Source organism: Flavobacterium psychraerolatum (assembly GCF_025960985.1).
GTDB lineage: Bacteria > Bacteroidota > Bacteroidia > Flavobacteriales > Flavobacteriaceae > Flavobacterium.
On the sequence record NZ_JAOQMX010000003.1, the window covers coordinates 1 to 57,671 of the forward strand.

Consider the following 57,671-nt stretch of genomic DNA (forward strand, 5'->3'; position numbering starts at 1 on the left):
GGAGATTTAACTCCTAACAAAATTCCTAATCCATCTAATTCCATCCCCCAAAATTACATGGTTTTTTTAATTTCCACTAATTTAGGCGAAGAACCTCTTTTTTTCTAGTGCAAATTTTAGAAATGAATATTCATTTTTATTATTAACTACTCTTCATTGCACAACCATTTCCAAAAGCAATTTCTTAAAACTGCTTTAAGCCAATCCCAAACTAAACCTTAGCAAGTAAGATTTGCTCTTTCCAATTATCGTTTTTAGTATATTTGAATACTAAATTAAAATCTATGGAAAACAAAACAAGATGCAATTGGTGTTTATCTACTGACTTATACAAAGAATACCACGATCAAGAATGGGGAACTCCCGTTTACGATGATACAACATTATTTGAATTTCTCCTACTCGAAACTTTTCAAGCTGGATTGAGCTGGATAACCATTCTCAACAAAAGAGAAAACTTCCGCAAAGCCTTTGATAATTTCGATTATAAAAAAATTGCTTTATACAAGGACGAAAAGATCTTAGCTTTACTACAAGATGTTGGTATCATTCGTAATAAACTAAAAGTAAATTCAGCAGTTTCCAATGCACAAGCTTTTATTAAAATTCAAGAAGAATTTGGCTCTTTTTCTAATTACATCTGGAATTTTGTAGACGGAGAACCTATTGACAACATGCCAAAAACTTTAAAAGAAGTACCCGCTACAACACCTCTATCCGATGCGATAAGTAAGGACTTAAAAAAAAGAGGCTTTAAATTCGTAGGTTCTACTGTAATCTATGCGCAGATGCAAGCTACAGGAATGGTCAATGATCACGTGGCTGATTGCTGGACTAGAAATTAGTATTCAGTGCTCAATAAAAAGCTACAGTGGTAAATAAATCATAATTCATGATTTATAACTCATAATTTTTAATACATTTGTCATTCACTTTAGGGGTGTCTACAACATTGTAGGCTGAGAATTACCCTCTGAACCTGATCTAGTTCATACTAGCGTAGGGAAAAGTACGATGACTTCTGTGGTCCCAATTTTGGGTACCTTGTAGCCATTCCTAAAGTATAACTTATACTAAATTCAAGAGGAATGGAACTAAAAATCAACAATCAAATTAAGCAATTTACTGCAGATGCATTGAGCATTCAAGCGCTAATCGACCTTGAAATTCCACAAAAACAAAACGGCATTGCTGTAGCTATAAACAGCAACGTCATCCCTAGATCACTGTGGGACCAACATACCCTATCCGAAACTGACGAAATTCTAATTATCTCTGCTACTCAAGGCGGATAATTAGACTACATACGAGCAATTCGTTACTAGTCCGCAGTTATAAACTAAAAAACACAGTCATAACAATAGCTTCCTTCGGTTGCTTTACTGCTTCTTATTTTTTTACAACTTATACCTTTACGGTTTTTTATTCCTATTCCTAGAAGAAAATTAACAACAATATGTATCACAATAATGATGTATTTCTGTACATCTCAACCAATCAATAGTACAAAATGACAAACGAACAAGAAATCTCCAGACAGCCTTTCCCGAATTCGACCAAAGTATATATCGATGGCGAAATCCACCCAATCAAAGTAGCGATGCGTGAAATCCATTTATCGGACACGAAACTTTCAAAAGGAGGTGTAGAAAAAAATCCTCCCATAACAGTTTACGATACTTCTGGCCCTTATACTGATCCAAATATCGAAATTGACATTCGTAAGGGACTCCCAAGACTACGCGAGCAATGGATCAAAGACCGAAATGATGTTGAAGAATTAACGGAGATCACATCAAACTATGGTAAAGAACGCCTAGAAGATGAAAAATTAAATCATCTTCGATTCGAATACCTTCACAAACCTATGCGTGCCAAAAAAGGAACAAACGTTTCACAATTACACTATGCCAAAAAAGGAATAATTACTCCCGAAATGGAATACATTGCCATTCGTGAAAACCAACGAATCGAATTAATTGAACAACAAACCAAAGCAATGCAGTGCCAACACGCCGGACATAGTTTTGGCGCCAACACTCCTAAAACCAAAATAACCCCCGAGTTTGTACGTAGCGAGATTGCCCGCGGTAGAGCTATTATTCCCAACAACATCAACCACCCTGAAAGTGAACCGATGATAGTAGGACGTAACTTCTTGGTAAAAATTAATGCCAACATTGGAAATAGTGCTGTAACTTCCACCATTGAGGAAGAAGTAGAAAAAGCAGTTTGGGCTTGTCGTTGGGGAGCAGACACCATTATGGATTTATCAACGGGGAAAAATATTCATGAAACTAGAGAATGGATTATTCGTAACTCGCCTGTACCGATTGGAACAGTACCAATTTACCAAGCCTTGGAAAAAGTAAACGGTGTTGCCGAAGATCTAACCTGGGAAGTTTTTAGAGACACATTAATAGAACAAGCAGAACAAGGAGTTTCTTATTTTACTATACATGCTGGAGTGCTACTTCGTTATATTCACTTAACGGCCAATCGTGTAACTGGAATTGTATCACGTGGTGGTTCCATCATGGCAAAATGGTGTTTATTTCACCACAAAGAAAATTTTTTGTTTACGCACTTTGAAGAAATTTGCGAGATCATGAAGCAGTACGATGTCGCTTTCTCACTTGGAGATGGATTGCGTCCAGGATCTATTGCAGATGCCAATGATGCTGCACAATTTGCAGAATTAGAAACGTTGGGACAATTGACAAAAATTGCATGGAAACATGATGTACAAGTTTTCATTGAAGGACCTGGTCACGTACCCATGCACATGATCAAAGAAAATATGGACAAACAATTGGAACATTGTGATGAAGCGCCATTTTACACTCTTGGACCATTAACTACTGATATTGCTCCGGGTTATGACCATATCACCTCAGCTATTGGAGCAGCGATGATTGGTTGGTACGGTTGTGCAATGTTATGTTATGTTACCCCAAAAGAACACCTAGGCTTACCCAACAAAAAGGATGTAAAAGACGGAGTCATCACCTATAAAATTTCAGCACATGCAGCCGATTTAGCCAAAGGACATCCAGGCGCACAATACCGAGACAATGCTTTAAGTAAAGCCCGATTTGAATTCCGTTGGGAAGACCAATTCAACTTATCACTAGATCCAGATACTGCCAGAGAGTTTCACGATGAAACTTTACCCGCTGAAGGCGCCAAAGTAGCGCATTTTTGTTCGATGTGCGGACCAAAATTTTGCTCTATGAAAATCTCACAAGAAATTCGTGACGTTGCCGAAGCCGAAAAAGGGATGTTAGAGAAATCCGAAGAATTTATTGAACAAGGAAAAGAGATTTACAGTTAATCTGACTTAGAAATAAAAACCCAAAATGATTATAATTTCCAATCCAACAGTGGTACCAAATGAAATCACTACCATCCATGCCCTTTTTGAGGCAGGAATGGAGCTGTTTCATGTTCGAAAACCTTGCTTTTCTGAAGAGGAAATGAAAATTTTCATTACTGCAATTGGATTGGAATATTATTCTAAATTGGTTTTGCACAGTCATCATCACTTGGCGAATACCTACCCAATCAAAAGAATACATTTTACAGAACGACAACGTAATTCAACTACAGTACAACAAATTAAAAGGTATAGAGAGGAAGGGTTTTTCCTGTCTACTTCAACACATTGTATTGAAGATTTTAATGCACTGGATTCCAATTTCATCTATGCTTTTTTAAGTCCAGTTTATTCTTCCATTTCGAAAGAAAACTATTTCTCAAAAATAAATTTAATTGAAGCTATAAAAAAAAGAAACCAATTCGAAACCAAAATCATTGCACTAGGAGGAATTGAAGCCTCTAATGTTCAAAAAACATTGCAATATGGTTTTAATAACGTAGCCCTTTTGGGAGCTATTTGGATGAGCGACCAACCTATAAAAAAATTTAAACTATGCCAACAAGCCGTCCTTTCGTATTAAGCATAGCAGGTTTTGATCCATCAGCTGGTGCAGGAGTTTTGGCAGACATTAAAACTTTTGAACAACATCGAGTGTATGGATTTGCTATTACTACAGCCAATACTATCCAAACCGAAAATGAATTCATTTCCATTCAATGGACTCCCATCGAATTGGTACTTCAATCCATACAAACTTTATTTTCGAACTATGAAATCAAAGCCGTAAAAATAGGTATCGTACCTTCTGTAGGATATTTAAAAAAAATTATTCTATTACTTAAACAGCTTTCTCCTTCCATTATAATTGTTTGGGATACCATCTTGAAGTCATCAACAGAGTTTGGTTTTTTGGACATCGAAAATCAAAATGAATTATTATCTGTGTTAAGTAAAATAGATCTAATCACACCCAATTATACTGAAGTAGCCCAACTAGGAATCAAAGAAAATACTATTTCGAAAACAATAGACAATCTGAACAAGTATTGTTCTGTTTTACTAAAAGGTGGGCATAACCTAGACGAAATTGGCACTGATTATTTATATACCAAAGACCTGTTTTTCAGGATCATACCCATTAATGCAGAGGTGTATGCCAAACATGGTTCTGGTTGTGTTTTATCAGCAGCCATAACGGCCAATTTAGCCACCGAAAATAATTTATTAGTTGCCTGTAAAAAAGGTAAAAAATATATTGAAAGTTTTTTATTGTCTAACACTACTCAACTCGGATATCATTATGTTTAATCGTTTACAATACATCTCTCAGGGAAGTACAATCGAAGAACAATTGTACAACATTCATCAAGCATTGGACCATGGTTGTGATTGGATTCAGATGCGGTTCAAAATTCCAGAAAAACAAAATGATCGTTTAAAATTGGCGGAAGCTGTAAAAATCTTATGCGACGAATATTTGGCTACTTTCATCATCAACGACGATGTTAATCTTGCCCATGAAATTAATGCCGACGGAGTACATCTAGGATTAACAGACAGCAGCATTGTGGAAGCACGAACTATTTTGGGAGCTCTTAAAATCATTGGTGGAACTGCAAATACATTCGAAGATATTTCCTCACACGTATCCAACGGTTGTGATTACATAGGCTTGGGACCTTTCCGATACACCAAAACAAAAGAGAAACTAAGTCCGATTTTGGGACTAGAAGGATACCAAATCATTCAAAATAAATTACAAAAAGAGGGAATAAAAATACCCGTTTATGCAATTGGCGGAATCAAATTGGATGATGTAGAGGGGATTATAGGAATAGGAATTCATGGTATTGCAGTTTCTGGATTGATTACAGAAAGTGAATCGAAAACAAAATTAATCACACAACTAAACGAAAAATTATATGGACACATCCTTATTTAAGATTGGAGATAAAGAATTGCTATCACGCTTGTTTCTCGGCACTGGAAAATTTGGTTCGAACAGTCAGATGGAAGAGGCGATCTTGGCCTCTGGCTCCGAATTGGTGACTGTGGCCTTAAAACGGATAGATTTAGAAACCGATACTGATGCAATATTATCGCATTTAAAACATCCTAGAATCAATTTATTACCCAACACCTCAGGCGCTCGAACTGCCAAAGAAGCGATTTTTGCTGCACAACTAGCCAGAGAAGCACTAGAAACAAATTGGTTGAAACTTGAAATTCATCCCGATCCAAAATATTTGATGCCTGATGCTATTGAAACTTTACGTGCAACGGAAGAATTGGCAAAACTGGGTTTTATTGTGCTCCCGTATATACACGCAGATCCAGTCTTGTGTAAGCGCTTGGAAGATGCAGGAACGGCAGCAGTAATGCCCTTGGGCTCCCCGATTGGAACCAATAAAGGATTAAAAACAATTGATTTTCTCGAAATCATTATCGAACAATCAAAGGTTCCTGTCATTATTGATGCTGGAATTGGAGCACCATCTGATGCTGCAAAAGCAATGGAATTGGGTGCCGATGCCGTCTTGGTCAACACAGCCATTGCAGTAGCCGGAAATCCAAAATTAATGGCTGAAGCTTTTAAAGAAGCGGTTATTGCAGGTAGAAAAGCTTTTGAAGCCAAGCTAGGACAGCAATATAAACATGCGGTGGCGTCTAGCCCGTTGACGGCATTTTTATATGAATGATTTTGACGCTCTTTACCTTTTTAACCCTATCAGGGTTTAAAACCCTGATAGGGTTAAAATAAAATAAAAATTAAAATGACAACATTTAAATCTGTTTTTGAACAATACAGTTGGGACGATATCCAATCCAAGATATATGCTAGTACTTCCAAGCAAGTCGAGCAAGCTCTTTCTAAAACAAAACGCAACTTGGATGATTTTCTGGCGTTGATTTCGCCAGCAGCTCAGCCCTATTTGGAGCAAATGGCACAAGAGTGTCATGAGTTGACCAAAAAACGCTTTGGAAAAACGATCCAAATGTATGCTCCTTTATACCTTAGTAACGAGTGCCAAAACATTTGTACCTATTGCGGTTTTAGTTTGGACAATAAAATCAAGCGCAAGACTTTGATGGATTCGGAAATAAAACAAGAGGTTGAAGCTTTGAAAAATATGGGATTTGATCACGTTTTATTGGTTGCGGGAGAAGCCAATTACACCGTGAACATCAATTATTTCGTGAATGCAATTGACGTTATAAAAAATGATTTTTCAACTATTTCGGTAGAAGTCCAACCGCTCTCACAAGACGAATACGAGCGCTTGCATGAGGCGGGTGTATATTCTGTTTTGGTGTATCAAGAGACTTATCATCAAGAAGTATATAAAAAATACCATACGAAGGGAAAAAAATCCAATTTTGATTTCCGTTTAGACACTCCTGATCGAATAGGAAAAGCAGGCATCCACAAAATAGGATTGGGGGTTTTATTGGGATTGGAAGACTGGCGTACCGATAGTTTTTTTAATGCGCTGCATTTGGACTATTTACAAAAAACGTATTGGAGGACAAAATATTCCGTTTCGTTTCCACGATTGCGACCTGCAGAAGGAACTGTTCCACCTAACTTTATTATGGATGATAAGGATTTGACGCAATTAATTTGCGCCTACCGATTATGGAATGAAGATCTAGAAATCTCGATTTCGACACGTGAGAATGAGAAATTTCGAAACAACATCATTCCGATCGGAACTACGAGCATGAGCGCTGGCTCGAAAACCAATCCAGGCGGTTATGTGGTAGATCCACAATCTTTGGAACAATTTGAAATTAGCGACGAACGCTCTGTAGCCGAAATTGCTTCAATGATTACAGAACGAGGCTATGAACCGGTTTGGAAGGATTGGGACAGGAGCTACATTTAATTTTTGATTGTAGATTTTCTAACCGTTTACTCATCGACATTATATAGAAAATAACTTCGACAAACTCAGTATGACAGAAATCACAATTAAAAACAGTTAATTACCAATTTACACGAACTATTCAAAATGAGCATAATACAAGATTTTTTACGATACAACCGACAGGTTATTTTACCTGAAATTGGCGACGAAGGACAAGAAAAACTAAAAAAAGCCAAAGTACTTGTGATTGGTGCTGGTGGTTTGGGCTGTCCTATTTTGCAATATATAGCTACAGCTGGAGTTGGAACGATTGGGATCGTAGATTTTGATACGATCGAAATTCATAATCTGCACCGTCAAATTCTTTATACCGAAGAACAATTGGGTTTACCTAAAGCCACTACCGCAAAGGCTAGCGTTGAAAAACTAAATCCATTGATTGCTGTTCTGGCTTTTGAGGAAAAACTAACTTTCGAAAATGCTTCACATATCATTAGCCAATTTGATTTTGTGGTTGATGGTTCTGATAATTTCACTACCCGTTACTTGGTAAACGATACTTGTGTCGCATTAGGAAAAACGTTAGTCTATGGAAGTATCCTTGGTTTCGAAGGGCAAATTGCAGTTTTCAACTATCAAGGGAGTAAAAATTTACGTGATCTATTTCCAGAACCACCGAATCCAAAGGATATTCCTAATTGTAGTGTTAATGGTGTACTGGGCACTTTACCAGGAATGATTGGCACCATGATGGCGCACGAAACCTTAAAATTGATTATTGGATTGCCAACATTGAGAAATGAACTGATTTTGTATAAAACGTTGGAATGGGGTTTTGTGAAACTGAATTTTTAATTTTTGTTATAAAGTAGCAACACAATTTGGCTAATTTACAATTCCAGTAGCCACAATGCTTTGTCTCGCTGAAAGCATCTCAAAAAAGGTGCTCGTCTATCGTGAGATGTTTTCAGCGAGACCAACTAGATGATTTTGGCATTAATAATCAGCGTACTATTTACTATTGTTACAATTCTACTATTATTATCATTACTCTTGTGCGAGGTTCTAGCTCATGCTCACAATCTAATTTACTATAACTACAACGTTTTGTATTGCTACACGCGTCTCAGCAATGGTGCTCGTCTATCGTGAGCCGCTTTCAGCGTGACAAACTAGGTGGTTATGGTATGGTTAATTATAATTTATTTGCTGTTTGCAATATCAAAATCTACTCGTCCTCACAACCTACATTACTGTAACCTCAACGTTTTGTCTCGCTGAAAGCGTCTCAACAAAGGTGCTCCACTTACGTGAGACGTTTTCAACGTGACAAACTAGGTGGTTATGGTCGAGAAGTTCACATTAGCGTTTATGAGTAATTAAGTTCCTCCAACTGAGGAATAACTTTTAAAAATTACATTTAGAATTTTTATGTTTCCATATTATTGTTCTGTTCGTTAAGTCATCCTCTAAGTCATTTGTATAACCTAAATTTTCACCGTTACAGTCGCGTACATCTGATGCATAATTAATAGCTGGATTACAATTACCATAGTAAAACACTGATTTTCCTTTATGAATAGCCATAATATGAATATTCATCTTCTTTAACGTCATTGATTGCTTCCCTCAGCCAAGTTAATTCTTCAGCAGGATTTGATACATTACATTCCTTAGATATTTCTTCGCTATCGTCCTTCTCACAGGATATAATAGCAATAGGTAAGATAATTGCCAGCAAACGTAAATAATATTGAATTTTTCTCATTTTATTTATTTTATGTAGATTAACAACTATTAGATGGTAAAAGATTATTTTGGTTGCGTGCTGCTAGCTCATATATTAGACAAATCTTCACATGGCCTCCCAATAACTGTCGTTAATTAAAAGATTTTCTTTGCTTTTATTTCTTTTCCAAATATATTAAAATATTCCTACAAATAAAAAATGAATTCAGGATTTGCTGCCCCAGATGGTAGTGGAAAGCCCGGACTGAGAAAACCTATTTTTTCTTGGCATAAAAGAGCGACCGGCAGGAAGCTCCTTTTATGACTATAGAAAAAAAGGTTTTTGAAGGAGGACTTGCAACGAACAGCTGGATTGGGCTCTAAAAAAGATATTAATTAGCACAAATTAATCTCTTAAAAGCACTTTCATGAATTTGAATTTTAAAACTTAAGATGATTAAAACCTAAACTTCTTTTTTTATGATTTTCATGAATTCATTTCGTTCTATTTCGCGGCAGCCTAAACTTTCGAGGTGTGGGTTGTAAACTTGGCAATCTAGTAGTTGGTATTTGCTGCTTTTTAGGTGATTGACTAAACTAATAAAAGCGACTTTGGATGCATTGGACACTTTGGAAAACATACTTTCGCCACAAAAAACGTGTCCCATGTCTACGCCATACAAACCGCCTACTAACTGATCGTTTTGCCAAACTTCAATAGATTGTGCAGTTCCAAGTACATGAAGGTCACAGTATGCCTCTATCATGTCGTTGGTGATCCAGGTTCCGTTTTGGCCGTCGCGTTTTATTTTTTGACAATTGGAGATAACACTTCTAAAATCCTGATTGAAGGTTACTTTGAATTCTTGACGGTTTAGAATGTTCCGCATACTTTTGGTTATTCGTAGTTCGTCAAGAAACAAAACCATACGTGGATTGGGCGACCACCAAATGATGGGATCACCTTGCTCGAACCACGGAAATATGCCGCTTTGATAAGCCAATTGTAAGCGCTCGGTAGACAAATCGCCACCGATAGCTACAATTCCGTCTCGATTTGCAGTATTTACATTTGGAAATTTTAAAGCTTGTGTTAAGTGAACCATGAAGGAAAGAAAATAATATTTTTTAAAAAACTGAATCGCTCAACTCCGTTGTCAAACATTCTAAAAAAGCCATCCCTCGATAGGAATTTCCTTTTTCGTTTAATTTGGGACTAAAGACAACGACTGCATATTTATTGGGTAGTATGGCCAAAATCCCTCCACCAACACCACTTTTACCTGGCAATCCTACTCGATAGGCAAACTCACCTGCTTCGTCATAAAAACCACAAAGTAACATAATCGCATTTATTCTTCGGTTACGGCTGGGAGTCAAAACAACTTCGTTGGTAAAAGGATCTACTCCATCATTAGCAAAGAATAAAAATGTTTTTGATAATTGTGCGCAACTCATGCTTAGGGAACAAATTTTGAAATAAAAATCCATTACCTCATCTATAAGATTGGTGATATTACCAAAGGACTTCATCATGTTGATGAGTGCATAATTGCGATAGCCCACACTTTTTTCTGATGCATATACTTTGAGATCAAAATCAATAGAGGTATCGTTGGTAAGTCGCCTGACGAAAGAAATAAATTCGTTTTCAGGGTTTTTATAATGAGACAGCAAAATATCAGCAATCACAATGGCTCCTGCATTTATAAACGGATTTCTAGGGATCCCTTTTTCTAATTCTAACAAAATCATGGAGTTAAAAGCAGCACCCGATGGTTCAACATCTACTCGCTTCCAAATTTTTTCGCCTTCGATATTGTACGCCATAATGAGCAATAAAACTTTGGAAATACTTTGGACAGAAAATTTTTGTTGGGCATCGCCTAGATTGACTTGTTCTTGATTGAGAGTTGTTAAACTTATCCCGAATAAATTTTCGTTTACATTTGCTAGTTCTGGAATATAAGTGGCTTGTTGTCCTTTGTCTTCAAAATGCGTAAATTTGTTATAAATATTTTCTAGAACACTATGTATATTTTCCATGAATTATTATTATTTTTCTGCCTCTAGCTCATCCTAAAAATAAGCATTACTTTTATAACTGCAAGTTTAAGAAGAAAAACACAAACAGTTAACCTAAATTTACTTTTTTGAACCACATAGTCAACCCCTATTTTATGAAAAAGCTTCCTATTGTACTTTTTCTTTGTTTGCTTATCACTCAAATGAATGGGCAAATAATGGATTCTGTATCCAAGTCTAAAAAACTATCCTATAAAACCTTTATTCTACCTGCTGCTTTGGTAGCTACAGGAACGGTATTGCTAAACAGCCAGTTGAATAGCGACATACAAAATAATGCAAATCGTTTTTTTGGATCAAAGTTTCATACGCAGCTGGATAATCTTACTGTTTTTATGCCATTGGGTCAAATATATGCGGGTAGGTTGTTTGGCTTTGAGTCAAAAAACACAGTCAAACACCAAACGATTTCAATTGTTACAGCCAATGCACTAAGCTATGGTTTGGTAACGATTCTAAAAAATGCAGTAAAATCACACCGACCTGATGCCTCTGATCAATTGAGTTTTCCTTCGGGACATAGTGCGATTGCATTTACCAATGCTGCGTTATTGTTTCAAGAGTATAAAGATGATAATCTGTGGTATGCCAGTAGTGGTTTTCTATTTGCGACGGCTACAGGAGTTTTGCGAATTGCCAATAATAAGCATTTTGCCTCAGATGTTCTAGTGGGTGCGGGAATTGGATTGGCTTCGGGATTTTTGGTTACCTATTGGAATCCCCTACAAAATTTGCACTTGGGAAGAAAGAAAAAAGGAACTGCTTTGGTCTATCCACAATTTGGAAATCAAATTGGTATTGGTGCTGTCATCCTACCTAATTTTTAGACCAAAAAAAAGCCCTACAGAAACTGTAGGGCTTAGAAATCAAACAAAAATAATTATGGTAACAACACTTTATCTATAATGTGAACAATACCATTGCTACATTGTATGTCTGGAATAACCATGTTGGCTGGAGTTGTTATTCCATTACTTTTTACAGTAAAAATACCGTTTGTAAAAGCACTATATGTTAACATTCCACCACCTGCAGTTGCTGCAGTTGTTCCTGAATGCTCAGAGGTAAATTTGCCACCTACAATAGCGTGATTTAACAACACTTTTTGTAAAACGGTTGGAGAAGTATTGGCTACATCTTGTACTGTTGCAAAACCTGCTGCCTTAAAAGCGGCATCTGTTGGTGCATAAATTGTGAAATTAGCACTAGGATTTGACAAAGTACCTGCCAAACCAGAAGTAATTACCGCTTGCACTAAGAAAGTTAATTCTGGCGCTTTAAAAACTTTTGCATCTTTTAATAAAATTGCTGAGTCTACGATGTTTACACCTGTAGCAATCATTACTTTATCTATTCCGTGAATAGTACCGTTGCTTGCGCTTACGTCTGTAAGAATAATTTTTGATCCGTTGATGTACAAATCTGCTCCTCTACTGATGAAACGTCTGTTAACACCTAATAATGATGGAGCTGTACCACCCGCTTTAATTGCGCTTCCCATTAAATCTCCATTTGAAACATGGTATAATAATGTGTTTGTCAAGAAACTATTTTGTAATCCACCTAGTGAACCAGAATCTACCAAACCTAATCTTGCAAAAGCATCGTTTGTTGGAGCAAAAACGGTATAATGTCCTGATGGGTCATTTGGGTTACTATTACTCAATACACCTACTAAACCACCTTGTACAGCAGCACCTTCAAGTGTACTAAAGTTTGGGTTGGCTACTGCAATACCTGCAATACTTGGTGTTTCGTCTTTATAATCTGTATCACAAGAAACCAAAGTTCCCATTAATGTTAATGCTAGAATTGCACTTTTTATATTGATATTTTTCATTTTGTCTGTTGTTTTTGTAATTAAAATTTATAAACTAATCCACCGTAGAAACCTGTCGCCTGACCAATATTTCTTCCTGCTACCACAGTACTTGCTCCTGCAGAAACTCCCCAATCTTTGTAAACTGGTGCGTATAAATCAACTCCAATTTTTGTGTAATTTACCTTTGTAGTTGGAAAAATTCCTTTGAAACCTTGACCAAAGATATCTACACCACCTGTTGATTTTTGGTTAGCAACGAATACATCACCATAGAATGATTTTGCTGCATACCCTACTTTAAGTTCTGTAGTTACAGAGTTTGGTACATTGTTTGAAGCGTAATTCCCTGCTACTTGTCCAGAGGCAAAAATACCAGAATTCATTTTGAACATAGCCATACCTGTAGTACTTACCGTTGTGCTTCTGTTTCCAATTGCAATAATAGATTGAAAACCTTCTTCAACTTTGTAATTACTAAGTGGTGTTTTTACTCCAACTGCTCCAATAAGGCGCAATGAAGAAGAACCAAAATCAAAATTAAATGGATTGTATTTTACAAATACTGACACATCTTGAAAACCTTGTCGTTTGTTTTCTAAACCTAAGTTTGTTAAAACGGCATCTGTAGCATGACCTTTTGCTGTTACATAAGGCAAAACCATCACTACATCTACTTGGTCACTAATACCATAAGTAGCATAAATCGAAGTACTAGAAATAGTCGTTTTATTGAAGACAGGAACGCCTTCTACTTTTTCTGGAATGAAATAAACATCATCGTACTTTTCTGAGCTGAAAGAAACGGAAACATTTCCTTTTCCTTTACCTTGCATAAATCCACTGATTGGACTTTGAGAATGAGCTGTGTTAACATATCCGAATGTTGTTACAGCCAAAATTAGGAGTAAGTGTTTTTTAATCATAATATCAATTATTTATTGTTTGTTTCTATCATTTACGAGAGAAGAACAGATATGGTTTTAAAAAACTAAAAAAAACTAAAAAAAAAATTAAAATTAAACCCAAAAAAAAATACAAACACCTAAAAAACAATAGGTTATAATGTTTTTAAAAAAATTTAAAAATTTAAAGTAAAGACTGCATTACATCCATAATAGCTATAAAACCCTAATCTGGAGTTTACATTTCACAAAAACGCATAAAAAAACCGATAAAAATTAATTTATCGGTTTCAAATAGATTTTTTGTTTTGTATTAAAACGGTAAATCGTCTGCTTCTTCTTCATTAAGATTTGTTGCTGGAGCAAAAACTGGAGCCGCTGGTGCTGCTGGAGCATTTGGAGCTTCTGCACCTGCTTTTTCAATTCTCCATCCTTGGATACTATTGAAGTATCTAGTTTCACCTTGTGGGTTAACCCATTCTCTACCTCTTAAGTTGATAGAAACTTTAACCGATTCACCAACTCCGTAATTGTTTAACAAATCACATTTATCTTGAGTAAACTCAACTAAAATATGTTGTGGATATTGTTCTTCAGTAGTAACAACTAATTCTCTTTTTTTGAATGCCGCACTTACTTGTTGCTCTGGATTAATCACTTTAACTCTACCTATAACTTCCATCTCTTTGTATATTTAATTCTTGTTTATATTCGTTTTTTCGCTAGATAATTTTGCTTTAGACAAAAAAATCCCTAAACGGGAAAATTCTAGTGTACAAATATACTAAGTTCTTTGGACGCATACAAAAATAGCCTTGATGGAAATTAAAAAAATTATCAACAATTGAAAACTAATTCATAATCAACAGATTAAACAAGTCTTTATAACCACAGAATAACAAATTAAAAATAGAATATTCAAATCACAAAAGGCACATATAACAATCCTTTTTATATTTATAGCCCTAATGAATCAGTAGCTGAGGAAATTTCGATCTAAAAAAAGCGCATTTGAAAAAGTATTTCAAATGCGCGTTAGGAATATTTTGATTTTGAATTACAGCCTTATATTAACCTCATTATAAAACGATGCTACTTATATAGTTATAAAACAAAAACATTATTTGCTTTTGTAACTGACTAGAATTCCTTTTTACCAAATTCACTTTCAATAAACTTAGCACTATTCTTGGTTTTATTAAAGTTGTAGGACAAATTAAGAAGAACCATATCAACCTCATATACATAATTGGTTGTTGTATAATACTGACCTGGACTCTGAGTAGAAATTCGCTGCTCATTGGTCTTTAACATTCCCATATCGATATTTTGCCATTGCAAGGTAGCAATCAATTGGTTGTCTAAAAAAGATTTTCTTAAAGATAGATTCGGCGAATAAAAACGAGAATCCTCACCTTGAGCCGTTATTCTATTCGATAAATAATTCAAAGTAAACTGCATCGAAGTTGTACTTGAAAAATTATAAGTACTATTGGCATTTATAGAATACTGAATAGCATTTGAATTGATGGCTTTACCATTATAGCTTCCATCAATATTGAAGTTATAAATATTTGCTCCAATAAAATTAGTCCATTTTGTAGACGGTTTGAACTGTGATCCAATTTCTAACCCAAGCGTTTTACCTCTACCAACGTTGGTATAAATTCTATCCAAAATAGTATCATTTAATACACCCGCAGTAGTATAGGACAAAGTATTTACACGGTTGATCAAATTGTGAACATCTCTGTAATATGCGGTTGCAAAAAGTGTATTTCCGCCTTTGAAGTTTTTACTGATACCCAATTCTATTAAATCTGTAAACTCTGGACGAAGATTTTTATCCCCTTGTTCAAAAGTCTCCGAGTGCTCTCTCTCTTTGAACGGATTCATTTGGTAACTTGGTGCACGATCGACTCTTTTACTATATCCTGCTTTCAACTTCACATTATTATCCATTGTATATTGAGCTGAAGCTGATGGAAACAACTTAACATAATCGTACGATAAATTTTCTGCTGGTGAATTAAACCCTTTTAGATAAAAATCACGATTCATAGATTCCAAACGCAAACCTGCGGCATACTCCCATTTTGTTTTACTCCCGTTTAATTGCAAGTACCCTGAATGAATCAAACGATCTAGGTTAACTTGACTAGTAAACTCAGGAACTATTTCATAAATTCCAGAGGAAAGATTACGTCTTTCGTAAATAAAATCTCCGTTGTTTTTTAGTTTTCTAAATTGGTACCCTGCTTCTAATTTACCAAAAGAAAAAGGTTTAAATTCATAATCCAACTGGGCTCTCGTACCATACAATGGGTTATCATTGCTATTGTATTCGTCTTGATACACGATTGAAGGATCGGTATATCCTAAATTCAAGTTGGTTGTGGGACCTCCTAACAAGGTATATTCGTATAAAAATGAAGCGGTCAATTTTGATTTATCTACAAATTTATGTGAATAATCAAAGCTTCCCAATGCGAAATCACCATCACGAACTCTTAAATTCGAATTGTAATAATTGAAAGTTTTAAGTACTGACCCATCAGTAAGAGAGGATCTCGTGTTGTTGTAATAAATATCTGCTTGTCTATCTACTTTACGCTTACCGCCATAGAAACCTACCGAGAAATTATCAGTTGTACTTGGTGTATAATCTACTGTAAAGCGTCCGCTATAGTTTAACTCATTGGTACTACGTTCTCCATCTGAAGGAAATTGTGTTTTGTAATTCTGAGCTATATTATTGGTCCATACGTTACCTTCTCTACGTCCTTGTATATCATTGCGTCCGTAACTACCTCCAAGTGAGATATCCCATTTATCTTTCTTGATTGTATAAGTACCGTCAATACCATAACGTTGAGCAGGTTCTTTATTACCATAATTTTGAATCGAAGGAAAACCTCCTTTAACATTCAACTGTGCATATTGCCCATTTGTAGCACCTTTTTTAGTGATTATATTCAAAAGTCCTGCTTTTCCATCCGGATCATATTTTGCAGATGGTGCCGTAACAACTTCTACTCTATCAATTGCATTGGCTGGCAATTGCCCTAATATGGTCGAAATATTTCCTTGTGTAGGTTTCCCATTCAATAAAACTCTAAACCCTGTTGCTCCTCTTACACTCACGTCTCCTTGAGCATCAACCGAAATAGATGGCAAGTTTTTCAAAACATCAATCGCTGATCCACCTCGGGTATTTTGAAAAGATTTTACATCATAAACTTGTCGGTCAATCTTGTTTACAACCGTATTCCTTTCTGTTTTAATCATTACATTGTTCAGTTGGTTTTCACCAGACACCAAACGAATTATTCCTGCGTCAAAGGTTTTATTTTTACCATTAATAATGATGTCTTCGAATATCTTTTTTTCAAAACCAATAAAAGAAACTTCCAGATAGTAAATTCCATTTTTCAAGTTACCGATACTAAAGGTTCCGTCATTATTTGTCACAACACCTGCCTCAACTGTTTTATTTTGGGTTGAAAAAAGTGTGGCTGTAGCATACTCCAATGGATAGTCTCCATCCACGACCTTACCCTTAACTTGGGCAAATGTAGCAGTAGTGACTAAAAATGTGATGAATGCAAAAAATTGGTTTAGTTTCATTATTTTTTTGATTTTTGATTATAAGGCCAAAATTACTATTATCAAATGATTAATTTTGGTACATATGATATAATTAAGGTATATAAATGTATTTTAATTAAATACTAGTAGATTGTTTAAAAACGAGCGGTGTAATCTCTGTATGTCTTTTAAAATACTTGACAAAATGAGAGACATCTTTAAAATCCAAACTATATGCAATTTCAGATATGGTACGGTCTGTATAAACTAACTGTCGTTTGGCCTCTTGAATAATAAAAGTGATAATAACTTGCGACGCCGTTTTGGAAAAACTCTTTTTACAAATAACATTTAATTGTTGTGTAGTAACATTCAACAAATCGGCATAAAAAGAAACGTCATTTCGTAATTCCTGTTTCAATAATTCTTCAAAATAAATTGATTTATCTGAATTCTCAAACCTTTCAGTACGGTTGGAGTACCCAATAATCTTCGCGAATAAGGCTTTCAAACCACCTTCTATAACTTCTTTCTGGATTGAAGGCTGCTTCATTTCAAAACACAACACCTCAAACAACTTGTCAATCGATTCGTCAGTCTGAAGTGTAATCATTTGTTGTTTCTTTAACCTATATAATTGTTGATTGATGTGTTTATCAATTATTTTCTCCAAAAAACCCTCTTTTATAATTATAACAAAACCCTCTGGAATAGTATCAATCTCCCAATGGTGCACTTCATTATTATTGATCACAAATACCAATGGAGGTTTGATTTCATAGGCAGTCGAATCCATGTAATGAAAACCAGAACCAGCTCTAAAATAAACTAATTCTATATATTTATTATGTCGATGAGGCTTTGTATATCTTTTATTTACATCAAAAGGTTCAATTTTGATATCGGTTACATTAGGTATTTTTGTATAAACGGCTATAGACTTCTTCATTAATGGTAAAAAAAAACGGTGAAATTTGAAATAAAAACAAGTATTAAGAGTTTCTATTACTACTATATAATAAAAAACAATAGTACAAGTGTAGCTATGACCCACGATATCCAAAAAGGTTTAAAGCAAAATACACAAAGTAATGTTCCAACGTATATTTTACTATATTTATACCTTTAAATTTCAAGTATGCAGTTTTCTGACAAAAGAAACACAACTCGCTGGGTTATTATTTTTATCTCTTTTTTGATTGTGTCCTTAATTCTCTGGAACACTTATACATTTTTTCAAACCTTCAAAAATGAGGAGCGCATAAAAATGAATCTTTGGGCCAGTGCTCAAAAAACACTTATTAATGCGGACGAAGATACGGATGTAAACTTACCTCTCGAAATCCTGAGCAACAATTCCTCAATTCCTATTATCCTTACCGAAAATGATACTGTTATTAATACCGTCAATATTGACGAAAGCCTGGGATTGAACAGCAAAGCGACATACCGTATTTTGACCCGATTAAAAACAGAAAACGAACCTATTGTAATTGAATATGTACCAGGGAAATTTCAAAAGTTATATTATGGTAATTCGGCATTACTAAACAACCTTAAATATTACCCTATTGCGCTCCTGTTGATTATCTTTTTGTTTGGGCTACTCGTTTATAATTTTTACAAAAGTACCAAATCGGCCACACAAAACAAATTGTGGGCAGGAATGGCAAAGGAAACGGCACACCAAATAGGGACACCGCTATCATCCTTAATCGGTTGGGTTGAAATACTGAAAGCAGATGATGTTGATGAAAGTATTACAACGGAAATCGAAAAAGATATTCAACGCCTACAAACCATCACCGAACGGTTCTCTAAAGTAGGGTCAGTGCCAACCTTAGAAAACAAAAACATCATCGAAGAAACGCATCAAGCTTATACCTATTTGCAATCTCGTTTTTCAAAACAAATTGAATTTACTTTTGAAGCTCCCAAAAAAGCAATTTTTCTCGACATTAACCCAACATTACACAGTTGGACGGTAGAAAACTTGGTCAAAAATGCGATTGACGCCATGAAAGGACGTGGGAAATTGACTCTACAAATGATCGAAGAGAAAGGAGTTCTGCAAATCAACATATCCGACTCTGGAAGCGGAATACAAAAAAATCAATTCAAAACTATATTCGAACCAGGTTTTACTACCAAAAAAAGAGGTTGGGGACTAGGATTATCACTTACAAAAAGGATTGTAGAAGAATACCATAAAGGAAAAATAAAAGTTTTAAAGTCCGAAATTGGAATGGGAACCACAATACAAATCACTTTCAAAACTACTATTTAATGTGCTCCAACACCAAACAAAGACAATTTACCAAACATCATTTTTCTCCCTATTTTTGAATGTTTTAAATAATCTTGCACAAATTGATATTGTTCTTCACTGTTGTGCAAAGCATCATTAATTTGTCTTTTTAAGGTCGATAAAGCTACTTTGTTTTCAGCTCCAACATCACCTATAGCATACACATCCTCTTGACATTTGGTCAATTTTTCTTTGGATTCTCGTGCTTTTAGTACCAAGTCTTCATCTGAGATAATAGGATTAAATTTTTTATTTCGATAGACAACCAAATCATTCAAATAGACAATGGCTTGATTGTAATTTGTTACAAGGCGATTCATTTTATCAACTCCTGAATTCAATCGGGCAGCAGATGCATTCTTCTTTATCACTGTTAAATAAGCAGTAACCACGGGAAGTTTATACCCATTGTTTTCGATTCGTTGCACGACTTCGAAAAAACGATCCATCTCTGATAAAGTTTGGTATCGAATAATTTCTTGTTCAAAATCAAACTTTACTTTTGCAGCAGTTTTTGTTATTTTATTCGAAATAAAAGTATCAAAAGTAATCGGACTAGCTGAAAATTGCCATAAATAGTCAAAAGGAAGATGAGATTCCACCATCAAACTTGGCGCTACCTTATAATAACTATTATTTAGTTTTTTGACAAAAATACCATTTTGTATACCACCAGCACCCCAAGTAGGATCTGCCAGAAACCATTTACCATCCATCTCGACTGCACACCATGCATGTGCAAGAGTATTCACTTTATCTCCTTGTTTTACCATCCCATCAATAATGAAATTTTTTATTTTTAAATCGGTAGTGATGGCATGAAAAACCTCTGCATAATGAATACATACACCTTGGTGTGATTTCAAAGTATTGTTAATTTTTTCTTGACTCGTTTCGAGGCTATTATCGACCAACATATTTTTCACATCATAGCTGATGTTGGTTGCCGTCCAATAAAAAACGGCTCGAAGTTTATCTTCGTCCGTTTTAAAATTGGCATTGATATAAGTGGCTATTTTTGCAGTAGTAGTTATAAAATCGGCTGGAATAACAGCCATTTTCTTATCTACACTATCATATTTTGGATTAATTTGACAAAAAACACCAAAAGAAACAAGAAAACAGAGTACCATTAATTGAAGCTTCATTTTTTACCTCTTATAAATTTGACCGAATGGCTGCTGCCAAACTTTCAAACTCTTCTTTAGTCATTTTCACTTTCGATATAAAACGCATATCCTCCATATTACTTATAGGCACAAGATGTACGTGGGCATGTGGGACCTCTAGTCCAATCACAGACAACCCTATCCTATTACACGGAATCGTTTTCTCTATAGCCAAAGCTACTTTTCGAGAAAAATGCATTAAACCCATATAATGCTCTTCGTCTAAGTCGAATAGTTTATCTACTTCAACCTTAGGTATACAAAGTGTATGTCCTTTGGTATTTGGATTTACATCCAAAAAAGCAAAATAATCATCGTTTTCTGCAATTTTATAACATGGAATTTCGCCCTTTATAATTTTAGTAAAAATAGAACTCATCTTTTTTTATTTTTAATTTGCACCATCCAATATTCCAATTGATTTCACCAATTGAGGTTGATTATTGTCTTTTGAACTTAGTCTCTAGAAATCTCTACAATTTCAAATTTTATAGTACCGTTAGGCACAGTAATTTCTGCTACATCACCTACTGATTTCCCTAGTAATCCTTTTCCAATTGGAGAAGTTACAGAGATTTTTCCTGTTTTCAAATCGGCTTCACTTTCAGCTACAAGAGTGTAGTTCATTTCCATTCCGTTTGCTTGGTTTTTAATTTTTACTTTCGACAAAACCAATACCTTAGATAAGTCAAGATTTGTTTCATCAATCAAACGCGCATTCGAATGTACTTCTTCCAATTTTGAAATACGCATTTCTAACATTCCCTGTGCTTCTTTGGCAGCATCATATTCTGCGTTTTCAGACAAATCACCTTTATCTCTTGCTTCAGCAATATCAGCAGATGCTTTTGGACGCATGACCGACTTCAAGTAATCTAACTCTTCTCTTAATTTTTTTAATCCTTCAGCTGTATAATAAGATATTGCGCTCATAGTTGTATGGTTTATATAAATAGAAAAAATCCCATCAGGACGGGATTTCTTTTTACAAAGATAGTATTATTTTTCTTAGTCAAAAATTATACCGATTCAATATTTAATATCATCGGATTGGTTGGTATTTTTTTAATATTCTTTTGGTCTCTTAGCTAAATAATCTCTGTTGATTTATAAATTAATTTGATAAAAAATAGCTTTACGACTAGAATCAAAGTTAAATAAATTAAATTTGTTTGACTAATGGTTTCGTCATATTTAAACAACAAGATAATCATTGTCTATGTTTTTTATTTGTAATACTACCAAATTATTAAAATAAAATATAATAACTCTACAATGAATGATCAAATTTGGAGTTAATACCATAACCAAGTTCAAAACAAACAGATGAAAAAAATACTTATTGCACTACTCTTTTTAGGATTTATTTCGAGCTGTTCCACCAATGGAATTAGCAATAACAATCCCTATATCCCCAGCTATTCAATCAACTTAAGCATCAACACAGATTTACCTGCTTACACCAAGTTAACATTCGCAAGTAATGCCATATATTATGCTGGTGTTGGCGCCAAAGGCATCTACATATTCAATACAGGAAGTGGCTACAATGCTTTTGATGCTGCTTGTCCTAATCAATCTTTAAGCGCTTGCTCCACCATGACTCTCAAAGGAATTAACCTCGTTTGTCCTTGCGATAACGAAGAATACAGCTTATTCTCTGGACTTAGCACATTAAAATACCCTCTAAAACAATATCGAGTTGAAATAAATGGAGCTATTATAAGAGTTACCAATTAAAACTAAAAAAGCCTGAAAATAATATTTTCGGGCTTTTTTAGTTTTATTCGTAGTTAATCTAGAATTTTAATGTCATTCCAACTAAGACATTTATACCTGCTTGAGGGTAATAGTAAACATAACCACCTCCATAATCGGCTCCATTTGAAACATACGAACGGTTTAAGAAATTATTAAGCAAACCATTGATTGTAATTGATTTGAAAACTGATTTTGGAAAAATAGTATAACTCACATTAAAATCATTAACAAAGTAATTCGCTAACTCTCCTTGATGATCTTCAATGTTATTCAAAAATTGACTTCCAACAAATTTAGAAAGCAAATTCAATTGTAAATTGGCTATTGGAGTATATGAAATACTATTTCCAGCAATTAATTTGGGAGAAAATGCAATATCTGTATTCCCTAAATTGGTCACTGTACCATCATCATTGTCCAAATTAAAGTTTACATTTTTATTATCACTTAAAGTAATATTCGGTCGAATACTCCATTTTTTATTCAATAGAAAATTAGCATCTATCTCTAACCCTAATCTATAGCTTTTCCCTACATTTTTACGAATAGGGTTTCCTACATTATCCAATTTACCCGTTAATACAAGTTGATCTTTATAACCCATATAATACCCATTCACGTTCAAACTAGATTTGGATGTTCCAAATCTCCATCCTAGTTCAAAGTCATTTAATTTCTCAGGTTTTACACTCCCCCCTTTATAGTCAGAGCGATTAGGCTCACGATTCGCACGTGCATAGGAGAAATAAAATTTATTATACTTATTTAAATCGTAATTTAATCCTGCTTTTGGGTTAAAAAAGTTAAAACTATCATTTACAAGTCCCGTATCTACACTATTGGCTTTATAATGCACATTACGCAATTGAAGATCTCCATAAAAACTAATTTTATCCGTGATTTGATAATTTGCTTTAGCAAAAAAATTAGCATCGTTTTTAGTAGATTTATTGACATCTCTTAAATCTCCATATTGACTATTTGATGGGTATTGAAGCCATAAAAGCTCTGTATAATGCATTCCTTCATAACGATTCACTCCACCTCCAAGAATTACATCCAAGTTCTCTTCTTTGTAATTAGCAGAAAAAGTAGTTCCGTAGAAATCATTATTTAACCATTTTCTTCTAGTGTAATCAGTCGAATTGATAACCTTACCATTTACTGTTATTGGATCTAACCCTAAAAAGGAATATTGAGCATCATCTTCATAATAAATAGAAGTATATTTATAATCGTCAACAAACTCTTCATAATACCCTTTCCCTTTGGTATAATGAAAAGCTAAATTGGTATTCCAATGTTTAGACACTTTTTCATTCCAATGTAATTGTGCATGATCTTGTTGATAGTTATCTACTTGATTATTATAAAAACCTTGCAAATTACCCTTATCATCAAACTTTTCTCCAGAAGAGTTATAAGTTCTATCAGTTGCTAACGTAGCAGCATCTACCCCATTCCAAGATTGATATGTTCTTTCGGTACCTCCAAAAACTAAGGCCTTTATTAAAGTTGTATTCCCTATATAAGTACCTTGTAAAAAATAAGATTTTAAATCAGAACTTGCTCTATCAACGTAACCATCCGATTTTAAAGTTGACAAACGTCCTGCTAGTTCGAAGTGATCATTCATTAATCCAGTACTAAATTTAACAGTATGTTTTTGAGTATTGAAACTTCCGTAAGAATTGGAAACCTCACCATTGCTTGCTTTTGCATAATTATCGGTCAACATATTTAAACTAGCACCAAAAGCTCCGGCACCATTAGTCGATGTCCCTACACCACGTTGCAATTGCAAACTTTGAACTGATGAAGCAAAATCCGGCATATTTACCCAAAAAGTACCATGACTTTCTGAATCATTATACGGAATTCCGTTGATTGTTACATTCACACGAGTCGCATCACTACCACGCACTCGGATTCCTGTATACCCCACACCAGTACCAGCATCACTAGTCGTTACCACAGAAGGCATATAATTCATCAAAATTGGAATATCCTGTCCTAGATTTCGAGGTGCAATATCTTTCTTGTCTAAATTACTAAAACTCATGGGTGTTTTATCATTGACACGAATAGCCGAAATCAACACCTCATCTAGTTTATTCAGATTGGTAGAATCTTTTACTTGAGCGAAAGAAAAAAAAGAGAACAGATAACAGATAACAGATAATACTAAAGGCTTACTTTGTGCCCTTGTGCCTTTGAGGCAAGAAGAAATAAACTTTGTAATCATTCGTAAAAATATTACGAATAAAAGGGGCAATTATTCAATTATTAATTGCTTTTTCACACTTATTCATCAACTACATTAGTATTTGACAAAACTTTTTCCCTTGACAACATTACTCGTCCAGGTTCGTTGGGTATAATCTCAGCCTAACCTTCTGGATTGTTTTCAGAATTAAAGCACCCCTTTGAGACGGCGCAAAGGTAAAAAAGAAACCGTTCAAAAAAACTTTTTTCTTAATTTTTTCTTAATTAAAAAATAAAGAAAACTAAAAACCAGAGCATCAATGCTCTGGCGTCTTTCTAGTTTTCTTTATTTCTGATGTGTTTTTCTTATCTTTAATCCGCTTCCTAATAGCAGATTTGGGTATTCTGGTCACTTTTCTAATCTTAGGTATAATTAGCCCTTGTTCAATAATTTTCAAAAAACGTTTGATAACGATGCTTTTATTTTTTAGTTGCGAACGGTCTTCATCACATTGCAACATCAATATATTCTCAGCCGTCAGTCTAGATTGCAACTTCGATTCCAATAGCGTTTTTTCTCTTTCTGTAAGTGCTTGTGACTGATTTAAATCAAAAGTCAAAATAACTTTTGAAGAGACTTTGTTTACATTTTGCCCCCCTGCCCCACTACTTCGTACTGCTTTGAACTGCAGCTCTGCTATTATTTTTTGAACATCCATTATTTAAGGTCTTTGATGCGCTTCTTTCAACAAATCGTTGACTGTTTTTACCGGATTAAATGTAACCAAAGGTACTTGAACAAAAATAGTCAACCATTCTGCCATAGCACCATTCCATAAACCTGGAAGTTCGTAGGCTTTGATTGGTTTACCTCCAATATTTTTCTCTACAATAAATCCACTATTATGATCCACAAACTTATTCAAGTCAAATTTCTCTCCTTTGAAGTTTTTGATTACACAAACCAAATCTACAGGATTAAAATGTGTCGCCTCTTGAAGAATATTCGATTGCTTTCGGCTCCCAAGATCCACTTGTGTAGACTCCACAATTTGCAATGAGATTTCGTTTTTTTCATTTCGAACCCAAAAAGGGCCTCCACCCGGCTCTCCTTCGTTCTTCACCATTCCGCATACACGCATTGGTCTGTCCAAGGCTTTTTTGATTGATTTCAATTGACTTTTAAAAGTGAAATCGTAAAAATTAATTCCCATATCGCGGTTTAGCTTCTCCTTGAAAAATGCAACAACTTCTGGAATCTGATCTTCCGTCAGTTCTCCATTTTCAATTTGTTTTAGATAACCAAAAACGCCTTGTTGCACATCCAGTAAAATCCCGGCAAGTGCTTTTTTATACAAGGCGACATTTTCATTATTATGAAGAATGACATTGTCAATGTTTTTAATAAAAACTATATCTGCATCAAATTGATTTAAATTATCAATCAAAGCTCCATGTCCACCTGGTCTAAACACCAACTGACCTACATTATCTCTAAAAGGCTCATCGTTCATATCGACAGCAATAGTGTCTGTGCTTTTATTTTGAAAAGAATACGATACATCTACAGATGTCTGTGTTTCTCTCTCAACCAAATGTTTAATGGTATTAATAATGCCTTCAAATGACGACTTATGATCTTCGGAAACTGTAAAATGCAGGTTCGAAATTCCATTTACGCTTGAATAATAACCACATTCGTATAAATGTTCTTCAATTGGAGTTGCAATATTGTTTAAATAAACATGAAAAGGTAAAATTCCTTTTGGCTTATTTGAATAATCAAAATAGTCTGGAGACATTAACATTTTGATAAAAGAGTAATTTTTTTTATCTCTCGTAAATGATCTAAAATCAGGATAAACTTCTTTCAACTTAGCATACACCTCATCATAAAACGGAAACTTATCCATACCTACAATAAAAATAGCAATATCGTAAGCCATGTAACGATTGACATAAGCATTGATGGAATCTTTTTCGACATCAAACTTATTCAAAAATGTATTCAAGAATTTAAACATTCTAGTAGCAGCACCAGATGCTGGAACAAATTTTAGAAGTTTAAGATTAGTTTTATTCGCATCAAAAAATAATGCCCGATTTTCAAAATCAGCATCTGATAAATCAATGATACCGTTACCTAATCTAGCAGGTTCTACAAGATTCGTTTTAGCAATACCATTTTTAAAAAAATCTAGTTGTTTTTCAACGTTTTCTAACGAAATTCCGTGTGCCTCAAGTTGTTTACCATCTGCTTCCGAAAAACCTAACTCAGCCAAATCTATCTTACTATCTTCCATCTTAATTTTATCTTTATAATTTTATTTACGAAATACCTTTCTTAAATAATAATTCAAATTTAACATTTTATTGTATTGTATTCAAAATACGCTACTCACTTTTTATTATTTTTTTCCACTCAAGATAAGCAACTACCGCCAATCCTGTAAAAATCAAATATTGTAATGACAACATTCCTAAGCCTCTATATCCATATAAAGGAGCTGCAATTGCATCTCCAACAATCCACAATGTCCAATTTTCAATTTTTTTATTGGCCATGAACCACATTCCCGTAAAAAATAATCCAGATGTAAAGATGTCGATATAATTGTCCCAATGAATTTTGTAATCAAAAACCGCGTAAACTGCGTACACTACAGCAATTGTTAAGCCAAAAAGCAAGAAACCAACTATTTTTTCTTTTCTATTAGTCCTCGAAATTGGCAAAACGGCTCCAGCTCTACCTTTTGCAGACCATTTATACCAACCATAAATGCTCATCACACTAAAATAAGCATTAATTAACATGTCTCCCAAATAACCAGCGACAAATAGCAAAAACATGGTAATCACTGTTGCTATTAATCCAATGGGATAGACTAATATATTTTCTTTTCTGGCCAATAGTACGCTCCAAATACCACAAACGAATGCTATAAATTCTAATATTATTTGATACTGTGGTGTATCTTGATATGCATCTAAAAAAAAGTCTAACATTATATAATTTTATAATTATCAAATTGAGGGGGATATTCAAAAAAACAACTATCCTTTTCAAAGGCTGTCCCAATAACAACCACATCTGCACCTACTTCATACATGATCTTTATTTCGTCCATAGACGTGATTCCACCTCCTACGATTAAAGGAATTTCAATATTATCTGCCACCAACCGAACCATTTCAAGAGGAACAGACTGCTCTGCTCCACTTCCTGCTTCTAAATAAATCAATTTATTTCCTAACATTTCGCCAGCCAATGCTGTCGCTAGAACAATATCATAATCACTACGATTCAAAGGCTTGGTTTTACTTACTTTTTCGACTGCTGTTTTTGTACCACTTTCTATCAAAACATAACCAGTTGGAATAATTTCGAGTTGGGTTTTTTTCAAAAACGGTGCTGCTTTTACTTGGTGTTCAATCAAAAAATCTGGGTTGCGGCCAGAAAGTAACGAGAGAAATAATATTCCATCTGCCTCATTAGATATTTGCGAAGGATCTCCTGGAAACAAAATGATTGGCAAACTAACTTTTTGTTTTAATCGAATAATCAATTCATCAATTCTTTTGGATGTAACTAGGCTTCCTCCAATAAACACATGGGTTGCAGGAGAATAATTTATTTTATCAGAAAGTGAATCTAGGGTATCCCAAACAATTTTGTCTGGATCTAACAATATGACTAACAACTTCTTTTTAGTAAATTTACATTCTAATATTTCTTGGTATATCTTGTTGTTCTTTTGCATCTGGTTGTAAAAGTAGCGGTTTTTTTCTAAAAGATTTACAGCGTTTTTCAAATGACTTTAATCTATTTCTATTTTATAAGACATGATTATAATCATATAATGACTTTAATTATAAAGCTACCTTTGTGTCAACGGATCTCTTCCTTAAATAAATTATAATGAAAAAAGAGCTAAAAGACATTACCAACAGAGAAGACATATCACTACTTGTTCGTACTTTCTATGATAAAATAAGAGCAGATCAAGAAATTGGTTTCTATTTTAACGAAATGATTAATGATTGGGACGAACACTTGGATAAATTGACCGATTTCTGGGAGATGAATCTTTTTGGTAATAAATTTTATAAAGGCAATCCGCTAGAAGCACACGTAAACGTGGACAAGCATTTTGGAGGCAAAATTGGCCCGAATGAATTTGGTATTTGGCTAAACCATTGGGCACAAACTTTGGACGAACTTTTTGAAGGCGAAAATGTAGATATATTGAAACGTAGGGCTAGAAAAATGGGGACTTTTATCTATATGGGAATGTTTAATAGTCGTAGTTAAGTTTTGCAGAGATACAAAAGCATTAAACCTACAAGAGATTTAAAAGTATATAGGTTTTCGAACTTAAAATGTAATTATTTATGATATCCAAAAAGTGGTGGGTCGGCAGGTCTTCGACAAGCTCAGATGGACAGATTGGGGTATGAAATTCTCTCTATTAAACAAATGATTATTGTAGTTAAAAACATGAAAAAATAACATTGCTAAAGTGCTCATTTGGTGCAGTCTTTGACAAGATTAGATGAAGAAAGTGCAGCCTAAAAATGTTATAATTTAACAATGTAGTCTTTGTATCCAAAAATTGCTCGGTTGGCGTGATCTTAGACAAGCTCAGACGGACAGATTGAAGCTCAAAAACATTTAAAGGTATAAGAAAAATCGTGATACATAAGTTTTGCGTCTCGAACCTTTAACTCGTAACTTAGAACCACTCTTTCTCAAAAGCATAGACTAGACCGAAATTCTCCACGGCTTCGTAATAAACATCAAATTGTTTTTGAATGTCTCCAAAATTAAGGTTAGCAGTGGTCTTTATTTCTTGTAAATCAAAAGGTAATACTTGAATATGGTCTTTAAAACTGATTCCTTTTTCGTTTTGGATTTTAAATATTGCTTCTTTGGCACCCCAAATTACTGTTAGTTTTTGAATGTACTCGTTTACATCCTCAATAGACAGGAATTTCACTTCAGATGTAATAAATTTATCTGCAATTCTAATTATTTTTTCTCGGTGCAATTCAATATCAATTCCAACGGATCTATTGCTGATGATAATTGCCGAAAACTCATGAGAATGGGTGATAGAAATGTATTTATCATCTTCGAGATGTGGTTTCCCAAACTCATCATAGTACAAGTCTAAATCATTATAACCTGCTTCTTGAAGGAGTTTACGAACACTCAAAAATCCACGTTGATGTAGTTCTGACTTCATTCCGATTAGGCGTTCGCGGTTTTTCATGTTCAACACTACTTCGGAGAAAAGCTGCTCGTAGGTTTCAGTGATTTTCCAAACGAGAATTTGGGTTTGAGAATCGAAAAAAAAGTTTTTGAATAACGGCATTTTGTTGGTTTTGCTGGTTTTTTTAGCCCCGATAGTAGCGTAAATCCTTGTGGGGGCGGGCATTATGCCCCCACAAGATTGAAGCGGATAGCGGGAAATAGCTCCTAAATAATTAGATGAAATTTTTTTTATTTTGCTGGTTTTTAAAAACTTAGACTTGTAAACAATTCATAAATGTTTACTAATCCTTTTTAAATCATAACTTATTATGTAAATTTGCATCGAATTTTATAATTACAAATATACTATAAATGAGTACATCGACTATGCCTTATGTGGCTTTCAAAGTAAAAGATATTTCTCTAGCGGCTTGGGGAAGAAAAGAAATTGAATTAGCAGAAGCTGAAATGCCAGGTTTAATGGCACTTCGTTCTGAGTACAAAGACGAACAACCTCTTAAAGGAGCTCGTATTGCAGGATGTTTGCACATGACTATTCAAACAGCGGTTTTGATTGAAACTTTGATCGCTCTTGGTGCTGAAGTTACTTGGTCATCTTGTAATATTTTCTCAACTCAAGATCAAGCTGCTGCTGCAATTGCTGCTGCTGGAATTCAGGTTTATGCTTGGAAAGGTTTGAACGATGCAGATTTTGACTGGTGTATTGAGCAAACATTATTCTTTGGTGAAGATAAAAAACCATTGAATATGATTCTTGATGACGGTGGAGATTTAACAAATATGGTTATTGACCGTTTCCCTGAATTGGTTCCTGGAATCAAAGGATTATCTGAAGAAACTACTACTGGAGTTCACAGATTATACGAAAGAATGAAAGCAGGAACATTGCCAATGCCAGCTATCAATGTAAATGACTCGGTAACTAAATCTAAATTTGATAACAAATACGGTTGTAAAGAATCTGCAGTTGATGCAGTTCGTCGTGCGACTGACATTATGTTGGCTGGAAAAAGAGTAATCGTTTGTGGTTACGGTGATGTAGGTAAAGGTACTGCAGCTTCTTTTAGAGGTGCTGGTTCTATTGTTACAGTTACTGAAATTGACCCAATTTGTGCTTTACAAGCTGCAATGGACGGTTTTGAAGTTAAAAAATTAAACACTGTTGTTGCTAATGCTGATATCATCATTACGACGACTGGAAATAAAGATATCATCAAAGGAAGTCACTTTGAGCAAATGAAAGATAAAACTATCGTTTGTAACATTGGACATTTTGATAACGAAATCGCTGTTGCTTGGTTGAACCAAAACCACGGTGCTTCAAAAATTGAAATCAAACCTCAGGTTGACAAATATACTATCAACGGTAAAGACATCATCCTTTTGGCTGAAGGTCGTTTGGTAAACCTTGGTTGCGCTACAGGTCACCCAAGTTTTGTAATGAGTAACTCATTTACTAACCAAACTTTGGCTCAAATCGAATTGTGGAAAAACAGTGCTGCTTACAAAAATGAAGTGTACATGTTACCAAAAATTCTTGACGAAAAAGTAGCGATGTTACACCTTGCTAAATTAGGTGTTGAACTTGAAACTCTTTCTGAAGAGCAAGCAGCCTATATCGGTGTTGGTGTTGATGGTCCATACAAACCGGAATACTACAGATACTAAATAATATTTGATTGTTGATTAACGTCCCGACCCTTCGGGATTGATTTCAGATTTGGCTCAAGAAGATTATTTGATTTTTGAAATTGCCATTGAAATTTATTTTTGATTGTTGATTAACGATTTATAGAAACCCTCATTATCCTAAAGCACTGGAAATGAGGGTTTTTTTTTAAATCACCGTTCATTTTAAATTTATTAGAAAACAACAATTAACTTTTAAATCTAAATCCTATACAAAAAAAAATCAAATAACTGATAACAAGCAGCTTGGTAATTGATTTTATTTGTAAATTTAATCACACAATCTCTGGCACAAATTTTGCAAGACGAAATGTAATTATTAAATTAAAACAAATACAATGAAAAAAATCATCTTAAGTATGGCGGTTGTAGCATTAATTTTTGCTACATCATGTAAAAAAGAAACAACCGAAGAGGTTTCAACTGAAATTGGAACAACTGAAACAGCAGACACTACAACACTAGAAACTGCTTATAATGATGCTGTCCTTAAATTAGAGGAAGCTAAGAAAAGTGGAGATGCAGAAGCTACAGCTACAGCTCAAGAAGCTGTAGATAATGCAAAAAATTCCTGGGAAGAAGCGAAAAGCAAAGCAGCAGAAATGGGTACTGACTTAAAAGAAAACCTTGAAGAAACAAGTGAAAAAATAGATGCTGCTGCTGCAAAAACAAAAGAAGACATTAACGAGTCTGTAACTAATGCCAAAGCTGCGATTAATACCGCAAAAACTGATGCTGTTAACAGCGCTACAACTGCTAAGGAAAACGTGGTGAAATCTGCAACTACTGCAAAAGAAAATGTAGATAAAGCAGCAGCAGCGGCCAAGGAAGATGCTGCTAAATCTGCTGCCGATGCAAAAGAAAATGCTAAAACAGGTTACAATGGTGCTGTTGACAAATTAAAAATGAAATAAACAACACCTATTATTTATTAAAGCTAGATTTTTCATCAACAACAAAATCTAGCTTTAATTTTAGACTTACACAACTACCCCTTTTATAAGGCAAATTATTGAAAAGTACCCAGATAGATTTGTACTTCTTCAAGATAACAATTCCACATAAATTCATACCCATTATCATAGTTTAAAATTCATACCGATTTTAATTATAAAGACAGATCCCACACTCAAAGATAGAGACAAGTAAAAAAAGTAACCTTATTCAATTTTTTACTAATAAAATAATTGTATTTTTATCCGATACTAAGTCTAATCGAAATTCAAAACCTTGAAGTATTACACACTTTTATTCGTTATTTTATTTTTTAATTCCTGTCAGTATTTTGACAAATCAGTTCCCTCGGAAAAAGAATTACTGCAAAAGGAATTGAAGTCTATAAATTGGAAAGAAGTGGACGAATACCCCTCTTTTGTAGATTGTAATAAAATTGAAGGTAAAACCGAGCGCCAACAGTGTTTTTTCCAGTTTTTAACCGAGTTAATACAAGAAAAAATACGCATAGACACCCTTTCTACCCTATATCCAGAACTAGATACTATTGAGGTCAAAGTAACCATATTTCCTAATTCTAGAATTCAGTTTGAGCCTTTATTCCCCAAAGACTCCGTTACTTATGACCGCATTAAAATTGATAGTATTTTAAAACGTAGATTGGTTGGATTTCCAAAAGTAAGTCCTGCTATCAAACGCGGAATACCAGTTAAGACGCAATTTGTTTTACCTGTTATTCTAAAAATTGAGTAATCTATTTACGGATGCGGTTGTTATTATGCCATTTCTTAAAAACAAAAATATTTCTAAATCCACGTTACCTAATGGCCTTTTTTCGCCCGATTTGGATTTTTTTCTCGAATGAAAATGTAAAGCAAAAGCAATAATAGCTTTTAGTATTTTTATAGTTGAATTAGCCTTGAACCTGTTAATTTTATCCTTACTTTTTTTGTGTTTAAAAAGGTTCTTCAACAGATTTATCTTCTTTTTCACCCTAAAACACATGGCTACTCTGCTCTAATTGCAGTTCAAACTATAGTTACCAACCTAAAAAATAAATATAATACTTAATAAAATAGCATTAAAAATGAAATAATTAGTTAAAGTAGCTTTGATTATTAATTAGAAATTTAATCTTTGTATTCTAAAACATTGAAGGTTTAATATAAAATCTAAACTATATCTGTTTTAAATGCAATAAAAAAGTTTTTACATAATTAATCTTTAAAGCACCAAAATGCCTTTTACATTTTCACATGCTGCGGCTGTACTGCCATTTTTCAAAAGTAGAAAAGTTTCTATTTCGGGGCTTATAGTTGGTTCTGTCGCTCCAGATTTAGTGTACTTTTTCAACATGAATTTAGATAGTAAATACAGTCATACTTTAAAAGGCGTTTTTACAATAGATTTCTTGTATGCATTCTTGCTCCTTTTTGTCTTTCATTTAATTATAAAGAAGGTACTAATTCATAATTTACCTAAATTTTTTCAATCAAGAACACAAGAGTTGTTACATACAGATTGGTTGTTCTATTTTAAACGGAATGTACCGGTGGTGTTACTCTCTTATGTTTTTGGAGCTTTCACACATCTTGTACTAGATTCTTTAACACACAACAATGGGTATTTTGTTATGCGGTACGATGCGTATAGTAAATCGTTTTTTGGCATTTCACTATTTATGTATGTGTATCGTTTTGTTTCTATTGGCGGTATGCTTTACATGATGTACTGTTTTTATAAGTTACCTGTAGTCAAGCAAAATTTCTCTAAGATAAACGTTTGGTATTGGTTGACAACGGCAATTGTTACAGCTGCTATTTTTTATTGGCGATGGACAAAAGGAATGATTGAAGTGGCACAAGTTCAAATATATTTGGTGGTTTTACTAGCATCCTTTGTTTGTGGGCTTGTGGTATCTGGCTTGCTCTTCGGTCGGTCAAAAGCTATTGCTTAAACGTACGCCCTTTCCATTCATACGACCCAAAAACACTGTAAAGTGCCACCGTCACAGCCCAAAACGGGTACAATACACTACTGAGAACTAGGTAACGAGTAGTTAAGCTTAAAAAGCGATTCGATTTTAAAATCAATCCTGCGTCGATAGCTATTTTTATTCCAATTAAAAATAATGCTGTTTGATAATGCATAAAAAAGAGCAGAAGAATGATTGTTAGGTTGCCCAAAAAAACAACGATTCCCAATCCTTTACCAAACTGACTTTTATAGGCAGTTGTCTTGGCTGCCCAGCGAACTCTTTGGTAAAAAAGCGCTTGCCAATTGTCTACTGGATTTGTTGTGATTGTCGTGTTTTTCGATTTTAAATACTGAACACTTTCGGGCGCATGGGCAATAGCTTTTTGGAGTAAAAAAACATCGTCACCACTAGCAATTGCGTCATTTCCTTCGAATCCATTTAGTGCTACAAAAAAAGATTTTGAATAAGCAAAGTTTGCTCCGTTACACATAAAACCTTTGTTTAGACCAAAGCTACCTATTGTTGCTCCTTGTAAACTAGCCAAGTCCAATTGCTGAAAATGGTGTAAAAACGAATTCCCACACTCATAACGCACCGCTCCTGCAAGCATCTCTACGTTATGATTTTGAATGTAATCATCTAGGGTAGACAGCCATTTTTGGGGTACAATACAATCGGCATCAGTAGTAATAATCCAATCTGTTTTTACAATTTGCATTGCTGTAGTAATCGCGTCTTTTTTAGGGGAATTCGAAACTCGATTATTTTGTACCACTTTAATCCTGAATCCAAAATCCTGAATCACGAATTTTTCCTCTGATTCGTCATCAATTAAAATAAGTTCAAATAAATCAGTCGGGTAGTCCAACTTTGTAAGGCTTTCTAATAGTTGAGGTAGATTTTTGGCTTCATTTCGAAAAGGAACCAGAATACTGAATTTTGTTTTTGGTATCGAATATGAACTAGTGTATGTTTTTACTTTCGAAAAGCCATAAATAAGTCCTAAAATAGAAAGACCATATAAAAGGAGTATGATAGTAAGTAGTAGCATCATTTTTTTCGAAAGGATTGTCTGTTATGTTATGCTGTCGCTAGGAATTTTGGTCTTGAAATTTAGCACATAAAAACTACCCAAAATAACAGGGATCACAACATTTAAAAACCACATTAATGTGGATACAAAAATAATAATCCACTCATTCACGCCCAAAACACCAAAAAAGTATAATGCAACACTACCTTTTACCGCAAATTCTAAAAACTGAAAACTAGGCAAGCTAGAAGCTAAAAAGTAGACACTCGTTACCGCTGCCATCAAGGTTAGGTACGGCAAGTCCACATCAAAGCCTAAAAATAAAAAGTAATATTGATGCGAAAAAACGAAGTAGCGGCAACAGCCCAAAAAGATATTGCGACGGTGAATTCCTTCAGGAATAGCATTTATTTTGGCTACCAATTTTTCTATTGAATAGCCTTTTAGAGTGATTTTTTTTATCGAAAATAAAACAACTACCAAACTAATAAATCCTAGCAGGATAAAAAGTACAGTTTGGGTTGGAAGAACTTGAAATTTATAATTAAAATAAAACAAGCCAAAAAAACCAAAAATAACGGTTAATACCATTTGGATTCCGTTACAAATGAGATTTAGAAAAATTACTTGCTTGGTATCACTTTTGTCAAAATACAGCGCTTTACCCGCATATTCGCCCACGCCATTTGGAGTAAAAACACCAGCGGTCAAAGCAGCCAAAACTTGTTTGGTCGATTCTAAGGTTGATATTGGTCGAATATAGGATGCGAGATTCTTCCATTTCAAGATTTCGAAATAGCGATTTAAAATACTCAATAGCAAAATAAAGCCAACGCCTGTAATCGATTTGTTCTTGTTGAAAATAGTAATAAATTGATGCCAATCAAGTTTGTCATTGTTTGCAAGCTGACTATAAATAAAATAAAAAGCACCGCCTACAATCAAAAGTTTGACTAGAAGTACAAGGAATTGCTTAGTTTTGTGAGGAATCGAAATCATTAGGGCAAAGAAACAAAACTTTGTACTTTGAAACGTTAAACTTGAAACAAAACTTTTGGCAAACGAACGCATCATATTAGGGATTGATCCCGGAACCACAATCATGGGTTTTGGAATCATTCGCGTGATTAATAAAAAAATGGAATTTGTGCAACTCAATGAATTGCAACTTTCAAAATACGACAATCACTATCAAAAACTGAAGATAATTTTTGAACGTACGATCGAATTGATTGACACACATAATCCAGACGAAATTGCTATTGAAGCTCCTTTTTTTGGTAAAAATGTGCAGTCGATGCTGAAACTAGGTCGCGCACAAGGTGTGGCTATGGCCGCGGGACTTTCGAGAGATATTCCGATCACAGAATACGAACCTAAGAAGATAAAAATGGCAGTAACCGGTAACGGAAATGCCAGCAAAGAACAAGTCGCCAAAATGCTACAACAACTCTTGGGTTTGAAAGAACTACCCAAAAACCTCGATTCAACCGATGGATTGGCAGCTGCGGTTTGTCACTTTTTCAATTCAGGAAAAGTCATTGGCGAAAAAAGCTATTCTGGTTGGGATGCTTTTGTGAAAAATAATGAATCTCGTGTAAAAAAATAGTTTTCGGTCCTTGTACTGAAAACTGCGACTATAACTGAACACTAAAAAAAATGTCCGGAATCTATATCCACATCCCTTTTTGCAAGCAGGCTTGTAATTATTGCGACTTTCATTTTTCGACTTCTATGAAAAAGAAAGACGAAATGGTTTTGGCTATTGCCAAAGAAATTCGGTTGCGCAAAAATGAGGGGCAAAATAAGGACGAATTGTCGAAGGTTGAAACCATTTATTTTGGAGGAGGAACACCTTCCGTTTTGAGTTTAGATGAGATAAATTTTTTAATTGAAACAGTTTATGCAAACTATGCTGTTGTCGATAATCCCGAAATCACTCTAGAAGCCAATCCGGATGATCTATCTGAAGAACGAATTATAGCTTTTTCGAAAAGTAAAATTAATAGACTAAGTATTGGTGTTCAGTCGTTTTTTGAAGATGATTTGAAGATGATGAATCGTGCACACAATTCAGAAGAAGCCATCAAATGTCTGGCAGTAGCCACACAATACTTTGATAATATTTCACTTGATTTGATTTATGGTGTCCCAGGAATGACCAACAATAAATGGCGACAAAATATTGAAACGGCTTTGAGTTTTGGCATTCCGCACATATCTAGTTATGCTTTAACTGTAGAGCCCAAAACGGCGCTCAAGAAATTGATAGAAACCGGTCAGGTTGCCGAACCTAGTGATGCAGTGGCTCAAGAGCACTTTATGATTTTGGTCGACACCTTAGAGAAAAATAATTTTATCCATTACGAACTCTCTAATTTTGGTAAAGAAAATTATTTTTCGAAAAACAATTCTAGCTATTGGTTGGGTAAAAAATATATAGGTGTTGGTCCTTCCGCTCACAGTTATGACGGTAAATTGCGCAGTTGGAATATCGCTAATAATGGATTATATCTCAAATCTATTCAAAATGATGCGCTACCTAGTGAAGCGGAAATTCTATCCACTGCAGACCGTTACAATGAATATGTTATGACTGGATTGCGAACGATTTGGGGTGTTTCATTAGAACGGGTTGAAACCGAATTTGGATCAAGTTATTTTGAGTATTTGAAAAAACATTCTCAGAAATTCTTATCTGATGATTTACTTTTTATAGAAAATGATATTCTAAAACCAACACAAAAAGGAAAATTCCTAACGGATGGAATTGCGAGTGATTTGTTTTATCTAGTATAAATACGATGATCAGAATGGTTAGCGTTATTATATTCAAAAGTAATCTGTTTCAATTCCTCCTAATTTCAAGTAACTTCTTTGTATCTTACCTTTATAAAAAATGATTATGAACTTTTCTCTTTCATTATATCTTAAGTTTAAACTAATATCGTTATGAATTTAGAAAATTATTATGAATATTGCCTATCCAAAAAAGGTGTAACCGAGCACTTTCCATTTGACGAAAACACGTTGGTTTTTAAAGTAGGAGGAAAAATGTTTGCATTAAGTTCATTAAGTCAATGGGAGCAAGAAATACCTAAGGTCAACCTAAAGTGTAATCCAGAGCGTGCACAAGAGTTACGCGCAGAATATGATTCTATCGTACCTGGATATCACATGAGTAAGGTGCACTGGAACACGATTGCGATCAATCAAGAAGTACAAGATGTTCTAGTGAAAGAATTAATAGATCATTCGTATGAGCTTGTTATAGGAAGTCTAACCAAAAAACTTCGAAATGAGCTTCAAAATTTATAGTTTTCCATTGGTCGATACATTTTAACGTCTCACCTAGCAGGATAAAAAAAGCAGCGAATAGATTTACTGCCTTTAAAATATATAAGTATCTTTAAATCCAAACTGATATTCAAATTCAATGAACAAGGCTTTAAACATACTTTTAATAGAAGACGATGAAATTGAAGTAATGAAATTCAATCGTGTGGTGAGCAAATTAAAATTAAATCATAAAATCATAGAAGCAAATAATGGTGAAGAAGCAATTGAAATTTTAAAAACCAAAGACATAGTTCCAGATATTATTGTTCTGGATTTAAATATGCCTAAAATCAATGGAATTGAGTTCCTAGGTATTTTGAAAGCAGATGAGTACTTAAAATACATACCCATTATCATATTGTCTACCTCAAACCATCAAAAGGATTTATTGGAATGTTACCGTATCGGTATTGCGGGATATGTTATCAAACCATTAAAATATGAGGATTATGTAGAGAGAATCACCAAACTCGTCGAGTACTGGAGTTTGAATGAGTTAATTACAAATTAGGTAACTTTAATTGGCATTCTTATTCGATTTTAAATAAATTTATCTAAATTTTAAAAAGATGGCAGGATTAAAATTGAATTTTGATGAAGATAGTTTTAATAGATTATTCCCTTTTTATATCCAAATAAATTCAAAAATGGAAGTTTTGAGTTTTGGTAAAAGTCTTAGAAAACATTGCTTAAACCTCCAAGAAAAATCACTTTTCAATTCAGAATTTATAATCCGACAGCCTAGAATACATTTAATTTTATTTGACAAAATAACAAATTACACAAACAAAGACGTAGTAATTGAACATATTCAAACTAAACTAACATTAAGAGGTCAGTTTGAACATATTGAAGATACGCTTTTATTTGTAGGGGCACCGTGGTTTACTTCGATGAATGAGGTTAATGAGGCCGGGTTGTCAAAAAAGGATTTTGCTCACCACAATTCAACATTTGATTTACTACAGTTTGTTAATAAGGTTGAGAACACTTCCAAGCAATTAACCGAAATGCTTGCAACTATTAATTCTCAAAAAAATCAATTCAAAAAGGATCAAGAAGAGTTGAATAGACTTTCTTATGTAGCCAGTGCAAACATTAATGGTGTAGTATTTACGACCCTGGACGGGACCATCAGTTGGTGCAACGATGCTTTCCTCTCTTTGACAGGCCATTCTAGACCAGAAATCATAGGTAAAACACCCATCCAAATTGGTAGAATTAAGGATACAGATAAAGCGGAAATCACAAAAATGGTCAATTCTTTTTACGCGGGCGATTCTTTTGAAGTAGAATTGTTACATGCTAAAAAAAATGATTTACCCTTCTGGTCTAGAGTAAAAGGACAGCCAATATATGACAAAAAAGGAAACGTAACACAGTATTTTGCAATCTTAGAAGATATTTCACTTAAAAAAAAATATGATGAAAGTTTAGAGATAGAAAAAGAAAAATACCGTAGTATTATTGCTAATATGAATTTGGGGTTACTAGAAGTAGATTTAGACGATAATATTACTTTAGCTAACCTCAGTTTTATAGAAATGAGTGGATACTCTCTTGAGGAACTACTAGGTAACAGAGCCAAAACACTATTAATAGATACTGAAAGCAAAGAAATTTTGGAATCTAAACAAATAATGCGTACTAAAGGAATTACAGACTCTTATGAAGTAAAAGCACTTAATAAGAATAGAGATAGTAAAACATGGCTTATTAGTGGGGCACCCAATTATAATATACATGGTGAAATAATTGGTTCTATCGGGATTCATTTGGATATCACCGAACAAAAAGAGCAAAAAGAACAGTTGTATCTACTATCGTTAATTGCACAAAAAAATATAAATGCCGTAATAATCTGTGATGCCAAGGGTAGAATTGAGTGGGTAAACAGTAGTTTCTTAAAAATGTCCGGATATGCCGAAGAGGAAGTTTTGAACCAAAATCCAGGTGTTTTACTACAGGGTAAAGAATCAGCCCCAGAAACAATTGCTTACTTGTCGGAGCAACTATCCAAAGGATTACCGTTTAAATGTGAAATAATTAATTACTCAAAAGATAAAAGAAAATATTGGGTACGTTTACAAGGGCAAGCTCTGTATGACAAAAAGGGCAATATTACTAAGTTTTTTGCCATTGAAGAAGATATTACATCTCAAAAAATGCTAGAACAACAAAAGGAAGGTTTAATTAACGATTTGGCTAAAACGAATAAAGAATTAGAGGAATACGCTCAGATTGTTTCTCACGATTTAAAATCTCCTTTACGAAGTATCAATTCATTAATTACTTGGATTAAGGATGAAAACGAAGGTAATTTCACAAATGACACCACTAAGTATTTTTCCTTAATTGAAAGTAAGGTCGAAAAAATGGACCATTTAATTGAAGGTATTTTAACTTATTCAAAAATTGACAAGGAGGAAACTAGAAGCGAAAGTGTAAACACAAACGATATCGTATCTACTATAATTGATATTATCCATATTCCAGATCACATACAGGTCCTAATCAAGAACCCAATGCCTATTATTAAAGCGGATCGTTTTCGAATTCAGCAGTTGTTTCAAAATTTAATTGGTAATGCTGTAAATTATATTGATAAAGAGAAAGGTTTGGTCGAAATATCTTCAGAAGAATTTGATGACTGTTGTATCTTCTCAGTAAAAGATAATGGAGAGGGAATACCAAAAGAGATTCATTCAAAAATATTCGAAACTTTTAAAATTTTTACCACTAGTAAACATTCTACAGGTTTAGGACTTTCAATTGTCCAAAAAATAGTGCTATTTTACAAAGGTCAAATATGGCTCGAAAGTGAAGTAAGTGTAGGGACAACTTTCTTTATTAAATTATATAAATAACGCAAAATTAACAGTGTTTTAAGTTTACATAAACTCCTGTTTTATAATAACTAATGACAATGGAAAACCCTAATTTAGACTATATAAACAAATTATCAGGTGATAATAACGAGTTCAAATTTAAATTGATTACTATACTTAAAAAAGAATTCCCATTGGAGATCGAACAATATTTTAAAGAATTAGAAGATAATAATTTTTCAAAGGTCGCCCTAGCTGTTCATAAATTAAAGCACAAAATTTCTATTCTAGGTCTCGAAAAAAGTTATTATATTGCTTCAGATTATGAAGACAATCTGAAAAACAATTCTTTAATTTTGCAAGATGAATTTCAAAACATTTTAAAAAACATTCAAGAGTTTGTAATACAATTATAATTCTCGTATAAATGAAATGTATTATTATTGATGACGAAGAAATGGCTAGAGCAATTATAGCCCAATTTTTAAGTAATTATACGCTTATAGATATGGTGGCTGAATTCTCTATTCCTACTGATGCTATGAAGTATTTAAATCAAAATCCTGTTGATTTAATTTTCTTAGACATCCATATGCCTCAATTTTCAGGTTTTGATTTTATTCAAACTATAAAAAATCCTCCAAATATTATATTAATAACTTCTGATAGGAATTTTGCTATTGAAGCTTTTGAATATAAATGTATTGTTGACTATTTGGTTAAGCCTATTACCGAAGCTCGTTTTTTAAAAGCTATACAAAAACTACAAGCTATACAAGCTCCTTTATTGGCTACTACTTCATTAGAAATAGAGAAGAATTCAAATGATTTTTATATAAATGTTAATCGAAAATTAATTAAAATAAATTTTCAATCGGTAACTATTATTGAAGCCAAAGGAGACTACATTCATATTAAAACTGACAACAAAAATTATATTGTTCATTCAACCCTAAAAAAAATAGAAGTCAAATTACCTATAGATCTATTCTTAAAAGTACATCGTTCTTTTATTATAAATATTAAAAAAATCATTGATATTGAAGACAATAGTGTATTAATAGGGAGCGATATTGTTCCAATAAGTAGATCGAATAGATTAGAATTACTTAATAGAATCAATATTATATAAGTATAATATTGTTAATTAAACAAATATTGACATTTAATCGATTACAATAGCTGTTTTATCTATTTTTATCTATATTGGTTAGTATATAAGAAAACCGATGGAAACAAAATCTTAAACTACAATGACCATAGAAACAAGCAATTCTGTCAATGATATTGCAGGGTACTTTTTGATATCGAAACGATGGACAATGGATAACGATAAAAACATAACCTTTGTAAGAGAAAAATCTTTAGGTTATTGTTATAACTTAAAATGGGCTGGTCCAATAGATAAATCCGAAATTGAAAAACTAAATAAGAACAAAGAAACAACAGTTGCGGTAAGTTACGCGATATTAAAACCTTTTTTAGTATTCGAAAAGAATGAGTTTGTAGTACCAAATACGTCAGAAGTTCGAAAAAAAATAGGCCTTGACACTGATACTCTAAAGTATGCAAATTAGAAAAAAAAACAACCTTTTCAACTTCAATAAGTATCCATTCACCGAAGACCTATCCTTCGCTTAACGAAAATTCGTATTATTAATTGAAAACATTTTTATCTTTGTAAAAGAAACTGGTAGTAAGTACATTTGAATTTCAAACTTAAGTATATGTATATCAATTTCTAACATTTATAATAACCAAATAATTCCAAAAACAAATTAATTGGCAACTATTTTGCGTAGTTGAAAAGGCTGCTGCCACGAGCAGTCTTTTTTGTTTATAATAAAAAATTCAGTTCTAATTTTAATATAATCTCGTTTATTTTTTCCAATTTATTAAAAATAATAACTTAGCGCTATATCAGAATAGATGTATAAAGTGATAATCAAAAAAATTACAAATAAGTTCTTAACAAAGTGGCTATTTGATGCAGCATTTTTTATGCATATGAAAAAATCTACCGCGATGGATAAATTAAGAAATTATTATATCACCAGCTCTTTAAAATTTGGATTTATACCAAAAGATCAATACTTTCCCTTGAATATTCTTTAAAAATTATTTTCCATTTAGAATAAATTGATATACAATACAGATAAAATCGTTAGCTTTGATTTAAATAAAGAAACTAGCTGCGTAAAGTACTATGAAAGATCAAATAAAAAAGTTTTTAAATGAGGATCAAGATCCAAAAGCAATTGAAAAAATAACTTCAAAATTGCAGGATCTTTTAATGAAAAATGAAGAAGTCGGTTATATTGGTGTTCAAAAAAAACCCGCGATAACCGTTTTACCTGATAGTATTGTATTGACCAATAAACGTATCATTTTATGCAAACCTAAGAACTTAGGCCTATCAATGGATTTTGTAGATTATGATTGGGAAGATGTGGCTGGTACTTTTGTGAAAGAAAATATACTCGGGTCGGAGTTCTCATTTTCAACCAAAACAGATCTAACAATATCCATAGATTACATACCAAAAACACAGGCTCGTAAATTGTATACTTTTGCCAAAGAGCAAATGGATAATTTAAAAAATGTTTCGGTAGTTGTGGAAGCAATTATCCCTCCACCAATAAACTATAAAGAAGTAGAAGAAGTGGATATAGAGGAAGTGGAAACCGAAGAAGTTACAAATTATGCCGAAATCGTTTCTGTAGTACCACCGCAATATCAAAACATTCAGACTGATAGTATATCACAGGAAAAATCAATGAAAGATTTATCTTCTGAAGAACTATTTGAAAAATTGCAGAATTTCAAAAAATTATTAGACAATGGTTTGATTCTTCAAGGAGAATATGATACGTTGAAAAAAGAGATTATGAGTTATATGTAATCTCTAGAATAAAAAAAATGCCTTATTTTCGTAAATAAGGCATTTTTTTTATTTAAAATCAACAATTAATTTCAAAAAAACAAAATTTATTACTTGTGTAAGTTACTTTGTGCTTTCAAAAAGTGTTACGCCTTTTAGCAAACTAAACTTTTGGCGCTCCTGCCAAAATTTCCTCATTCGCATATGAGGAAAACTGTTCAAAGTTGACTCTAAACTTATTAGCTAAATCTTTAGCTTTACTATCATATAAATCTTTATCATTCCACGTATTTCTTGGATTTAAAATCTCATCTGGAACATTTGGACACGATTGCGGAATTGCCATTCCAAATACCGAGTGGTTTTCATAATTTACTTCATCCAACTCGCCATGCAGAGCTGCATCGATCATAGCACGGGTATATTTTAACTTCATTCTGGATCCCGTTCCATAAGCACCACCTGTCCAACCTGTATTAACTAGCCAAACAGTTGCATCTTCATCTTTTATTTTCTCACTTAACATTTCGGCATATCGAGTAGGATGCAAAGGCATAAAAGGAGCTCCAAAACAAGCAGAAAAATTGGGTGTGGGTTCAGTAATCCCTGCTTCAGTTCCTGCTATTTTTGCGGTATAACCCGATATAAAATGGTAAGCAGCTTGCCCAGCTGTCAATCTAGAAATTGGAGGTAAGATACCAAACGAATCTGCCGTTAAGAAAAAGATGTTTTTAGGATTTTGTCCGCTTGAACCGGGTTGAATTGTTTCAATATGCTCAATTGGGTAACTCACTCTCGTATTTGGAGTGATTGAAACATCAGTGTAATCTACTTCGTTTGTTCCTTTTTTGTACACTATATTCTCAAGTAAAGCACCTTTTTTAATAGCCCTAAAGATGTCAGGCTCATTTTCTTCAGATAAGTTAACTACTTTGGCGTAGCATCCCCCTTCAAAATTAAAAATGGTATTCTCTGGAGTCCACCCATGTTCATCGTCACCAATTAACTTTCGTTTTGGATCCGCAGACAAAGTAGTTTTCCCCGTTCCAGACAATCCAAAAAATATTGCCGTTTCATCATTAGTCCCCACATTGGCACTACAATGCATAGAGAGTACATTACGGGTCACAGGAAGTATAAAATTCAAAGCAGAAAAAATTCCTTTTTTCATTTCGCCAGTATATCCCGTACCTCCAATCATGGCGATTTTTCGAGTAAAATTTAATATCGCAAAATTACCTTGCCTAGTATGGTCAACCTCTGGGTCAGCTAGAAAACTAGGAGCACACAGTACCGTCCAATCAGCGGTAAAAGTGGCTAATTCATCTTCTTTTAAACGCAAAAACATATTGTGACAAAATAAATTTGCCCAAGCGGTCTCGGTAACTACTCGCACGTTGAGTCGGTAACTTGGGTCTGCACACACATAAGCGTCACGTACATACAATTCCTTGTTGGACAAGTAAGCCGTTAGCTTATCATACAATGCATCAAAATTAGCAGGAGTAAAAGGAATGTTTACATTTCCCCACCAAACATCCTTTTCAGTAATAACATCCTTTACAATAAAGCGGTCTAGAGGTGAACGGCCAGAAAACTTTCCGGTGTTAATCTCCAAAGCTCCCGTGCTAGTTTCTGATCCTTGTCCTGCTGCTATGGTTCTTTCCTGCAGTTCTTCAGGAGATAATTGGTAATGAATTTGAGTATTCTCAATGCCAAGATAGTCAATCGATGGTATTGTATGTAAGGTATTCTCGTTCATAATATAGTTGTGTTTAGCGTTTGATATTGCACATACTAAAGGTAACTAAATATAACAAAATAGTGCTAAAATTTTATATTTTTAAGTATCGATAAAACAAAAGTCCCCAGCCTATAATAATTAGTAGGCCTCCAATAGGAGTTACAAATCCAATCGTTTTAAAATCAAAAGGAGTCAAGTAATTTGTCGCCAACCCATAAATTGAACCCGAAAACAAAACAACACCTACAACAATAAGATAGTAAATAGTCTTTTTTGTTTTCTCAGTAAGAAGTTTGAAACTGGGTAATAATAGCAAGAAAAACGCCTGATACATTTGATATCGCACTCCTGTTTCAAAAGTAGCTAGTAATTCTGGTGTCAATATTTTTTTTAAAGCATGTGCACCAAAAGCACCAAAAATTATAGCTATCATTCCCATCAATGCGCCCGTATAAATAATCTTTTTTTCCATTTTGTTTGTATTTATAAAATACAAAAGTATCATATCTCCACAAGAATCACCTATAATAGGAATCATAATCATGCTGATTTAACATTAATTTGGGCGTGCCACCCTCTCACAAAAGGGCAATTTTGCTGGCGGGTAGTACCCTTTTATAAGAGGGTGTCGTGTTATCCGCTATATCTTTTGGGTTTGCTATCGCATCCCAAAAGGATACCGCTCCTACCACTCACGCAGCCGTTCACAAATCAACCATTTATTATCATTTGAAAAAGGTTATAATCAAAATCTCTTTTTGTAAATTTGTTATTGAAGTGATTGATTGTAAGCAAAATGATTCCTTTAAAAGAACCATTAGTATAAATCAGTAAGGATAAAATGTGTAGAAAAGAGTAATGATAAACCTAACTTTCTTTTTTTGTACAGTCCAACAGTTAAAATTAGGTAGTAATGCAGTACGTCCAGATTAAACACAAATATGATTCTATCCTTACAGTACTATTTTTAAAATGAAATCTTATTGTTGTTTTATATCCATAAGTCATTCTGGCCCTCTTTTTTGAGATAAGCACTTGGTGCTATTTTCAATCGATCATGAGAGGGAAAAGTGTCATGGCTCTAAATCGAGTTCGTTACGCACAATTTGATTATACAAATTAGTTTGATCCGATTCAATCATTATCAACTCCATACCAAATCACATGGTTTGGACATCATTAAAAAAATCAATATGAGAAATATACTTATTATAGGCGCTGGGCGATCTGCTTCCTCTTTGATTCGTTATCTTCTGGATCATTCAACCGTCGAAAAACTCCATTTGGTCATAGCCGATATATCCTTGGAGTTAGCTCAAAAAAAAACATTAAATCATCACAATGCTACAGCAATAGCATTAGATATATTCGACAAAGAACAGCGTACCCAAGCCATAGAAAAAGCAAATCTTGTCATTTCGATGCTGCCTGCTCATTTGCATATCGAAGTAGCCAAAGACTGTATGCGTTTCAAAAAACATTTGGTAACCGCTTCGTATATCAGCGATCAAATGCAGGCCTTGAACGCAGAAGCGAAAGCTAATAATTTGGTTTTCATGAACGAAATCGGACTTGATCCTGGCATTGACCACATGAGTGCTATGAAAATCATTGATAAAATAAGAGATCAGGGAGGCAAAATCCTAACATTTGAATCTTTTTGTGGTGGTCTAGTTGCACCCGAATCTGATACGAATCTGTGGAATTACAAATTCACTTGGGCACCTCGGAATGTTGTTTTGGCTGGTCAAGGTGGCGCTGCCAAGTTTCTTCAAGAGGGTACGTACAAATACATTCCATATTGTAATTTATTTCGCAGAACTGAATTTTTAGAAGTCGCTGACTACGGAAAATTTGAAGCCTATCCCAACAGGGATTCTTTAAAATACAAATCGGTTTATGGTCTTGATGATGCTTTGACTTTATATCGCGGAACCATTCGAAAAGTTGGTTTCTCCAAGGCATGGAATATGTTTGTGCAATTGGGTATGACCGATGATAGTTATGTGATGGAAGATTCCTTAACAATGAGTTACCGTGATTATATCAACGCATTTTTGCCGTACCATGCAACCGATTCAGTCGAAATCAAGATGCGTTTACTTCTTAAAATTGACCAAGACGATATCATGTGGGAGAAACTAGTTGAATTGGACTTATTCAATGATGAAAAAATCGTTGCGTTGTCCAATGCGACACCCGCTCAAATTCTTGAAAAAATCTTAGGCGATAGTTGGACATTACAAGCTGATGATAAAGATATGATCGTGATGTATCATAAGTTTGGTTTTGAATTGAAAGGTATAAAAAAACAAATTGATTCCAAAATGGTTTGTATAGGTGATGATCAAACCTATACCGCCATGGCGAAAACAGTTGGATTACCCGTAGCGATTGCCAGTTTATTGATTTTAAATGGTAAAATCAAAACATATGGAGTTCAACTTCCTATTCGAAAAGAAGTCTATGAACCTATACTTAAAGAATTAGAAAATTATGGAGTTCATTTCAAGGAGGAAATTATCCCTTCAATTAGACACAAAGTGTAATAAATGTTTCCCCCAAAAAACATATGATTCCCTGAGTTATATCATCTAAATTATATTGTTCATTTTCTTGAATTATTGTACTGGTGATCCTTATCATTTTTACTATAGCATACGCCCTATTTGCTATTTTACTGACAATACTCCCCCCCCCCCCGGGTACCAAGAGAATCTATGTGTAAAAACTTTTTACAAGGGAGATTTTTCTTATTCTGAATTGTTTTTTAGAGTTGCGACTCCAAATGATGTTTATTCCATGAGAATTGAAACTTACAAATTAATTCAATTAACAGCGATATCAGAATCTATTTATAAAACTAATAATGATCCTTTTAAACAAACTAATTCGCTGATGAATACTTTATTTCCTGAAGCGTAGGGAAATTAACATCCAATTATCCTGGTATAAACGGTCTTGTAGCACCTCTCATTCAATATTGTTCTGCTAGAATTTTTGTTTAGGATTTTATTTAGTTTTTGTTAAGATATTTTTAAGGCATTTTTAAGCTTAATTTTAAGCTTAAATGAAGTTTACGAAAATATTTTCGTAGTCTAAACTTCAATTATGGAACTACTACATTTTACATGCTCAACTGTTTGGAGAGGACACGAGCAAATGATTATAGATATCTATGAGTCATTGAGAGATAATGAGTTGGTGAAAAATCAAATCATTGTATGTCCTACTAATTCTAAGCTTTTTGAAGTGGCTACACAGAGAAATTTGAAAGTCATTGGTATTGATTTTAAATCACAATACAATCTTAAAATCGCAAAACAATTAAAGCATATTGTGGATATCAATAGTTCTAGCATTGTTTTACTTCACAATAGCAAAGCCCATACTGTTGGTGTGATCTCCTCAGTATTTTGTGGATTAAAAATTCCGTTGGTACTTTTTAGAACACTCATAAAAAATGTAGGCACCAACTTCTTTCGAAAATTTAAGTACAATTATAAAGGAATCAAAAAAATAGTATGTGTTTCTGATCCAGTGGTTGATATCTTAAAAGCTACAATCAAAAACCATCAAAAAATGGTTGTAGTAGGGAGTGTAGTTGATACTGAGAAGTTTATCGGGCAGGTTAAAAATGGTTTCTTACATAAGGAATTTAATATCCCATCGGACTATAAAATTGTAGGGAACGTTTCAGCTTTTTGTAAAGTAAAAGATCATTATACTTGGGTCAATACTGTTGAAGAACTTTATAAAAGAGGCCTTAAAGCAAAATACATTTTGATTGGCGAAGGTGGATTAGAGTCTGAAATTAAGGAATATGTTAAATCTAAAGGTCTAGAAAATGAAATAATATTTGCAGGTTTTAGGAATGATGTTCATCAGTGCATCCCTGAATTTGATTTGTTTTTATTTACTTCAAATAACGAAGCTACAGGCGGGGTGATTCTAGAAAGTTATGCATGTAAGGTTCCTGTTGTTGCTGCTAGAGCCGGTGGTATTCCGACTGTATTGGAACATAATGAAACTGGATTGTTGGCTGAGGTGGGTAATGCAATCGATTTTGCAGACAAAGTGGAATTCTTGATTAATTGCAAAGAAAGTAAAGAAAGATACATCACCAAGGGACATGATTTTTTAATGAAAACAGCCTCTAGAGTTGTTATTGGATATAAAATTAATGAAGTGTTAAGTCAAATTATGCTCGATGATTATGTTATTGCTTAAGGAAATACTTTTTTATTTGGTGCATGGAATGCTTCTTGTACTCTTTTATTTTGAATTTTTGTGAGGCGTATATTTCTAAATAATTTATATCTAGTAAATAGATGCGCAGGAACACAATGTTTTATCAATATGTTATGATATATTTTTTATTGGGGGTTGTTTTTTTGTTGGTTATTTTTCTAGTGGTTTTAAACATGCAATTTAAATTATTTTATGCATCAAAAAACAAATTGAGAATCTTAGAATATCATTCTATTTCTACAAATGGTTTTGCAGATCAAATTACCATCAAGAAAGAAACATTGATTGCACAATTTGAATATTTAAAAGTGAATAAATATCAAACATTGTGGCTTTCGGATGTAGAGACCATGCTTAAAAATAAACAATCACTACCTTCAAAATCGATTGTATTGACTTTTGATGATGGTTTTTTGGATAATTATACCGAATTATATCCACTATTAAAGGAGTATGATTTTAAAGCAGTGCTGTTTGTTGTGCTTGGAAAGATAGGGCAAAAGATTGATTGGGGTGGAAAGTTTATTAATGAGAATGATAACATGCGTTTGATGAACAGAGTGCAGTTGGATACTATTGGTACACATATAGAGTTAGGTTACCATACCTTTAAGCATGATAATTATGCACTATTATCGCTAATAGAAATTGAATCTGATTTGAAACTGTGTCAGGAAGTGATTGATAAAGAGAATTTGAATGTTTTTCCTGCTTTGGCATATGCGTATGGCGGATATTACAGAAAGAGGGGTCATGAACAAAAAGCATTCTTTGACTTGTTGAAAAAATACGGAATACGCTATGGTTTGCGCATTGGAAATAGAATTAATGTTTTTCCGTTAAAGAATCAATATGAAATTCAGCGCATTGATATAAGGGGAGGTGATCGTTTTGAAGTGTTTAAAAAGAAGGTTCGACTGGGACGTAAAAAGTTATTTTAAAAATTGTGATTAATTCTTAATTGACAATCGAAGCTATTTTGAACAAAGATCTTATCGCAACTACTCTTTGGGTTAGGGATAGAAGCGGAAAGCCCGGAAACAAGTGAAGCGATAGCAGAACTTGTTGAGGACTTGCAGCGAATAGCCCGCCCGTAGGGAACCCCATAAAAAAAAGTCCGTTACTACAGATAGTAACGGACTTTTTTGATTTTTCTATTTTGATAATTCTACAAAATATTTATAAAATAGTGGAATGGTTTCGATTCCTTTTAGGTAATTAAAGATGCCGAAATGTTCGTTTGGAGAATGGATAGCATCGCTGTCGAGTCCAAATCCCATAAGAATGGTTTTGCTTTTTAATTCTTTTTCGAAAAGGGCTACAATCGGAATACTACCCCCAGAACGAACTGGGATGGCGGGGACACCAAAAGTTTCGGTGTAAGCCATATTGGCTGCCTTGTACCCAATACTATCAATTGGGGTTACGTAGCCTTGTCCTCCATGGTGTGGTTTTACCTCTACGGTGACACCTGCTGGAGCGATGGCAATAAAATGTTTGGTAAATAGGTCGGTGATGGCCTCCCAGTCTTGGTTGGGTACCAAACGCATTGAGATTTTGGCAAATGCTTTGCTGGCAATAACAGTTTTTGCTCCTTCACCAGTGTATCCTCCCCAGATTCCGTTAACGTCTAGTGTAGGACGAATGGAATTGCGCTCGTTGGTTGTGTAACCTGCTTCACCATACACGGCGTTGAGGTTTAGTGCTTTTTTATAATTTTCTAGACTGAAAGGTGCTTTGGCCATTTCAGCTCTTTCTTCAGTAGATAGTTCTTCGACATTATCATAGAAACCTGGGATAGTAATGTGGTTGTTTTCGTCGTGAAGTGAGGCGATCATTTTTGATAAAACATTGATCGGATTGGCCACTGCTCCACCGTATAATCCAGAATGAAGATCACGATTTGGGCCAGTAATTTCTACTTCAACATAACTCAGTCCGCGCAATCCAGTGGTGATAGACGGTTGCTGGTTTGAGATCATTCCAGTGTCTGAAATTAATATTACATCATTCTTAAGCTTTTCAGTATTGTTTTCAACAAAAGTTTTGAGGTTAACACTTCCTACTTCTTCTTCTCCTTCGATCATAAACTTGACGTTACAAGGCAAACAATCATTTTTAATCATATATTCGAATGCCTTCACATGCATGTACATTTGTCCTTTGTCGTCGCAAGCACCGCGAGCAAAAATAGCACCTTCGGGATGTGTTTCTGTAACTTTGATTACAGGCTCAAATGGGGGCGAATTCCATAGCTCGATAGGATCTGCGGGTTGAACATCATAATGTCCGTATACGAGAATGGTAGGGAGTCCTGGGTCAATTGTTTTTTGTCCATAAACAATTGGGTAGCCATCTGTCTCGCAAATCTCTACAAAATCGCAGCCTGCTTGCTCTAGACTAATTTTTACAGCTTCGGAGGTGTCGATAACATCTTGCGCATAGGCAGCGTCTGCACTTACAGATGGTATTTTCAATAATTCGATAAGTTCTTTGATCAAACGATCTTTATTTTCGTTTATGTAATGCTTAATATTATCCATTTATGTGTTGACTTTTAGTACTTTCAAAAATACAAAAAAATGATAAATAAATTTTTTAAAAAAAAGCTTTGAATATTAGAAACAATCCTTATATTTGCACCCACAATTGCACGCGGATATGGTGAAATTGGTAGACATGCCAGACTTAGGATCTGGTGCCGCAAGGCGTGTAGGTTCGAGTCCTATTATCCGCACCAGAAAAACCCAAAACACTGAGTGTTTTGGGTTTTTTGTTTTATAAAAAACTCCCTCTTCCATTCCACAGCTTTCTTTTAAGTTAAATAAATCAGGTATTTACACAAAATTTTCTAGACAAATATTTAATCATCTCAACCAAATAGAAAATAAGAAATCTTTACTGAGCCCCCTAGAGTATCATTACCTACAACTACCATCATAAAGTATAAATACTTCATCACACAAAATAAACATATTGTATCTGAGCTTATATTTAAAAGTGATTACTCAACACCCAAAATACATCATCACAAATAATACTACAAAAAAAAATTAACGAGACAACAATTTAAGACTGCTCAATTCATGAACATCTGTACATCATTCACAGAAAACAACTTATGAGAATACAAGACAGATCGAATTTAATCCCAATACTATCAAGACAAAACTTAGCAACAGACGAAAATCAACAACACAAGGATATACGTCTTTATTAATAAAAACAACAGACACTATACCAATATCGCTTCACTTAATAACACTACAAACATAAACTCTCAAAATAGTTAAAGATTTTAAGCAACCCCAAAATACGAGGTAAGAGACAACATAACAAACAATGGTTTTTCATCTCTGGAAATCAAGACAAATATTTACAAACTAATAAAACTTCACCCTTGAAAGAAGTACTTTATATCATCTAAAACAACAAAGCAGGTAAAAGAAAGATAGCAAAGTCGCTATAATTACCAGAACGAAAGCAAATACTATTTTGCAAAACACAACAAAACAATTCCTAAAAAGTAAATCATTTAAACCAAAAACCTTTCTAAAATCAAAAAAGCCATTCACAATTAAGTGAAAAGCTTTTCATTGGCCTAACTACTAAACCAGGATCAGTTAACTAGACTGATCGCAACACAACTAATTTTAGAAACCTTTATTGAGACAAAAAGCCTTTTATTTCTAAAAGGCTTTCCTCAATTTCGCGGTCTGGACGGGACTCGAACCCGCGACCCCCTGCGTGACAGGCAGGTATTCTAACCAACTGAACTACCAGACCAACTCGCTCTTTAAAATCAATTTTAAACTCGAAATTACTACTTCACTATTGTTTAAAATTAATCATTATATATATTTTAATTTTTGAATATGCTTACAATATCAAATACTAAGATATTCTTTGGCTTAACACCTAAACCAAGATCAGATTAACCGACTGATCACTCTACAAAATTTAATCTTTGATTGGAAAAAAAAGCCCTTCATTACTGAAAGGCTCTCCCAATACTCGCGGTCTGGACGGGACTCGAACCCGCGACCCCCTGCGTGACAGGCAGGTATTCTAACCAACTGAACTACCAGACCAACTGCGCTATTGCGGTGGCAAAGATACAATAGATTTCCGTTTCTACAAGCATTTTTACCAATTATTTTTAAATAATTTTATATAAATTACCCAAACTTTTGTTTTTCAACAAGATAAGTAAGCATTATTTTTTCGAAATCTTGGGCCACATTTACAGGAACATACCGAATTCGGTTCTGAGCGCAGGTTAATGCTATTTTATTAAAATAAACTTCAGCTTCTTTTTTATAAACATCTTGGACATTATCCGAAAAAAGAGCCACCTCTTCACCCGTTTCCACATCAATAAATTTCCTGGGCGTACTATCAAACTCAAAATTAACCTCTGTTTTGCGATCACACACATGAAAAAGAATCACTTTGTGCTTATTATGACGCAAATGCTGTAAGGCTTCAAATAATTTTTCATCGTCTTCTAACTGAAACATATCTGTAAACAACACAATCATCGAGCGACGATGCATCTTTTCGGCAATTTGATGCAAGAAAGAAACCGTATTAGTAATTTTAGAAACTTTTGGCTTATCCAAAACAGACTCCAGTTGATTCAATATCATTCGATGATGTCGGTCACTTCCTTTTTCAGGTGCATAGTAATCATACCTATCCGAAAAAACACTCAAACCAACCGCATCACGTTGTTTTTTTAATAAACGCATTAAAACTGCAGATGCCAATACAGAAAATCCAATTTTATTTTCGTGAAAATCTTGATTAGACCTCAGCTTTGGATAATGCATGGACGAGGAGTTATCCAAAATAATATGACAACGTAAATTGGTTTCCTCCTCAAATCGTTTCGTATACAGCCTATCTGTCTTCGCAAACAACTTCCAATCTATATGGCGAGTACTCTCACCTACATTATACAATTTATGTTCTGCAAACTCAGCCGAAAACCCATGAAACGGACTTTTGTGCATGCCCGAAATAAATCCTTCAACGATTTGATTCGCCAAAAGCTCCAAATGTTGGAAACGAGCTATTTTCTCTAATTGTGATTCCATCTTCATATCTCAAATATATTAAAAATAATCACGACCTTCACAGAAACATCATTTCTAAAACACAATTTACATTAATTCCCACTTTCAATTATAACACTACAGGTTTGCGTGAAGGATAGTAGTAAAAATCCTTTTTTGGGCTTTTTCTGGCCCAAAAAAGATTGAAACGAATAGCCTGACCCGCTTTTTTTCGGCGGGGCACGCCCAAATCACAATCTACTTATTTGAAACAAAAAAATCACAAAAAAAAAGGCTTGACTAACGTCAAACCTTTTTTATATAAATTATAATCTTACGATTACAACAAAGCGTCTAAACTATCTGCATAAGTTTGCTTAGGAGCTACTCCTACTTGCTTCCCAACTACTTCTCCGTTGTGAAAAACTAATACAGTAGGAATATTTCTTACACCATATTTGGCTGCAAATTCTTGATTTGCATCAACATCTACTTTACCTACTACAACTTTACCTTCGTAATCATTGCTTAATTCTTCAATGATTGGTCCAACCATTCTACATGGTCCACACCAAGCTGCCCAAAAATCTACTAAAACTGGTTTGTCTGACTTCAAAACTACTTCGTCAAAAGTAGCATCTGTTATTGCTAATGCCATAATTTTTTTCTTTTATATGTTAACCCCAACACTATATTGGAGCAATTTTTTTGTGTTATTACTAATTTGAAGTACAAATTTATAAATTAAAACCAAATCAAACACCATTCTTACATTAGTTTTAACTATTTCTTCATTGATAAAATTTATTTGGAGCTAATCCTGCTATCCACTATATCTCTTGTGTCCGCTATCGCTACCACAAGAGGATGCCGTTTCTATCAGGGCTATGACCTACATCTTCAAATAAAATTCTTTTGTCAATTCAATATAATCGTCGGTATAATCATGCCTGCCATTTTCGATAATTAATACATTTTCATCAACTTCAAGAACTTCATCACGACCGAAGGCCAGCAAACTTCTTTTTGTTTCTGACTGCGCAGTTCCTTTTACACGAGTGATCTTAAAAGGATACAATTCAAATTCCTTAGCCAAAGCTACAAATTTCGCTTCTTCTTTGAACGGAATTATTACTGCAAAAACCCCCTTTTCGGACAAAAACAAATCAGCTGCCTCAATCAATTCTTCAAAAGGCATCGCATCTTGAAAACGAGCTAAATCACGCTGTTCATCATTAGATTTAAAATCTTCACTGTAAAAAGGTGGGTTGGAAAGAATCAAATCATACTCATCTTCGGGCTCATCTACAAACTCATCTAATCCGGCATGATAACAAAATAAACGATCTCCCCATGGCGAATTTTCAAAATTTTCCACGGCTTGCTCGTACGCATCTTCGTCAATCTCCAAAGCATCAATTTGCTCTGCAGTCGTGCGTTGTGCCAACATCAAAGCGATAAGCCCCGTACCCGCACCAATATCCAAAATACTAAAAGGGCGATGACCAACAGGGACCCAAGCCCCCAAAAGAACGCCATCGGTACCTACTTTCATAGCAGTTTTATCCTGCTCGATAGAAAATTGCTTAAATTGAAACAAAATGAAAAGATTTAAGATTGTTGATTGCTTCGCCAGTTCGAGCAAAGCTCTCGAGTAACAAATTATGATTTTTGATTTACTCCAAAATAAAAACAAATAGTGTTTACAGTTAATGTAATTAAAGAATTAAGATTATAAGAAACGGTTCTTTTAACACCTGCCAAAAACTTATAACCTCTAATTTTTAACTTCTAACCTCTACCTTCTAAAGATACATTTCCACTAA

Annotated in this window: 55 protein-coding genes, 3 tRNA genes and 1 riboswitch (1 of these 59 running past the window's edge); of the genes, 30 read left to right on the top strand and 28 right to left on the bottom strand. The window is 34.1% G+C overall.

The annotated features are described in order from the left end of the window. Positions 1–284: 284 nt before the first annotated feature. The 9 genes from M2326_RS01845 to M2326_RS01885 all read left to right on the top strand — a co-directional run bounded on the left by M2326_RS01845 (position 285) and on the right by M2326_RS01885 (position 8,103). Positions 285–845, top strand: a complete 561-nt coding sequence (locus M2326_RS01845; protein ID WP_264617851.1) for a DNA-3-methyladenine glycosylase I — start codon at positions 285–287, stop codon at positions 843–845. Positions 846–926: 81 nt separating this feature from the next. Next, positions 927–1,023: riboswitch (TPP riboswitch) on the top strand. A gap of 65 nt (positions 1,024–1,088) precedes the next feature. Continuing rightward, positions 1,089–1,295 carry a sulfur carrier protein ThiS gene (thiS, locus tag M2326_RS01850; protein WP_264617852.1) on the top strand — a complete coding sequence of 69 codons (207 nt, stop codon included), beginning with the start codon at positions 1,089–1,091 and terminating at the stop codon, positions 1,293–1,295. Positions 1,296–1,510: 215 nt separating this feature from the next. After that, complete coding sequence (gene thiC, locus M2326_RS01855) at positions 1,511–3,334, top strand: phosphomethylpyrimidine synthase ThiC (protein ID WP_264617853.1); 1,824 nt, start codon at positions 1,511–1,513, stop codon at positions 3,332–3,334. A gap of 25 nt (positions 3,335–3,359) precedes the next feature. Continuing rightward, a complete protein-coding gene (locus M2326_RS01860; protein ID WP_264617854.1) occupies positions 3,360–3,959 on the top strand; it encodes a thiamine phosphate synthase in 600 nt (199 codons plus the stop codon). Further along, a complete protein-coding gene (locus tag M2326_RS01865; protein WP_264617855.1) occupies positions 3,932–4,687 on the top strand; it encodes a hydroxymethylpyrimidine/phosphomethylpyrimidine kinase in 756 nt (251 codons plus the stop codon). The genes M2326_RS01860 and M2326_RS01865 overlap by 28 nt, the downstream gene beginning before the upstream one ends. After that, positions 4,680–5,321, top strand: coding sequence for a thiamine phosphate synthase (locus M2326_RS01870; RefSeq protein ID WP_264617856.1), 642 nt, complete (start codon positions 4,680–4,682; stop codon positions 5,319–5,321). Before M2326_RS01865 ends, M2326_RS01870 begins: the two co-directional genes overlap by 8 nt. After that, positions 5,302–6,078, top strand: coding sequence for a thiazole synthase (locus tag M2326_RS01875; RefSeq protein ID WP_264617857.1), 777 nt, complete (start codon positions 5,302–5,304; stop codon positions 6,076–6,078). Before M2326_RS01870 ends, M2326_RS01875 begins: the two co-directional genes overlap by 20 nt. A 75-nt stretch (positions 6,079–6,153) precedes the next feature. Beyond that, complete coding sequence (gene thiH, locus M2326_RS01880) at positions 6,154–7,266, top strand: 2-iminoacetate synthase ThiH (protein ID WP_264617858.1); 1,113 nt, start codon at positions 6,154–6,156, stop codon at positions 7,264–7,266. Positions 7,267–7,392: 126 nt separating this feature from the next. Next, positions 7,393–8,103 (top strand): HesA/MoeB/ThiF family protein, encoded by a 711-nt coding sequence (locus M2326_RS01885; RefSeq protein ID WP_264617859.1) that lies wholly within the window; start codon positions 7,393–7,395, stop codon positions 8,101–8,103. A 718-nt stretch (positions 8,104–8,821) separates the two neighbouring features. On the opposite strand, the gene M2326_RS01890 is transcribed toward M2326_RS01885, so the two are convergent. The 3 genes from M2326_RS01890 to M2326_RS01900 form a co-directional block, all read right to left on the bottom strand. Next, positions 8,822–9,016: a hypothetical protein gene (locus M2326_RS01890; RefSeq protein ID WP_264617860.1), complete on the bottom strand. Its 195-nt coding sequence runs from the start codon at positions 9,014–9,016 to the stop codon at positions 8,822–8,824. Between the two features lie 424 nt (positions 9,017–9,440). Further along, positions 9,441–10,082 (bottom strand): leucyl/phenylalanyl-tRNA--protein transferase, encoded by a 642-nt coding sequence (gene aat / locus M2326_RS01895; protein ID WP_264617861.1) that lies wholly within the window; start codon positions 10,080–10,082, stop codon positions 9,441–9,443. A 22-nt stretch (positions 10,083–10,104) separates the two neighbouring features. Further along, the gene (locus M2326_RS01900; RefSeq protein WP_264617862.1) at positions 10,105–11,022 is read right to left on the bottom strand and encodes a glutaminase; all 918 of its coding nucleotides are present in this window, start codon (positions 11,020–11,022) and stop codon (positions 10,105–10,107) included. A gap of 134 nt (positions 11,023–11,156) precedes the next feature. On the opposite strand from M2326_RS01900, the gene M2326_RS01905 reads away from it, so the two are divergent. Beyond that, on the top strand, positions 11,157–11,888 hold the full coding sequence (locus M2326_RS01905) for a phosphatase PAP2 family protein (RefSeq protein WP_264617863.1): 732 nt from the start codon (positions 11,157–11,159) through the stop codon (positions 11,886–11,888). A 53-nt stretch (positions 11,889–11,941) separates the two neighbouring features. Here M2326_RS01905 and M2326_RS01910 read toward each other — a convergent pair whose 3' ends face one another. The 5 genes from M2326_RS01910 to M2326_RS01930 form a co-directional block, all read right to left on the bottom strand. Further along, positions 11,942–12,901 (bottom strand): fasciclin domain-containing protein, encoded by a 960-nt coding sequence (locus M2326_RS01910; RefSeq protein ID WP_264617864.1) that lies wholly within the window; start codon positions 12,899–12,901, stop codon positions 11,942–11,944. A gap of 20 nt (positions 12,902–12,921) precedes the next feature. Then, entirely contained in the window at positions 12,922–13,806 is an 885-nt protein-coding gene (locus M2326_RS01915; protein ID WP_264617865.1) for a hypothetical protein, read from the bottom strand. Positions 13,807–14,098: 292 nt separating this feature from the next. Beyond that, positions 14,099–14,467, bottom strand: a complete 369-nt coding sequence (locus M2326_RS01920; protein WP_264617866.1) for a DUF3127 domain-containing protein — start codon at positions 14,465–14,467, stop codon at positions 14,099–14,101. Positions 14,468–14,925: 458 nt separating this feature from the next. After that, complete coding sequence (locus M2326_RS01925; protein WP_264617867.1) at positions 14,926–17,412, bottom strand: TonB-dependent receptor; 2,487 nt, start codon at positions 17,410–17,412, stop codon at positions 14,926–14,928. 97 nt (positions 17,413–17,509) lie between these two features. Further along, positions 17,510–18,322, bottom strand: coding sequence for a helix-turn-helix domain-containing protein (locus M2326_RS01930; RefSeq protein ID WP_264617868.1), 813 nt, complete (start codon positions 18,320–18,322; stop codon positions 17,510–17,512). Positions 18,323–18,511: 189 nt separating this feature from the next. On the opposite strand from M2326_RS01930, the gene M2326_RS01935 reads away from it, so the two are divergent. Beyond that, a complete protein-coding gene (locus tag M2326_RS01935) occupies positions 18,512–19,660 on the top strand; it encodes a sensor histidine kinase (RefSeq protein WP_264617869.1) in 1,149 nt (382 codons plus the stop codon). Here M2326_RS01935 and M2326_RS01940 read toward each other — a convergent pair. The 3 genes from M2326_RS01940 to greA form a co-directional block, all read right to left on the bottom strand. After that, positions 19,657–20,829, bottom strand: a complete 1,173-nt coding sequence (locus M2326_RS01940; RefSeq protein WP_264617870.1) for a transglutaminase domain-containing protein — start codon at positions 20,827–20,829, stop codon at positions 19,657–19,659. The two genes, M2326_RS01935 and M2326_RS01940, sit on opposite strands and share 4 nt — an antisense overlap. Positions 20,830–20,839: 10 nt before the next feature. Beyond that, positions 20,840–21,229: an HIT family protein gene (locus M2326_RS01945; protein WP_264617871.1), complete on the bottom strand. Its 390-nt coding sequence runs from the start codon at positions 21,227–21,229 to the stop codon at positions 20,840–20,842. Between the two features lie 77 nt (positions 21,230–21,306). Then, on the bottom strand, positions 21,307–21,783 hold the full coding sequence (gene greA / locus M2326_RS01950) for a transcription elongation factor GreA (protein ID WP_264617872.1): 477 nt from the start codon (positions 21,781–21,783) through the stop codon (positions 21,307–21,309). A 393-nt stretch (positions 21,784–22,176) separates the two neighbouring features. Here greA and M2326_RS01955 point away from each other — a divergent pair, with 393 nt between their 5' ends. Further along, entirely contained in the window at positions 22,177–22,590 is a 414-nt protein-coding gene (locus tag M2326_RS01955; protein ID WP_264617873.1) for a Rieske (2Fe-2S) protein, read from the top strand. A gap of 58 nt (positions 22,591–22,648) precedes the next feature. Here the strand turns inward: M2326_RS01955 and M2326_RS01960 are convergent, their stop codons facing one another. From M2326_RS01960 to M2326_RS01980, 5 genes are all read right to left on the bottom strand, one after another. Further along, positions 22,649–24,856 (bottom strand): TonB-dependent receptor, encoded by a 2,208-nt coding sequence (locus tag M2326_RS01960; protein WP_264617874.1) that lies wholly within the window; start codon positions 24,854–24,856, stop codon positions 22,649–22,651. A gap of 277 nt (positions 24,857–25,133) precedes the next feature. Beyond that, positions 25,134–25,535 (bottom strand): alternative ribosome rescue aminoacyl-tRNA hydrolase ArfB, encoded by a 402-nt coding sequence (arfB, locus tag M2326_RS01965; RefSeq protein ID WP_264617875.1) that lies wholly within the window; start codon positions 25,533–25,535, stop codon positions 25,134–25,136. A gap of 3 nt (positions 25,536–25,538) precedes the next feature. Next, positions 25,539–27,119 (bottom strand): DUF4301 family protein, encoded by a 1,581-nt coding sequence (locus tag M2326_RS01970; protein WP_264617876.1) that lies wholly within the window; start codon positions 27,117–27,119, stop codon positions 25,539–25,541. A gap of 91 nt (positions 27,120–27,210) precedes the next feature. Next, positions 27,211–27,822 carry a nicotinamide riboside transporter PnuC gene (gene pnuC / locus M2326_RS01975; protein WP_264617877.1) on the bottom strand — a complete coding sequence of 204 codons (612 nt, stop codon included), beginning with the start codon at positions 27,820–27,822 and terminating at the stop codon, positions 27,211–27,213. Then, positions 27,822–28,577 (bottom strand): phosphoglycerol geranylgeranyltransferase, encoded by a 756-nt coding sequence (locus M2326_RS01980; RefSeq protein WP_264617878.1) that lies wholly within the window; start codon positions 28,575–28,577, stop codon positions 27,822–27,824. Before M2326_RS01980 ends, pnuC begins: the two co-directional genes overlap by 1 nt. 158 nt (positions 28,578–28,735) lie before the next feature. Between M2326_RS01980 and M2326_RS01985 the strand changes: the two genes are divergently transcribed. Then, positions 28,736–29,128 (top strand): group III truncated hemoglobin, encoded by a 393-nt coding sequence (locus M2326_RS01985; RefSeq protein WP_264617879.1) that lies wholly within the window; start codon positions 28,736–28,738, stop codon positions 29,126–29,128. Between the two features lie 421 nt (positions 29,129–29,549). On the opposite strand, the gene M2326_RS01990 is transcribed toward M2326_RS01985, so the two are convergent. Next, positions 29,550–30,191, bottom strand: a complete 642-nt coding sequence (locus M2326_RS01990) for a 4'-phosphopantetheinyl transferase family protein (RefSeq protein WP_264617880.1) — start codon at positions 30,189–30,191, stop codon at positions 29,550–29,552. 251 nt (positions 30,192–30,442) lie between these two features. Between M2326_RS01990 and ahcY the strand changes: the two genes are divergently transcribed. The 4 genes from ahcY to M2326_RS02010 all read left to right on the top strand — a co-directional run bounded on the left by ahcY (position 30,443) and on the right by M2326_RS02010 (position 34,691). Then, positions 30,443–31,759, top strand: a complete 1,317-nt coding sequence (ahcY, locus tag M2326_RS01995) for an adenosylhomocysteinase (protein WP_264617881.1) — start codon at positions 30,443–30,445, stop codon at positions 31,757–31,759. 359 nt (positions 31,760–32,118) lie between these two features. Continuing rightward, on the top strand, positions 32,119–32,694 hold the full coding sequence (locus M2326_RS02000; RefSeq protein WP_264617882.1) for a hypothetical protein: 576 nt from the start codon (positions 32,119–32,121) through the stop codon (positions 32,692–32,694). Between the two features lie 316 nt (positions 32,695–33,010). Further along, positions 33,011–33,487 carry a hypothetical protein gene (locus tag M2326_RS02005; protein WP_264617883.1) on the top strand — a complete coding sequence of 159 codons (477 nt, stop codon included), beginning with the start codon at positions 33,011–33,013 and terminating at the stop codon, positions 33,485–33,487. Between the two features lie 484 nt (positions 33,488–33,971). Beyond that, a complete protein-coding gene (locus tag M2326_RS02010; protein ID WP_264617884.1) occupies positions 33,972–34,691 on the top strand; it encodes a DUF4184 family protein in 720 nt (239 codons plus the stop codon). On the opposite strand, the gene M2326_RS02015 is transcribed toward M2326_RS02010, so the two are convergent. Together M2326_RS02015 and M2326_RS02020 are read right to left on the bottom strand one after the other, a co-directional pair. Further along, positions 34,681–35,766: a glycosyltransferase family 2 protein gene (locus M2326_RS02015; RefSeq protein WP_264617885.1), complete on the bottom strand. Its 1,086-nt coding sequence runs from the start codon at positions 35,764–35,766 to the stop codon at positions 34,681–34,683. The two genes, M2326_RS02010 and M2326_RS02015, sit on opposite strands and share 11 nt — an antisense overlap. Before the next feature lie 21 nt (positions 35,767–35,787). Then, positions 35,788–36,744 (bottom strand): hypothetical protein, encoded by a 957-nt coding sequence (locus M2326_RS02020; RefSeq protein ID WP_264617886.1) that lies wholly within the window; start codon positions 36,742–36,744, stop codon positions 35,788–35,790. A 55-nt stretch (positions 36,745–36,799) separates the two neighbouring features. Here M2326_RS02020 and ruvC point away from each other — a divergent pair, with 55 nt between their 5' ends. From ruvC to M2326_RS02065, 9 genes are all read left to right on the top strand, one after another. Next, on the top strand, positions 36,800–37,354 hold the full coding sequence (gene ruvC / locus M2326_RS02025) for a crossover junction endodeoxyribonuclease RuvC (RefSeq protein WP_108739433.1): 555 nt from the start codon (positions 36,800–36,802) through the stop codon (positions 37,352–37,354). Positions 37,355–37,404: 50 nt separating this feature from the next. Next, positions 37,405–38,544, top strand: coding sequence for a radical SAM family heme chaperone HemW (gene hemW / locus M2326_RS02030; protein WP_264617887.1), 1,140 nt, complete (start codon positions 37,405–37,407; stop codon positions 38,542–38,544). A 153-nt stretch (positions 38,545–38,697) separates the two neighbouring features. Further along, complete coding sequence (locus M2326_RS02035) at positions 38,698–39,063, top strand: MmcQ/YjbR family DNA-binding protein (RefSeq protein ID WP_264617888.1); 366 nt, start codon at positions 38,698–38,700, stop codon at positions 39,061–39,063. 118 nt (positions 39,064–39,181) lie between these two features. Further along, entirely contained in the window at positions 39,182–39,595 is a 414-nt protein-coding gene (locus tag M2326_RS02040; protein WP_264617889.1) for a response regulator, read from the top strand. Between the two features lie 58 nt (positions 39,596–39,653). Next, the gene (locus tag M2326_RS02045; RefSeq protein ID WP_264617890.1) at positions 39,654–41,951 is read left to right on the top strand and encodes a PAS domain-containing protein; all 2,298 of its coding nucleotides are present in this window, start codon (positions 39,654–39,656) and stop codon (positions 41,949–41,951) included. A gap of 59 nt (positions 41,952–42,010) precedes the next feature. Further along, positions 42,011–42,328: an Hpt domain-containing protein gene (locus M2326_RS02050; protein ID WP_264617891.1), complete on the top strand. Its 318-nt coding sequence runs from the start codon at positions 42,011–42,013 to the stop codon at positions 42,326–42,328. Positions 42,329–42,339: 11 nt separating this feature from the next. Beyond that, positions 42,340–43,044 carry a LytR/AlgR family response regulator transcription factor gene (locus M2326_RS02055; RefSeq protein WP_264617892.1) on the top strand — a complete coding sequence of 235 codons (705 nt, stop codon included), beginning with the start codon at positions 42,340–42,342 and terminating at the stop codon, positions 43,042–43,044. Positions 43,045–43,165: 121 nt separating this feature from the next. Further along, the gene (locus M2326_RS02060; protein ID WP_264617893.1) at positions 43,166–43,489 is read left to right on the top strand and encodes a hypothetical protein; all 324 of its coding nucleotides are present in this window, start codon (positions 43,166–43,168) and stop codon (positions 43,487–43,489) included. Between the two features lie 629 nt (positions 43,490–44,118). After that, a complete protein-coding gene (locus M2326_RS02065) occupies positions 44,119–44,814 on the top strand; it encodes a PH domain-containing protein (protein WP_264617894.1) in 696 nt (231 codons plus the stop codon). A gap of 142 nt (positions 44,815–44,956) precedes the next feature. Here the strand turns inward: M2326_RS02065 and pckA are convergent, their stop codons facing one another. Together pckA and M2326_RS02075 are read right to left on the bottom strand one after the other, a co-directional pair. Beyond that, complete coding sequence (gene pckA / locus M2326_RS02070; protein WP_264617895.1) at positions 44,957–46,555, bottom strand: phosphoenolpyruvate carboxykinase (ATP); 1,599 nt, start codon at positions 46,553–46,555, stop codon at positions 44,957–44,959. Between the two features lie 73 nt (positions 46,556–46,628). Further along, the gene (locus tag M2326_RS02075) at positions 46,629–47,009 is read right to left on the bottom strand and encodes a DUF423 domain-containing protein (protein WP_264617991.1); all 381 of its coding nucleotides are present in this window, start codon (positions 47,007–47,009) and stop codon (positions 46,629–46,631) included. A 721-nt stretch (positions 47,010–47,730) separates the two neighbouring features. Between M2326_RS02075 and M2326_RS02080 the strand changes: the two genes are divergently transcribed. The 3 genes from M2326_RS02080 (at position 47,731) to M2326_RS02090 (ending at position 51,729) form a co-directional block, all read left to right on the top strand. Beyond that, a complete protein-coding gene (locus M2326_RS02080) occupies positions 47,731–49,086 on the top strand; it encodes a saccharopine dehydrogenase family protein (RefSeq protein WP_264617896.1) in 1,356 nt (451 codons plus the stop codon). 562 nt (positions 49,087–49,648) lie between these two features. After that, positions 49,649–50,767 carry a glycosyltransferase gene (locus M2326_RS02085; RefSeq protein WP_264617897.1) on the top strand — a complete coding sequence of 373 codons (1,119 nt, stop codon included), beginning with the start codon at positions 49,649–49,651 and terminating at the stop codon, positions 50,765–50,767. Between the two features lie 194 nt (positions 50,768–50,961). Next, positions 50,962–51,729, top strand: coding sequence for a polysaccharide deacetylase family protein (locus tag M2326_RS02090; protein WP_264617898.1), 768 nt, complete (start codon positions 50,962–50,964; stop codon positions 51,727–51,729). Positions 51,730–51,942: 213 nt separating this feature from the next. Here the strand turns inward: M2326_RS02090 and M2326_RS02095 are convergent, their stop codons facing one another. After that, positions 51,943–53,331: a dipeptidase gene (locus M2326_RS02095; protein ID WP_264617899.1), complete on the bottom strand. Its 1,389-nt coding sequence runs from the start codon at positions 53,329–53,331 to the stop codon at positions 51,943–51,945. Between the two features lie 112 nt (positions 53,332–53,443). Here M2326_RS02095 and M2326_RS02100 point away from each other — a divergent pair. After that, positions 53,444–53,528 (top strand) — tRNA-Leu (locus M2326_RS02100). A gap of 972 nt (positions 53,529–54,500) precedes the next feature. On the opposite strand, the gene M2326_RS02105 is transcribed toward M2326_RS02100, so the two are convergent. The 6 genes from M2326_RS02105 to rimM all read right to left on the bottom strand — a co-directional run. Further along, positions 54,501–54,574 (bottom strand) — tRNA-Asp (locus M2326_RS02105). 231 nt (positions 54,575–54,805) lie between these two features. Next, positions 54,806–54,879 (bottom strand) — tRNA-Asp (locus tag M2326_RS02110). Between the two features lie 87 nt (positions 54,880–54,966). Continuing rightward, positions 54,967–55,893 (bottom strand): DUF58 domain-containing protein, encoded by a 927-nt coding sequence (locus tag M2326_RS02115; protein ID WP_264617900.1) that lies wholly within the window; start codon positions 55,891–55,893, stop codon positions 54,967–54,969. Positions 55,894–56,185: 292 nt separating this feature from the next. After that, positions 56,186–56,503 (bottom strand): thioredoxin, encoded by a 318-nt coding sequence (gene trxA, locus M2326_RS02120; RefSeq protein ID WP_108739444.1) that lies wholly within the window; start codon positions 56,501–56,503, stop codon positions 56,186–56,188. Positions 56,504–56,737: 234 nt separating this feature from the next. Further along, a complete protein-coding gene (locus M2326_RS02125) occupies positions 56,738–57,445 on the bottom strand; it encodes a tRNA1(Val) (adenine(37)-N6)-methyltransferase (RefSeq protein WP_264617901.1) in 708 nt (235 codons plus the stop codon). A 205-nt stretch (positions 57,446–57,650) separates the two neighbouring features. Beyond that, on the bottom strand, positions 57,651–57,671 hold the final stretch of the coding sequence (gene rimM / locus M2326_RS02130) for a ribosome maturation factor RimM (protein ID WP_264617902.1). 504 nt of this gene lie beyond the right edge of the window; the window shows 21 of its 525 coding nt (coding positions 505–525); its start codon lies off the right edge, out of view — the gene reads right to left on this strand; its stop codon occupies positions 57,651–57,653.

Excerpts from the sequence above, each read along its gene's own strand:
- M2326_RS01845 (WP_264617851.1), top strand. The coding sequence starts at position 285 with ATGGAAAACAAAACAAGATGCAATTGGTGTTTATCTACTGACTTATAC.
- thiS (WP_264617852.1), top strand. The coding sequence starts at position 1,089 with ATGGAACTAAAAATCAACAATCAAATTAAGCAATTTACTGCAGATGCA.
- thiC (WP_264617853.1), top strand. The coding sequence starts at position 1,511 with ATGACAAACGAACAAGAAATCTCCAGACAGCCTTTCCCGAATTCGACC.
- M2326_RS01860 (WP_264617854.1), top strand. The coding sequence starts at position 3,360 with ATGATTATAATTTCCAATCCAACAGTGGTACCAAATGAAATCACTACC.
- M2326_RS01865 (WP_264617855.1), top strand. The coding sequence starts at position 3,932 with ATGCCAACAAGCCGTCCTTTCGTATTAAGCATAGCAGGTTTTGATCCA.
- M2326_RS01870 (WP_264617856.1), top strand. The coding sequence starts at position 4,680 with ATGTTTAATCGTTTACAATACATCTCTCAGGGAAGTACAATCGAAGAA.
- M2326_RS01875 (WP_264617857.1), top strand. The coding sequence starts at position 5,302 with ATGGACACATCCTTATTTAAGATTGGAGATAAAGAATTGCTATCACGC.
- thiH (WP_264617858.1), top strand. The coding sequence starts at position 6,154 with ATGACAACATTTAAATCTGTTTTTGAACAATACAGTTGGGACGATATC.
- M2326_RS01885 (WP_264617859.1), top strand. The coding sequence starts at position 7,393 with ATGAGCATAATACAAGATTTTTTACGATACAACCGACAGGTTATTTTA.
- M2326_RS01890 (WP_264617860.1), bottom strand. The coding sequence starts at position 9,016 with ATGAGAAAAATTCAATATTATTTACGTTTGCTGGCAATTATCTTACCT.
- aat (WP_264617861.1), bottom strand. The coding sequence starts at position 10,082 with ATGGTTCACTTAACACAAGCTTTAAAATTTCCAAATGTAAATACTGCA.
- M2326_RS01900 (WP_264617862.1), bottom strand. The coding sequence starts at position 11,022 with ATGGAAAATATACATAGTGTTCTAGAAAATATTTATAACAAATTTACG.
- M2326_RS01905 (WP_264617863.1), top strand. The coding sequence starts at position 11,157 with ATGAAAAAGCTTCCTATTGTACTTTTTCTTTGTTTGCTTATCACTCAA.
- M2326_RS01910 (WP_264617864.1), bottom strand. The coding sequence starts at position 12,901 with ATGAAAAATATCAATATAAAAAGTGCAATTCTAGCATTAACATTAATG.
- M2326_RS01915 (WP_264617865.1), bottom strand. The coding sequence starts at position 13,806 with ATGATTAAAAAACACTTACTCCTAATTTTGGCTGTAACAACATTCGGA.
- M2326_RS01920 (WP_264617866.1), bottom strand. The coding sequence starts at position 14,467 with ATGGAAGTTATAGGTAGAGTTAAAGTGATTAATCCAGAGCAACAAGTA.
- M2326_RS01925 (WP_264617867.1), bottom strand. The coding sequence starts at position 17,412 with ATGAAACTAAACCAATTTTTTGCATTCATCACATTTTTAGTCACTACT.
- M2326_RS01930 (WP_264617868.1), bottom strand. The coding sequence starts at position 18,322 with ATGAAGAAGTCTATAGCCGTTTATACAAAAATACCTAATGTAACCGAT.
- M2326_RS01935 (WP_264617869.1), top strand. The coding sequence starts at position 18,512 with ATGCAGTTTTCTGACAAAAGAAACACAACTCGCTGGGTTATTATTTTT.
- M2326_RS01940 (WP_264617870.1), bottom strand. The coding sequence starts at position 20,829 with ATGAAGCTTCAATTAATGGTACTCTGTTTTCTTGTTTCTTTTGGTGTT.
- M2326_RS01945 (WP_264617871.1), bottom strand. The coding sequence starts at position 21,229 with ATGAGTTCTATTTTTACTAAAATTATAAAGGGCGAAATTCCATGTTAT.
- greA (WP_264617872.1), bottom strand. The coding sequence starts at position 21,783 with ATGAGCGCAATATCTTATTATACAGCTGAAGGATTAAAAAAATTAAGA.
- M2326_RS01955 (WP_264617873.1), top strand. The coding sequence starts at position 22,177 with ATGAAAAAAATACTTATTGCACTACTCTTTTTAGGATTTATTTCGAGC.
- M2326_RS01960 (WP_264617874.1), bottom strand. The coding sequence starts at position 24,856 with ATGATTACAAAGTTTATTTCTTCTTGCCTCAAAGGCACAAGGGCACAA.
- arfB (WP_264617875.1), bottom strand. The coding sequence starts at position 25,535 with ATGGATGTTCAAAAAATAATAGCAGAGCTGCAGTTCAAAGCAGTACGA.
- M2326_RS01970 (WP_264617876.1), bottom strand. The coding sequence starts at position 27,119 with ATGGAAGATAGTAAGATAGATTTGGCTGAGTTAGGTTTTTCGGAAGCA.
- pnuC (WP_264617877.1), bottom strand. The coding sequence starts at position 27,822 with ATGTTAGACTTTTTTTTAGATGCATATCAAGATACACCACAGTATCAA.
- M2326_RS01980 (WP_264617878.1), bottom strand. The coding sequence starts at position 28,577 with ATGCAAAAGAACAACAAGATATACCAAGAAATATTAGAATGTAAATTT.
- M2326_RS01985 (WP_264617879.1), top strand. The coding sequence starts at position 28,736 with ATGAAAAAAGAGCTAAAAGACATTACCAACAGAGAAGACATATCACTA.
- M2326_RS01990 (WP_264617880.1), bottom strand. The coding sequence starts at position 30,191 with ATGCCGTTATTCAAAAACTTTTTTTTCGATTCTCAAACCCAAATTCTC.
- ahcY (WP_264617881.1), top strand. The coding sequence starts at position 30,443 with ATGAGTACATCGACTATGCCTTATGTGGCTTTCAAAGTAAAAGATATT.
- M2326_RS02000 (WP_264617882.1), top strand. The coding sequence starts at position 32,119 with ATGAAAAAAATCATCTTAAGTATGGCGGTTGTAGCATTAATTTTTGCT.
- M2326_RS02010 (WP_264617884.1), top strand. The coding sequence starts at position 33,972 with ATGCCTTTTACATTTTCACATGCTGCGGCTGTACTGCCATTTTTCAAA.
- M2326_RS02015 (WP_264617885.1), bottom strand. The coding sequence starts at position 35,766 with ATGATGCTACTACTTACTATCATACTCCTTTTATATGGTCTTTCTATT.
- M2326_RS02020 (WP_264617886.1), bottom strand. The coding sequence starts at position 36,744 with ATGATTTCGATTCCTCACAAAACTAAGCAATTCCTTGTACTTCTAGTC.
- hemW (WP_264617887.1), top strand. The coding sequence starts at position 37,405 with ATGTCCGGAATCTATATCCACATCCCTTTTTGCAAGCAGGCTTGTAAT.
- M2326_RS02035 (WP_264617888.1), top strand. The coding sequence starts at position 38,698 with ATGAATTTAGAAAATTATTATGAATATTGCCTATCCAAAAAAGGTGTA.
- M2326_RS02040 (WP_264617889.1), top strand. The coding sequence starts at position 39,182 with ATGAACAAGGCTTTAAACATACTTTTAATAGAAGACGATGAAATTGAA.
- M2326_RS02045 (WP_264617890.1), top strand. The coding sequence starts at position 39,654 with ATGGCAGGATTAAAATTGAATTTTGATGAAGATAGTTTTAATAGATTA.
- M2326_RS02050 (WP_264617891.1), top strand. The coding sequence starts at position 42,011 with ATGGAAAACCCTAATTTAGACTATATAAACAAATTATCAGGTGATAAT.
- M2326_RS02055 (WP_264617892.1), top strand. The coding sequence starts at position 42,340 with ATGAAATGTATTATTATTGATGACGAAGAAATGGCTAGAGCAATTATA.
- M2326_RS02060 (WP_264617893.1), top strand. The coding sequence starts at position 43,166 with ATGACCATAGAAACAAGCAATTCTGTCAATGATATTGCAGGGTACTTT.
- M2326_RS02065 (WP_264617894.1), top strand. The coding sequence starts at position 44,119 with ATGAAAGATCAAATAAAAAAGTTTTTAAATGAGGATCAAGATCCAAAA.
- pckA (WP_264617895.1), bottom strand. The coding sequence starts at position 46,555 with ATGAACGAGAATACCTTACATACAATACCATCGATTGACTATCTTGGC.
- M2326_RS02075 (WP_264617991.1), bottom strand. The coding sequence starts at position 47,009 with ATGGAAAAAAAGATTATTTATACGGGCGCATTGATGGGAATGATAGCT.
- M2326_RS02080 (WP_264617896.1), top strand. The coding sequence starts at position 47,731 with ATGAGAAATATACTTATTATAGGCGCTGGGCGATCTGCTTCCTCTTTG.
- M2326_RS02085 (WP_264617897.1), top strand. The coding sequence starts at position 49,649 with ATGGAACTACTACATTTTACATGCTCAACTGTTTGGAGAGGACACGAG.
- M2326_RS02090 (WP_264617898.1), top strand. The coding sequence starts at position 50,962 with ATGCAATTTAAATTATTTTATGCATCAAAAAACAAATTGAGAATCTTA.
- M2326_RS02095 (WP_264617899.1), bottom strand. The coding sequence starts at position 53,331 with ATGGATAATATTAAGCATTACATAAACGAAAATAAAGATCGTTTGATC.
- M2326_RS02115 (WP_264617900.1), bottom strand. The coding sequence starts at position 55,893 with ATGAAGATGGAATCACAATTAGAGAAAATAGCTCGTTTCCAACATTTG.
- trxA (WP_108739444.1), bottom strand. The coding sequence starts at position 56,503 with ATGGCATTAGCAATAACAGATGCTACTTTTGACGAAGTAGTTTTGAAG.